At 42.8% G+C, this 48,258-nt stretch carries 43 protein-coding genes; 3 read left to right on the top strand and 40 right to left on the bottom strand.

Annotation, left to right across the window (positions count from 1 at the left end; all coding sequences use genetic code 11):
- Nucleotides 1-854 (bottom strand): acyl-CoA carboxylase subunit beta (locus tag BSG1_RS10065; RefSeq protein WP_006836913.1); only part of this gene is annotated, 854 nt, incomplete at its 3' end.
- A gap of 2 nt (nt 855-856) precedes the next feature.
- Nucleotides 857-1,270, bottom strand: a complete 414-nt coding sequence (gene mce / locus BSG1_RS10060; RefSeq protein ID WP_006836912.1) for a methylmalonyl-CoA epimerase — start codon at nt 1,268-1,270, stop codon at nt 857-859.
- A gap of 176 nt (nt 1,271-1,446) precedes the next feature.
- Between mce and prli42 the strand changes: the two genes are divergently transcribed.
- Nucleotides 1,447-1,542 (top strand): stressosome-associated protein Prli42, encoded by a 96-nt coding sequence (gene prli42, locus BSG1_RS20840; RefSeq protein ID WP_156791455.1) that lies wholly within the window; start codon nt 1,447-1,449, stop codon nt 1,540-1,542.
- A 258-nt stretch (nt 1,543-1,800) separates the two neighbouring features.
- On the opposite strand, the gene BSG1_RS10055 is transcribed toward prli42, so the two are convergent.
- The 14 genes from BSG1_RS10055 to BSG1_RS09990 form a co-directional block, all read right to left on the bottom strand.
- A complete protein-coding gene (locus tag BSG1_RS10055) occupies nt 1,801-2,304 on the bottom strand; it encodes a L,D-transpeptidase (RefSeq protein WP_006836911.1) in 504 nt (167 codons plus the stop codon).
- 33 nt (nt 2,305-2,337) lie between these two features.
- Nucleotides 2,338-3,330 carry an aromatic acid exporter family protein gene (locus BSG1_RS10050; protein WP_006836910.1) on the bottom strand — a complete coding sequence of 331 codons (993 nt, stop codon included), beginning with the start codon at nt 3,328-3,330 and terminating at the stop codon, nt 2,338-2,340.
- 147 nt (nt 3,331-3,477) lie between these two features.
- Nucleotides 3,478-3,915 (bottom strand): BrxA/BrxB family bacilliredoxin, encoded by a 438-nt coding sequence (locus BSG1_RS10045; RefSeq protein WP_006836909.1) that lies wholly within the window; start codon nt 3,913-3,915, stop codon nt 3,478-3,480.
- 317 nt (nt 3,916-4,232) lie between these two features.
- The gene (locus BSG1_RS10040) at nt 4,233-5,492 is read right to left on the bottom strand and encodes an MFS transporter (protein ID WP_006836908.1); all 1,260 of its coding nucleotides are present in this window, start codon (nt 5,490-5,492) and stop codon (nt 4,233-4,235) included.
- A 15-nt stretch (nt 5,493-5,507) separates the two neighbouring features.
- Nucleotides 5,508-6,554, bottom strand: a complete 1,047-nt coding sequence (locus BSG1_RS10035) for an ArsR/SmtB family transcription factor (RefSeq protein ID WP_006836907.1) — start codon at nt 6,552-6,554, stop codon at nt 5,508-5,510.
- Nucleotides 6,555-6,679: 125 nt separating this feature from the next.
- Nucleotides 6,680-7,942 (bottom strand): hemolysin family protein, encoded by a 1,263-nt coding sequence (locus tag BSG1_RS10030; protein ID WP_044022707.1) that lies wholly within the window; start codon nt 7,940-7,942, stop codon nt 6,680-6,682.
- A gap of 48 nt (nt 7,943-7,990) precedes the next feature.
- On the bottom strand, nt 7,991-8,401 hold the full coding sequence (locus BSG1_RS10025; RefSeq protein WP_044022710.1) for a MerR family transcriptional regulator: 411 nt from the start codon (nt 8,399-8,401) through the stop codon (nt 7,991-7,993).
- 267 nt (nt 8,402-8,668) lie between these two features.
- A complete protein-coding gene (locus BSG1_RS10020) occupies nt 8,669-9,190 on the bottom strand; it encodes a DinB family protein (RefSeq protein ID WP_006836904.1) in 522 nt (173 codons plus the stop codon).
- A 97-nt stretch (nt 9,191-9,287) separates the two neighbouring features.
- Nucleotides 9,288-9,914: an HAD family hydrolase gene (locus BSG1_RS10015; RefSeq protein ID WP_006836903.1), complete on the bottom strand. Its 627-nt coding sequence runs from the start codon at nt 9,912-9,914 to the stop codon at nt 9,288-9,290.
- Between the two features lie 182 nt (nt 9,915-10,096).
- Nucleotides 10,097-10,681, bottom strand: coding sequence for a methyl-accepting chemotaxis protein (locus tag BSG1_RS21755; protein ID WP_442852156.1), 585 nt, complete (start codon nt 10,679-10,681; stop codon nt 10,097-10,099).
- A gap of 1,760 nt (nt 10,682-12,441) precedes the next feature.
- Complete coding sequence (locus tag BSG1_RS10005; protein ID WP_006836901.1) at nt 12,442-12,738, bottom strand: hypothetical protein; 297 nt, start codon at nt 12,736-12,738, stop codon at nt 12,442-12,444.
- 146 nt (nt 12,739-12,884) lie between these two features.
- Nucleotides 12,885-13,919 (bottom strand): methylmalonyl Co-A mutase-associated GTPase MeaB, encoded by a 1,035-nt coding sequence (gene meaB, locus BSG1_RS10000; RefSeq protein ID WP_006836900.1) that lies wholly within the window; start codon nt 13,917-13,919, stop codon nt 12,885-12,887.
- On the bottom strand, nt 13,920-16,076 hold the full coding sequence (scpA, locus tag BSG1_RS09995) for a methylmalonyl-CoA mutase (protein ID WP_006836899.1): 2,157 nt from the start codon (nt 16,074-16,076) through the stop codon (nt 13,920-13,922).
- Complete coding sequence (locus BSG1_RS09990) at nt 16,066-17,826, bottom strand: methylmalonyl-CoA mutase subunit beta (protein WP_198008224.1); 1,761 nt, start codon at nt 17,824-17,826, stop codon at nt 16,066-16,068. The genes scpA and BSG1_RS09990 overlap by 11 nt, the downstream gene beginning before the upstream one ends.
- 315 nt (nt 17,827-18,141) lie before the next feature.
- Here BSG1_RS09990 and BSG1_RS09985 point away from each other — a divergent pair, with 315 nt between their 5' ends.
- Nucleotides 18,142-19,287, top strand: a complete 1,146-nt coding sequence (locus BSG1_RS09985; RefSeq protein ID WP_006835567.1) for an IS4 family transposase — start codon at nt 18,142-18,144, stop codon at nt 19,285-19,287.
- Between the two features lie 85 nt (nt 19,288-19,372).
- Here BSG1_RS09985 and BSG1_RS09980 read toward each other — a convergent pair whose 3' ends face one another.
- From BSG1_RS09980 to BSG1_RS09945, 8 genes are all read right to left on the bottom strand, one after another.
- Nucleotides 19,373-20,710 (bottom strand): dihydrolipoamide acetyltransferase family protein, encoded by a 1,338-nt coding sequence (locus tag BSG1_RS09980; protein ID WP_006836897.1) that lies wholly within the window; start codon nt 20,708-20,710, stop codon nt 19,373-19,375.
- A 42-nt stretch (nt 20,711-20,752) separates the two neighbouring features.
- The gene (locus BSG1_RS09975; RefSeq protein ID WP_006836896.1) at nt 20,753-21,736 is read right to left on the bottom strand and encodes an alpha-ketoacid dehydrogenase subunit beta; all 984 of its coding nucleotides are present in this window, start codon (nt 21,734-21,736) and stop codon (nt 20,753-20,755) included.
- A 13-nt stretch (nt 21,737-21,749) separates the two neighbouring features.
- Nucleotides 21,750-22,748: a thiamine pyrophosphate-dependent dehydrogenase E1 component subunit alpha gene (locus BSG1_RS09970; protein ID WP_006836895.1), complete on the bottom strand. Its 999-nt coding sequence runs from the start codon at nt 22,746-22,748 to the stop codon at nt 21,750-21,752.
- 108 nt (nt 22,749-22,856) lie between these two features.
- The gene (gene lpdA, locus BSG1_RS09965) at nt 22,857-24,278 is read right to left on the bottom strand and encodes a dihydrolipoyl dehydrogenase (RefSeq protein WP_006836894.1); all 1,422 of its coding nucleotides are present in this window, start codon (nt 24,276-24,278) and stop codon (nt 22,857-22,859) included.
- Nucleotides 24,279-24,297: 19 nt separating this feature from the next.
- Complete coding sequence (gene buk / locus BSG1_RS09960) at nt 24,298-25,404, bottom strand: butyrate kinase (RefSeq protein ID WP_044022705.1); 1,107 nt, start codon at nt 25,402-25,404, stop codon at nt 24,298-24,300.
- Between the two features lie 551 nt (nt 25,405-25,955).
- Entirely contained in the window at nt 25,956-27,050 is a 1,095-nt protein-coding gene (gene bcd / locus BSG1_RS09955) for a branched-chain amino acid dehydrogenase (RefSeq protein WP_006836892.1), read from the bottom strand.
- Nucleotides 27,051-27,079: 29 nt separating this feature from the next.
- On the bottom strand, nt 27,080-27,985 hold the full coding sequence (yqiS, locus tag BSG1_RS09950; RefSeq protein WP_006836891.1) for a phosphate butyryltransferase: 906 nt from the start codon (nt 27,983-27,985) through the stop codon (nt 27,080-27,082).
- A 121-nt stretch (nt 27,986-28,106) separates the two neighbouring features.
- On the bottom strand, nt 28,107-30,185 hold the full coding sequence (locus tag BSG1_RS09945; RefSeq protein WP_044022704.1) for a sigma-54 interaction domain-containing protein: 2,079 nt from the start codon (nt 30,183-30,185) through the stop codon (nt 28,107-28,109).
- 132 nt (nt 30,186-30,317) lie between these two features.
- Here BSG1_RS09945 and BSG1_RS09940 point away from each other — a divergent pair, with 132 nt between their 5' ends.
- Nucleotides 30,318-30,563: a DUF2627 domain-containing protein gene (locus BSG1_RS09940; RefSeq protein ID WP_006836889.1), complete on the top strand. Its 246-nt coding sequence runs from the start codon at nt 30,318-30,320 to the stop codon at nt 30,561-30,563.
- Between the two features lie 53 nt (nt 30,564-30,616).
- Here BSG1_RS09940 and BSG1_RS09935 read toward each other — a convergent pair whose 3' ends face one another.
- From BSG1_RS09935 to accB, 16 genes are all read right to left on the bottom strand, one after another.
- Nucleotides 30,617-31,348 carry a glycerophosphodiester phosphodiesterase gene (locus BSG1_RS09935; protein ID WP_044022703.1) on the bottom strand — a complete coding sequence of 244 codons (732 nt, stop codon included), beginning with the start codon at nt 31,346-31,348 and terminating at the stop codon, nt 30,617-30,619.
- A gap of 172 nt (nt 31,349-31,520) precedes the next feature.
- The gene (gene spo0A, locus BSG1_RS09930; RefSeq protein ID WP_006836887.1) at nt 31,521-32,303 is read right to left on the bottom strand and encodes a sporulation transcription factor Spo0A; all 783 of its coding nucleotides are present in this window, start codon (nt 32,301-32,303) and stop codon (nt 31,521-31,523) included.
- 1,211 nt (nt 32,304-33,514) lie between these two features.
- The gene (spoIVB, locus tag BSG1_RS09925) at nt 33,515-34,801 is read right to left on the bottom strand and encodes a SpoIVB peptidase (RefSeq protein ID WP_006836886.1); all 1,287 of its coding nucleotides are present in this window, start codon (nt 34,799-34,801) and stop codon (nt 33,515-33,517) included.
- Nucleotides 34,802-35,067: 266 nt separating this feature from the next.
- Nucleotides 35,068-36,771, bottom strand: a complete 1,704-nt coding sequence (gene recN, locus BSG1_RS09920; RefSeq protein ID WP_006836884.1) for a DNA repair protein RecN — start codon at nt 36,769-36,771, stop codon at nt 35,068-35,070.
- A gap of 16 nt (nt 36,772-36,787) precedes the next feature.
- Entirely contained in the window at nt 36,788-37,237 is a 450-nt protein-coding gene (gene ahrC / locus BSG1_RS09915; protein ID WP_044022708.1) for a transcriptional regulator AhrC/ArgR, read from the bottom strand.
- 220 nt (nt 37,238-37,457) lie between these two features.
- Complete coding sequence (locus BSG1_RS09910) at nt 37,458-38,285, bottom strand: TlyA family RNA methyltransferase (protein WP_006836882.1); 828 nt, start codon at nt 38,283-38,285, stop codon at nt 37,458-37,460.
- A 2-nt stretch (nt 38,286-38,287) separates the two neighbouring features.
- Complete coding sequence (gene dxs / locus BSG1_RS09905; RefSeq protein WP_006836881.1) at nt 38,288-40,180, bottom strand: 1-deoxy-D-xylulose-5-phosphate synthase; 1,893 nt, start codon at nt 40,178-40,180, stop codon at nt 38,288-38,290.
- Nucleotides 40,181-40,201: 21 nt separating this feature from the next.
- Complete coding sequence (locus BSG1_RS09900; protein WP_006836880.1) at nt 40,202-40,822, bottom strand: hypothetical protein; 621 nt, start codon at nt 40,820-40,822, stop codon at nt 40,202-40,204.
- Nucleotides 40,823-41,540: 718 nt separating this feature from the next.
- Nucleotides 41,541-42,428 (bottom strand): polyprenyl synthetase family protein, encoded by an 888-nt coding sequence (locus BSG1_RS09895; protein ID WP_006836879.1) that lies wholly within the window; start codon nt 42,426-42,428, stop codon nt 41,541-41,543.
- Nucleotides 42,425-42,661 carry an exodeoxyribonuclease VII small subunit gene (gene xseB, locus BSG1_RS09890; protein ID WP_006836878.1) on the bottom strand — a complete coding sequence of 79 codons (237 nt, stop codon included), beginning with the start codon at nt 42,659-42,661 and terminating at the stop codon, nt 42,425-42,427. Before xseB ends, BSG1_RS09895 begins: the two co-directional genes overlap by 4 nt.
- On the bottom strand, nt 42,661-44,010 hold the full coding sequence (xseA, locus tag BSG1_RS09885) for an exodeoxyribonuclease VII large subunit (RefSeq protein ID WP_006836877.1): 1,350 nt from the start codon (nt 44,008-44,010) through the stop codon (nt 42,661-42,663). The genes xseB and xseA overlap by 1 nt, the downstream gene beginning before the upstream one ends.
- A 313-nt stretch (nt 44,011-44,323) precedes the next feature.
- Nucleotides 44,324-45,181 carry a bifunctional methylenetetrahydrofolate dehydrogenase/methenyltetrahydrofolate cyclohydrolase FolD gene (folD, locus tag BSG1_RS09880; protein ID WP_006836876.1) on the bottom strand — a complete coding sequence of 286 codons (858 nt, stop codon included), beginning with the start codon at nt 45,179-45,181 and terminating at the stop codon, nt 44,324-44,326.
- Between the two features lie 11 nt (nt 45,182-45,192).
- A complete protein-coding gene (nusB, locus tag BSG1_RS09875; protein ID WP_006836875.1) occupies nt 45,193-45,594 on the bottom strand; it encodes a transcription antitermination factor NusB in 402 nt (133 codons plus the stop codon).
- Nucleotides 45,595-46,054: 460 nt separating this feature from the next.
- Nucleotides 46,055-46,474, bottom strand: a complete 420-nt coding sequence (locus BSG1_RS09870; protein ID WP_006836874.1) for an Asp23/Gls24 family envelope stress response protein — start codon at nt 46,472-46,474, stop codon at nt 46,055-46,057.
- Between the two features lie 60 nt (nt 46,475-46,534).
- Nucleotides 46,535-47,887, bottom strand: a complete 1,353-nt coding sequence (gene accC, locus BSG1_RS09865; protein ID WP_006836873.1) for an acetyl-CoA carboxylase biotin carboxylase subunit — start codon at nt 47,885-47,887, stop codon at nt 46,535-46,537.
- A gap of 12 nt (nt 47,888-47,899) precedes the next feature.
- Nucleotides 47,900-48,258, bottom strand: a 359-nt coding sequence (gene accB / locus BSG1_RS09860) for an acetyl-CoA carboxylase biotin carboxyl carrier protein (protein WP_006836872.1), incomplete at its 5' end; no start/stop codon positions are given.

Below are 48,258 nucleotides of genomic sequence, written 5' to 3'. Positions count from 1 at the left end.
CTCACGTCGTAAGGACGGATGGCATCAAACGGGATGATATCAGTTAAATCCGGGCGATAATCATCTTCTTCATCAGCTTTTAACATAGGTGGTTTTTCCTCATTGTTCTGAGGTAAGTAAGAAAGCAATTCTCTCACAGAATGAAGAACTTCTTCCTCTGTCTCCCCCCTGAAATGGGCATTTCCGCTGATCGTATTATGTACTTTTGATCCTCCAAGGTCCTCAGAGCTGATTTTTTCGCCCGTTACGGTTTCAATGACCTTAGGTCCGGTAATGAACATCTGGCTTGTTTTATCCACCATAAAAACAAAATCGGTGATGGCCGGCGAGTATACAGCTCCTCCTGCACAAGGCCCCATGATGACAGAGATTTGCGGTATGACCCCTGAATAGATCGAATTGCGGTAGAAGATATGTCCGTATCCATCAAGGGATACCACACCTTCTTGAATACGCGCTCCTCCGGAATCATTAAGACCGATAAATGGCGCTCCATTTTTCACAGCCAAATCCATCACATGGGCAATTTTCTTGGCATGCATCTCACCAAGAGCTCCACCGAAAACGGTAAAGTCCTGAGAGAACAAGTAAATCGGCCTTCCGTTCACTTTACCGTATCCAGTAACAACTCCATCTCCAGGTCCTTTCATCTCATCGAGACCGAAATCTGTACTTCTATGTTCAATAAATGGATTAAGCTCTACAAAAGACCCTTTATCAACTAGAATATCGATTCGTTCCCTGGCTGTCAGCTTCCCTTTTTCATGCTGTTTTTCGATGCGCTTATCTCCACCGCCCAGCTCGACTTCTCTGCGGCGGTCATATAATTCATTTATTTTTTCATAGATATCCATGACTACTCCCCCTTGGTGTTGGTCTTTTCACAAAGCTCATATAATACACCGTGAGCTGATTTTGGATGCATGAACGCTACTTGCGCACCACCCGCACCCGGCTTCGGCTGCTCGTTGATCATGTTGACACCCTTTTCCTTCAGCTCATCGATTCTATCCTGAATCCCATTCACCCCAAAGGCAACATGATGTATGCCTTCGCCTCTTTTGGCAAGGTATGATGCAATGGGGCTTGATTCATCAAGCGGCTCCAGCAACTCAAGCTTTATATTTCCTCCATCTATAAAAGCTACCTTGACCTTTTGAGATTCAACCTCTTCAATTTGAAGAAGAGACAGTCCCAGCGTTTCAGTATAAAAAGGCAGTGCATCCTCTACAGATTTAACAGCTATCCCAATATGATCGACTTTTTTCAAAGATATCTCCCCTTTCTAAAGAAGCTTAACATGTACTTTATTCGATAAAATAACGCATATTCCTGCAAAAAAGGTAAATTTCCGAAAGCGATTTCAGAATAACGAGGGGTTGTCATTCTTGTCATATGAAGATAAAATAAGGGAGGTACATGATTTTCTCTACAGGAGTTGAAAAAATGAGAAACAAAAGACTTCAAAAAACAGTTGTGTATGTAATGTTATTCGCTATGATTACTTCTACTATCATGATGGGACTGTCCATGTTCTTATAAAACTGCATAAAAAAGGGCGATCCATTTCTGTGGAATGGATTGCCCTTTTTTCACTTTCTATCTTCAGTCTAAAACGATGACCTTGCTTAAGTTAAAGATACATTGCACGCGAATTTCACTTATTTATGTCCTTGATAAACTCTCTCAAGACACTTTCCACTGGCATTTCAAACTTTCATGTCCTTGAAAAACTCCCTCATGACACTTTCCACTGCCACTCCACCTTTTCATGTCCTTAAGAGTCATCATCAGATCTTTTCATCTCACAGCACCGTATTCCTTAGCAAGCTCTTCAAATGATTTGCCTGTCTTCACTATTAAAATCTTCGTCCCGGACGGCACTCTGTCAAAAAGAGTTTCCACTTCAGCGTTGTGCATCCTGATACAGCCATTCGAAATATACTTTCCGATGCTGTCATCGTTATTCGTTCCATGGATGCCGTATGTCCTTCCGTCTGTTCCTTCAGCATCAAAGCCCATCCACCGGGTTCCAAGGGGATTATCCGGGCTTCCGCCTGGAATATCCGACTTCCTGTAGTACGGGTCTTTGGCTTTTACTATGATGGTGAAGAGTCCCTGCGGGGTTAAGTCATCGGTTCTTCCAGTTGCCACGCTGTATTGATGACGGATTTCTTCTCCTTGAATATACGCAATCTTGTTGGTCTGTTTGTTGACAATCAAGAATGGATCACCCGGTAATGGATTCTTTCCGAGGGGCCAAATCGGGGAAACAATAAGTATAATGGAAAGAAGCAAACGCATTTCCTTCACATCCTCTCAGGGATTTAGTAGGAATTAGTTTGCTTCTTTGGGCGTCATCTCATTCTCTTTGCGCTGCCTGATACCTTTAAATGAACTTTTGATTAGGAGGTAATCCTCCATCTCCTTAAGAAATTGATAAAGGGCTGCTCTGGCTTCGAACTCTTCCCTCGTTTGCGGAAGCTCCATCTCCTCAAACTTCACCTTCATATCATAGAGTTTTTTCAGATACAGTAATGCGGTATTGCCTGGGTGTATATGTTCACTCAGCTCTTCCATAAAATCAGCAACCATTTTCCGCTGTTCGACTTTAGATGATATGGATGTTACTAGAGGAAGAAGCCGCTGCAGAATGTCAAACTGTTTCTCTCTCATTTTGAAATACAAATAATAAAGGCTTTCATGACGAAGAAAGTGATTCTCTACATCTTTGAACGCCAGTGTTTTGGCCTCATTAATGAGCTTTTCCACCTCGGTGATCTCTTTCCCGGCCCATCCCTTGTCTTCGTTCGTTCTCAAATAGCGGACAATCTCCGTAAAGATTCGGTGAAAATTCTCCTCAATCTGTTCCTGGTATGCAATCAGCTTATTTTCGACACTAGGCATGTAGAGGTTGGCAAGCAAGGCGATTCCGATTCCAATCGAAATGATGCCCAGCTCATTCACTATCAAATCCACCGTAACATTTTGAGCTGAGTAGACATGAAGAATGATTACACTGCTTGTAACAATACCTTGAGTAATTTTCAGCATCACGGTTGTCGGGATAAAGAATAAGAGCAGCAGGCCAATAATTATCGGATGATAGAATAGTAATTCAAAAAGGATAGAAGCAAAAACGATGGCAAGTATACAGGCAAGAAATCTGCTCCAAGCCGCTTTCAGTGATTTCTTCTTTGTATCCTGTATGCAGAGGATGGTCAATATCCCGGCAGAGGCAAAATTTTCAAGACCGAACCATTGAGCAATCAAAATAGCGATTGCTGTTCCAACAGCGGTTTTGGCTGTACGATAACCTATACGAAACATAGACTGCAGCTCCTGTTATATCATTCTTAGTTATTAGTGTTACCAACTTAAGTAATATAAAATTCTTATGTAATTTATATCCCTTCCTGGTACAAACGTAAACTGACAAAAGAAAAAAGAGTGAATGGATCACTCTTTTCCTACAACTTATACTTCTTCGCAATACTCGTCAAAGTAACCTTGCAGCTTAGTAACAACAGACATAGGGTCATGTCCTTCGATTTCATGACGTTCTACCATTGTCAGAATCTCTCCATCCTTTAACAGTGCAAATGATGGGGAGGATGGCGGGTAGCCTGTGAAGTAGCTCCGCGCTTTCGCTGTGGCTTCCTTATCCTGGCCTGCGAAAACAGTTACCAGACGATCGGGGCGTTTATCATAATGAATGGCATGAGCCGCTGCAGGACGTGCAATACCGCCCGCACAACCGCATACTGAATTGATCATCACAAGAGTTGTTCCTTTTTGTGAAAGTGTTTCTTCTACTTCTTCTACAGTCGTAAGCTGCTTATATCCTGAAGTCTCCATCTCTTGACGAGCCTGGCGGACGATATCATTCATAAATAGGTCGAAATCCATTTCCATATTACTCTCTCCTTTTTCCTCAAAGTAGCACCCGAATAAGATGCTAATAACGGTACCTATATCATATCAATTTTTCCTGTGCGTTATCAATCAAATTATCTTTTTCATCCATTCTCTTGAGCATAAACGTTAAAATGGTAACTTTTCTGATCTTTTATTAAAAAATTCAAACAGCAGGTTTAATCCCCTGAATGCCGGGTACTATAAAAATACATCTAGATCCATACCCCTAAACTCCCTAGATGAAGGATAGCTCTTATATGGGCTATCCTCTTTTTTGCTGTCGTTGTCGTTTACCTCCCGTTTTCATAATAATTTTACGGATTTGTGGTCTCATACCTCTCATTACCCAATGATTTAAGAGATGGCACTAAATAGAAGAAAGAGGCAAGGGTTGCGATCACACCCCCTAAAACAATGGCCATCCCTGTCCCAAACGTTTCAGCTATGATTCCTGAGGATAAAGCTGCCACCGGCATTGTTATCCAGGTCATTAATCTGCTTGTAGCCTGTACACGGCCCAATAAATGTCCAGGAGTTAATACTTGGCGGATGGTTACGATACAGGTACCCATGATTGCTGCAGCTACAGTCCCGGCTGCATTCATCACTGCCAGGGTAAAAAAGGATTCACCCAGCCCAAACCCGATGATTGAAGCTCCCCCCAGCAATCCCGCTGTAAATAAAATACTCCTATATGAAAACCGCTGTCGCAGTATATTTGTCAATAAAGAACCTGCGATTGCTGCCGCTCCTCCTATTGATAAAATATAGCCAATATCAGCCGAGTTGAGGCCGGCAGCCGAATTCAAATGAACAATCATCATGGTGAGGAAAAGCGTAGTACCAAAAACAGAAAACAGCATGGCAAGATTGGTATACAAGATGGGTTTTTCCCTTATTATAAAAACGAATCCCTCTTTGATTTCCGCAAGTATTCCTGGATCTTGATTTGAGGTCGCTGAATCAGAGTGAATGTTTAAACTGCACACAGCCAAAAATCCTATGGCGAAAGACAAACTGTTCAAAATTAATCCTATACCAGGATTAAACAGGGAGATCAAAACCCCTCCAACACCAGGGGCAACAAAGACCGCAGTATGAAATATTCCCGTATTAATTGAATTAACAAGCTGCAGGTCTTTTTTCAAAACAAGTTGTGGGATGGAAGCAAATTGTGAAGTATTATAAATCTGTGTCATGATTCCAACTGTTAATGCACCTATGTATATGGCGCCTAGTGAAAGACCTCCGGATAAATGAAGGACGCCCAGAATCCCGATAACTATAAATCTCCCAGCATCACATACCATCAGGATTGACTTGCGGTTAAATTTGTCAGCCAGTACACCAGCAAGGGGCTGAATGAGAATTGGAAGCCTCTCAAGCGCCGCCACAATTCCCATACTAAGCGGAGATTGGGTAATCGCCAACACAATCAAGGGCAAGGCAATTAAATAAATCTGATCCCCAAAAAAAGAAACTAAATTTCCTCCCATAAACCTGAACACCTGGAAATTCCTCTTGAATTCCGGAGTCCTATCCTGTGCATGAATCTGAACGACCGGCTCTCCCATCTGCCTCCCCCTTTCTCATTCCATTTTTAAGAACAACTGCAGCTCTTCATCCAGTAAATTAAGACTTTGGACATTTGTTGAATATTTTGAAAGAGAATCAGAAACCAGTCTTGCCGATTTCAATATCTTCAAGTGATGATGAACGGTCGTTTTCCCCATCTCTAATTCATTCGTCAGTTCTTGAAGGCTCCTTGGTCTTTCTGTGATCATTTTCAGGATCTTTAACCGGGTTTCGTCTCCTAATGCCTTATATTTCTGTACCATCATTTTGTTCGGAATATATTTGCTGTCAGGAGACAGACTTTCATTCGCCACTGGGTAATAAAAGACTTTGGTGCCTTTTAAATCAGCCTCGACATTCCAAGGGCGGTAAAAAAAATGCGGAATGAGGATAACCTTGAATACACTCGGTTCCGGCAAATACTTAATTCCGTCTGTCGCGAACTCGACAAATTGTTCTGGGTTAAGCTTTTCTTTCATTCTTTGTTTGGACTCTATATCTCTTTCCAGTACAGCAAGTATTTCTTTCTCCTTTGGGACCACTACTGCCTGAACCCACTCTGACAGCACTGTGGCCAGGTGGTCTTTGAGCTCTTGGGGATCAGTCTTAAAGATAAAGCCTAAATAATCAGGGAGAAAAGAATTGCCTTTTGTTTTATCCTGCAGATTTACAAGCGCTTCATGTGAGCCAAGTACCAATTGAGCAGTGAGCTCTTCCTGTTGCTTCCCCAGGTAGGGAATGGCAGCACTTTTAAATTCTTCGTCAGATAACCCCTTCAAAAATGAAACGAATGATGGTATGTCGTTGAAGTCCTCCTTATGCAATAACTGAAGCAGTGTCTTCCATGTATTGTACTCTTTCACATATTCGAGATGCTTTTTTAATTCCGGAGAGAACGAAGCTTTCATCATCTCTCTTTCTTCTTTAGTCAGATCAAGCGTTTCGACAAGCGCATCATTCGTGATCGCGGCTATTCCCAGTGCAGCCTCCCATAACAATGAATACTTTAACTCCACACTATAGGTCTCTCTTTCCCTGCTTCCAATCGAAAAAATGTCCATGAAACAACCTCCTTGTAAATATTCTACAATTATAGAACAAGTTATTCAATACATATAGAACAAAGAAACCAAAAGAAAAAGACGGCAGCATTTACACTACCGTCTTTCTAACTATTTATTGCGAATTACTCTGCAGGCACCTCTTGGGAAACCTCTACTTTGATAGTACGGATTCTGCGGTTATCCACTTCTTCTACAGTCACTTTCACATTTTCATAGTCAAAGCTTTCGCCTTCGGAAGGTATCTCCTCAAAGCTTTCTACTACCCATCCACCTACAGTGTGGTAGGAGCTGTCAGGCTCTGGCAGATTGAGCAGATCGGTAAACTCATCAAGCTGGAACTGGGAATCAAACTTGTAAACATTGTCACTGACTTTCGTCATGGAATGGATGGTTTCATCTTGTTCATCCCAAATCTCTCCGACGATTTCTTCCAGAATGTCCTCAAGTGTGATCAGGCCGGTGGTCCCTCCAAATTCATCGACTACAATAGCCATATGAACCTTATCTTTTTGAAGCTTTGTTAACAAAGTTGATATCTTTGCTGATTCAAATACAAACATCGGCTCCCGAATCAACGCTCTAATATTCACTTCTCCGAATTTTAGCAAATGTGTGAAGAATTCCTTTTCAGATAGGATTCCGATTACGTTGTCTATATGGTCCTCATATACGGGAATACGTGAAAAGCGCTCTTCAAAAAACATTTCCTTTATTTCATCGACCGATTGGTTTACTTCAACTGCTTTTACATCAATACGAGGGGTTAAAACCTCAGAAACCATAATATCGTCAAAATCCATTGAGCGGTGAATCAATTCTCTTTCTTCCTTGTCGATAACGCCTTCTTCTTCACTGATATCGAGCATTACCTTTAATTCTTCCTCAGTAACGGATGGCATGGCATTGTCTTTTGAAAAAAGCCTGGACACCAATTCCTTTAATTTTATGAAGAAGAAATTTACAGGTGTAAGGATCTTGATCAGCAAGAATAGGATACCCGAGATGGATAAAGCGTAACTTTCAGCATTTTCTTTTGCCAATGATTTCGGCAGAATTTCACCGAAAATAAGGATAAGCAAAGTCATCACAAACGTACTGACCACTAACCCGGTGTTCCCTCCGAAAAGATCGGTTGCCATTTTGGCCGAAATACTTGCAGCCGCAATGTTTACGATGTTATTTCCAACCAGGATGGTAGACAGGGCGCGGTCGAAGTTTTCCGTTATGAAAAGTGCTTTTTTACTTCCCCTTAATCCTTCACTTTCAAAATTCCTTAACCTGATCTTATTGACACTCGAATACGCAGTTTCTGCAGATGAGAAAAAGGCAGAAAGCAGAATTAAAACTCCTAATAGAATCAATGAATACAGTGGTAAATCGTCCAAAAAAACGTCACGCTCCTAAAATATTGGTAATCTATCTTAAAAGTTACATCAACCCGAAAACATGACGAGCGACTGTAACAGTGCTGCTGCTTGAGGGGAAACCCTGCTCAGCATTTTCTTCTTCTCTTCCTCATCAAGTGCATTTGCAACTTGGAGAATGTCCTTAATCTCCCCATTTAAATGGTTCATTTCATTCTTAATATGTTCAACCTGCTTTTCAAAAGCTTGATAATTTATCATATTGGATTTTTTCAGTGTCAATCTTTGTTTGATTTCCTCAAGGGTCATATGCATTTGCTGACATTGCTCAATCACTTTCAAGTTTTCAAGTGCACTGCTGTCATAGTAACGATAGTTGCTGCTCGACCTGGTACATTCAAGCAGGCCGATTCTTGTATAATAATCAATCGTGCGCTTAGAAACTTCACTGATATCAGCCAGTTCACCTATTTTATACAATTTCCCAAAAAAATCACCTCTGGATAAGTATACTCTCTTTCCCGCAAAGTGTACAGTTGCACGTGATGGTTTTGGGAAACCTTCCATTTTTTTCTTAAGGACAGGGAATCTCCCAAAGAGAAAAAGACAATTTTAGCTTTTATTCTCTCCGGGTTATTTTGGAAGCTATACATGGATAACCCAGACCATAGTTATTCCTAACAATTCAAAAGAGAGTTTCCAAGCTCGAAAACTCTCTTGATCAAAAGGTGAATGCCACATCTTTAGTTACTTTTTCAATATCCCCAAATATTCCACCCATGGACCTACATCTTCCCGGTATCTCTCCGCCATGATCCGGACAATCTGTGAAATATGGGTCAAATCATGAACTACCCAAGTGGAAAGCAGTTCCCTTACCTTCACCTGACCAAAGGCGGGATGGACACCTGTCAGATCAAGATGAGATTCAGGGTTTATCATCTGCTTGATTTTTAAAATATTTACTTCTCTTATCCTTCGATATTCCTGAAACCTTTGCTCTAAAGAACCTTTTGAATCTTGTTTCAAATGAGCAAACCGGTCGAATGGAGGAAAGGTCTCATTTTCACCAGAGACCATCATCTCTAGTCTTGGAAGCCAATTGGTTTTTTCCCCTTCGATGAGGTGATCAATAATCTGAATAACACTCCAGGTTCCCTCTCCTTCATCCGATAGTATCCAGTTTTCAGACAACCCTGATAGAAAATGTTCAAGAGTCTGCGGGGTCCGCTCCAGTATTTCCACTGCTTCATCCAGATTAAAATTCATTCATTTGCCTCCATTTCACTACCGCTAAGATTCAAGCAGTCTTTACGCTTTTTTTATATGTATCTTAACCCAGCAAAAAGTATTATTCTCGCAATTTTTAACCGAAAAGGGCTAGTAATTCTTTTAAGTCTTCAATCTTATAGTCATGATCCTCGACTTCCCCAAATCCGTATTCAGCATATACAAATGGAATTCCTGCATGCATTGCTGCCTTCCGGTCGCCTTCTGTATCTCCGACATACACAGGACTTATAAGATTATTTCTGTCCATGACTAACTTGATGTTCTCTCCTTTTGAAAGTCCTGTTCTTCCAGGGTTTTCATAATCTAAGAAAAAGCGGTCCAATTTGTGAAATCTATAAAAGGCCTCGATATATCCAGCTTGACAATTGCTGACAATATAAAGTTTATATTTCTGCGAAAGCAGGGATAAAACCTTCTCTAGGTTGTCATAAAGCTGGCCCCCGTTAACTCCGAGATATTCACTTTCAGCTTCACAGCATTTATCCAACAATTGTTTTTGCTCCTTTTCGTCCAGATCAGGAAACAATCTTTGACCAATTTCCTGAATTTGCAGCCCCATTGTCCCACTGAAATCTTTTCTGTTGAACTCCCTGATGTTTGCATAGTTATCTTGTAAGACCTTATTCCAGACTAACAGAACCGAATCTATAGGGTCCCATAACGTTCCATCCAAATCGAATATTATACTGTCCACGTTCATCCTCCTTTACGGGCTTCTCCCTCACCTCGAGAGTCACTTTCTCTATATTAACAAGCTTATCAAATGCTGGTGCTAATTGAAAAATTGGCTGCTTTCCGTAAGAAGACAGGTAACTGCAAAGAATAAAGAAATAGCGGATAAGATTTCTCCTACCCGCCCCTCTTTAAGCTATCGTGCCATTTCTAGCCGCGTATTAAATTTTCCGTTGCTTTATCCGTATTTTGGATAAAGTTCACTAGGTCTTCACTTTGACCCTTATGATTCTCAATTGAAGCTGCAATTTCTTGCAGGGAAGCGGTGGTTTCCTCAATGATGGATGCAAAATTTGTGACAGATGATTCAATATTGCTGGAAGACTCACCTATGCTCAATGTAATGCTATCCAATTGATGAGCCGCTTCATTCAATGTCTGAACTGTGCTGTCGATTTTCTCAAAGACAGTCATTGTCTCTTTTGTCATCTCGACACTCTCTGCCATTTTTTCGGCATTATCCCTCATGAGTTCCTGGGACTCTATCGTTTCTTCGTTCACATCAGTCAAGTTGTTGGATATTTGGTTGGCTGTCTTGGATGTAATCTCCGAAAGCTTTCTGATTTCCTCAGCCACTACTGCAAAGCCTTTGCCATGCTCACCCGCCCTGGCAGCCTCAATGGATGCGTTTAACGCCAGAAGATTCGTCTGTGAAGCAATGTCTTGAATTGAGCGTGCAAATCCATTGGTTTGCTGTATTCTGTCTCCAAGGCTGTCCATGGTTTGGGAAAGCATTTCTAAAGACTTTTGAAATTCCTGGTTTTTGTTCATTAATGAGTTCAGCGACTGCCAGCCAAGCTGGGACGCTTCATAGGTAGTGTCCGTCTCATTGTTAACCGTTTTGGCTGATTGAACTAGCTGCCCCATCATTTCATTTAACTTTTCTACTGAAGCAGTTATAGACGAAGCTGAATCATTTTGAGTTGCCATACCTGATGAGATTTCAGTTATGGCCGCTGACATTTCATTCATCGAGTATAACTGTTCTTCACTTTGCATCCGGATATTTTTCACATTATCGGTGATGATAACAGCATTTTTCTCTATTAATTCAGAATGAGTTTGCTGTTCTTCCAGCATATCTCTGGAACGCAGATGTTGATCCTGTAAATCGTTTCTCAACCAGGTAACCATTCGGTTCTGGAAGAATAAATTTACTGCTACGGCCCCATACACTAAGTAATAGGTCACGATAAAATTGACAGTTTGATAATATCGGTCTGGCGTTTCCATGAAGAAAGCAATACTTAACGCAGTCCCCAGCCCTATTGCAAGGAGCAAAGCTGACCTGTTGTTATAAATTGATATCACCGTAAGTAAAAAATAAGGCAGCATCATCATGATTAAATAAGGAGAGCTCAACATAATCACATAGAGTACCAACGAGATTCCGAAGGCTGCAATATAAGGGGTGATCATTAAGAGAGATTCCTTTCGGTTGAAGAAAAAGAGCAGTAAGACGAAACCGATTCCCCCGATTCCTACTGTTAATATGATGCTTAACGGCTGCTGTATTGCTACGGAAGCCACAACCGCCAAAATGACTGAAATGATAGAAACGTTACTGACGAGTTTATTCTTTCGACGCACGTCAGCCCTGAGCAGGTCTTCAACTTGATGCAAATGTTCTGACAATGTATTTCCTCCCAACTACAATCTATTAATTTTATTGTAGCCGTTTTGGTCAGTTTAGAGAATTACTATTTTGAGTTTTTTATATAAAATATTCCGATGACCTGCTGCAACGTACTAGTTGAAAGTTGGCTCCTTTAAGGAATCACATTAACAAATTTGCGAGAATCTTCTTTGGAAAGGCTGTTTTCGCATAGCTTGCTTTCAGAAGAATCCCAATTACCGGATTATCCCCTGTTAACTACCTTTTCAGACCAACATCGTTTCCGTCATCCGTTCTCATTGGTCTATTTACTGCCTTTTCAGACCAACATCCCTTCCCTCATCCGTTCTCATTGGATTGTTTACTCCCTTTTCAGACCAACATCCCTTTCATCATCCGTTCTCATTGGTTTATTTACTACCTTTTCAGACCAACATCCCTTCCATCATCCGTTCTCATCGGATCGTTTACTCCCTTTTCAGACCAACATCCCTTTCATCATCCATTCTCATTGGTTTATTTACTACCTTTTCAGACCAACATCCCTTCCATCACTCATTCTCATTGGTCTATTTACTGCCTTTTCAGACCAACATCCCTTCCATCATCTATTATCACTGGTCCATTTACTCCCTTCTCTGCCCTACATCCCTTACAAAATCCATTCTCACTGGTCTAGCTACAAGGTTTTTTCTCTCTTGCTTACCAGACGGTTTTCTGTGAAGAAGGCTATATTATATGTAATATTAAATAGCGACAAATTTTAACAAAAGAGCCTTTTAAAAGATAAATAGAAACAAGTCTATTTGTATTATCATCTGGGTCAACCTCAACAAAAAGGGCGACCCTCAGTATGTTGGAGGGTCACCCTTTTTGCAGGTTATTTTTTATGGGCCATATACAGCTGGACAGCTTTTGTCAGCATACTTTTCCAGTCACCAAATTCAGTAAACCTTTTCACAAATCCATTAAGCTTATCTTTATCCATGTCCTTGACGCCTTCGAGTGTTTCTACATGAAAATCCGCTTCTTCATTCAGCTTCCCTTTAAATTCATCCTGAGTGGTAAAGTTAGTATATTTACTGATGAATTCACTTGTCAGCAAATCATTCAGCGGGATGTTCTTCGATATATCGCCTAAGTCGTCAATCTTATTAAGAATATTTCCGAAGTTCATGTAAACATCTCCTTTTTAGTTTCTACTTTTTATTTAACCCGATGAGCAATTTTAAAACATTCAAGCCTAAAAGAAAACACCATAAAAAAAGGCAGTCAGCCGGGATACAAGTTTTACTGTATCCTTCGGCTAACTGCTGGGGATCCTTATTTGCTGAATAAATCCATTAATATGTCAACAGCTTGCGAAGCGGTCTTATTACCGGAAATCACCTCTGATTCGATCTCAGGAAAACGGCTTTTGATGTCAGGATGATGGAAGAAACTATTCAGGACCCGGTCGGAAATCATGGAATGAAGCCATTCTTTTGTTTGAGACTTTCTTCTTTCCTCAAATACTCCGCTCTCTTTTGCTTCCCGTTCAAATCTCATAACAGTATTCCAAATCTCCTGTATTCCGTTTCCTTGCAGGGCGGAACAGGTTAATGCCTGCGTTTCCCATCCTTTTGTTGCAGGCTGTAAAAAGTGAAGAATCCCATTGTATTCTCTCATGGTTTTCCTTGCAGCAGGCAGGTTGTCACCATCCGCTTTATTGACAACAATCAGATCGGCTAGTTCCATGATTCCCTTTTTCATTCCTTGAAGTTCATCGCCTGCCCCCGTGATGACAAGCAGCATGAAAAAGTCAACCATTCCTCTGACAATCACTTCACTTTGACCGACACCGACTGTCTCGACCAATATGATGTCGTACCCGGCTGCTTCACATAGGAGCATGGTTTCCCGGGTTTTCCGGTGGACTCCGCCCAGCACTCCTCCTGATGGGGAAGGCCGGACAAAAGCATTTTGGTTACGTGACAGATTTTCCATCCTTGTTTTGTCACCGAGGATACTTCCGCCGGTTACAGTAGAACTGGGATCCACCGCCAAAACGGCTACTTTATATCCGTCCCGGCAAAGAGATTCCCCAAAAGTTTCGATAAAAGTACTTTTGCCTGCCCCCGGAACACCGGTAATGCCGACCCTTATGCTGTTGCCGGTGTAAGGTGTCAGTTCTTTCAACAGCGCCTGGCCATGTTGAAAGTGTTCCTGAGAATTGCTTTCTATCAACGTGATTGCTTTTGCAAGATCACGTCTGTTACCGGACTTTACTCCTGTAATAAGTTCTTCAATTGGTTGAAGAACTTGTGACTTCTTCCTGAACTTTCGGGCAGGCTTTTCCTGTCTGAATGAATCTCCCATTTACTCAGTCACTTCCTCGTAACCAAGTCTGCGGTAGATTTCTTCGATCACTTTCTGGGCCGCAACAGGAATCACTGTTCCCGGACCAAATATGGCAGCCGCTCCATTTTCCAAAAGGAACGGGTAATCCTTTGGAGGAATGACTCCTCCAATGACTATGATGATATCCTCTCTCCCCAGTTTTTCAAGTTCTTTTACAAGGGCTGGAAGCAGCGTTTTGTGCCCGGCAGCAAGAGAGCTGACTCCGATTGCATGGACATCATTTTCAACCGCCTGCAAAGCTGTTTCTTCAGGAGTTTGGAATAAAGGTCCGATATCAACATCAAATCCAAGATCGGCAAAAGCCGTTGCAATCACTTTTGCCCCGCGGTCATGACCATCCTGACCCATTTTGGCAATCATAATCCTTGGACGGCGGCCTTCATTCTCACTGAATTCCTCCGCCATTATTTTCACTTTTGTGATTTCCTCTTCATTGGAGAAATTTGAACTATAGACTCCGCTGACAGACCGGATTACTGCTTTGTGGCGGCCAGAGGCACTTTCAACCGCGTCAGATATTTCTCCCAATGATGCGCGTGCACGGGCTGCCGACACTGCAAGTTGAAGAAGGTTGCCTTCCCCTGTCCGTGCTGCGGTGGCCAGTGCGTCAAGAGCATCCTTCACCTTATGGTCATCACGCTTGGCTCTTAACTGCGTCAATCTTTCAATCTGCTTTCGGCGGACCTCCGTGTTATCGATATCCAGTACATCAAGATCATCTTCTTTATCCAAGCGGTATTTGTTGACACCTATTATTACTTCTTTCCCTGAATCGATTTTTGCCTGCCTTTCTGCGGCAGCTTCTTCAATCCGCATCTTAGGAAGGCCTGTTTCTATCGCTTTTGTCATGCCGCCCAGCTCTTCAATTTCTTCAATATGATTCCAAGCCCTCGCCATCAGCTGTTCCGTCAGGCTCTCTACATAGTAGGAACCGGCCCATGGATCAATGACATCCGTTATACCTGTCTCTTCCTGAAGGTACAATTGCGTGTTCCTGGCAATCCTTGCGGAAAAATCCGTCGGCAGTGCAATTGCTTCATCAAGGGCATTGGTATGAAGTGACTGGGTGTGCCCCATTGCTGCTGCATGTGCTTCAACCAATGTTCTGATGACATTGTTATAAGGATCTTGTTCCGTTAGACTCCATCCTGAAGTTTGCGAGTGAGTCCGGAGTGCCATCGATTTAGGGTTTTGAGGTTCGAACGTCTTCATCATACTTGCCCAAATCCGTCTGGCCGCCCTCATCTTGGCCACTTCCATGAAATAGTTCATCCCTATTCCCCAGAAGAACGAAAGTCTAGGCGCAAACTTATCAATCGGGATTCCAGCCTTCAATCCTGTCCTTACATACTCAAGTCCGTCAGACAGCGTATAAGCCAGCTCGATATCCGCCGGTGCTCCCGCTTCCTGCATGTGATAACCGGATATACTGATGCTATTGAATTTTGGCATGTTCTTGGAGGTATACTCAAAGATATCCGCAATGATCTTCATCGACATTTCAGGCGGGTAAATGTAAGTATTCCGGACCATGTATTCTTTTAAAATATCATTTTGAATGGTGCCAGATAATTTTTCAGGAGAGACCCCCTGTTCTTCCGCTGTCACGATGTAGAATGCGAGTATCGGCAAAACCGCCCCGTTCATCGTCATGGAGACAGACATTTGATCGAGAGGGATCCCATCGAATAACACTTTCATATCCAAAATTGAATCGATCGCCACACCTGCTTTTCCGACGTCCCCGACAACCCGTGGATGATCGGAATCGTACCCTCTGTGTGTAGCCAGGTCAAATGCGACTGAGAGCCCTTTTTGACCCATGGCAAGGTTTCGTCGGTAAAAGGCATTGCTCTCTTCTGCTGTTGAGAAACCGGCATATTGACGGACGGTCCAAGGCCTGTTCACATACATCGTCGGGTAAGGTCCCCTCGTATATGGAGCTACACCCGGAAGGTCATCACCATGCTGAATGTTCTTTATATCCTCATCGCTATAGAAAGGTTTCACGGAAATCTTTTCGTTCGTTTGGAAAAACGATTGGGATTCATGTTGATTCCCTGAAGTGTCTTGTAATTTTAAATCTATATGTTGAAAATCCGGCTTACTTCCCATTAGGACCAGCCTCCCATCTGCTTAAAAGAGTATCCAGCTTCTGGACCATATCCTGCCCAAGATAAATGTTCCCGTTTAACCCAGCACTCCTCAACTCATTCATCGAATCAGCATTAAGTCTTCCTGCTAAATCGACAATCTGCTCATCATTATTGATAGAACTTAAAATTTCTTTTGCCATAGTTTCATAATCTTCATCACGGCCGCAAATCACATAGTAATCTGCCTCCGATTCCGTTACAAATTCCACAGCGGCTGAAACTGACAGACACTCCCTGCTTGGCAGCACGCTGATTCCTCCTGCCGCCAGGAATCCTGTTACAAAATCAGCTCTGGCTTTATGGCTTTTAATTTCCCCGAGCAAAATCAAGCCTGCCTGAGGTTTTTGTTTTAAATTGCCTGCCCTCTCACGAAGACGCTCAAAGTTTGTGGATAAACGGACTGAATTTAACCCCGGGAGTTGAACTTTCCCCTTTTTCTGAGCATCAACAGATGCCGGTTCCTGGAGATTCGCATATACGTTCGTTCCGATTAAGCTTTGCTTCCTGACAGCTGTATCCTGCTGTCTACTTTCAAAAATCCGCTGTATATCACTTTGAAGGGTCCCCTCATTTAAAGCCTTTAACAATCCGCCGTTTCTGTCAATCTCCTGGAACTTCCCCCATGCTTCTTCTGCCAAACTGTTCGTCAGCGATTCAATATAGTAAGAACCTCCAGCTGGGTCACCGACTTTGTTCAAATGCGATTCCTGGCTGAGGATCAACTGAGTATTACGGGCAATCCTCTCAGAGAAATCTGATGTATCCCCGTAAACCTGATCAAATGGAGACACGTGAATGTAGTCAGATCCGCCAAGCACAGCAGCGAATGTCTCATTGCCGGATCGAAGCATGTTTACATAAGGATCAAGTTTGGATTTGGTAAATTCAGAAGTTTCCGTGCTGATCATCGCTTTGGTATCACTTAATCCATATGCTTCAGCAAGGTTTTTCCAAAGAGTCCGGAACGCACGAAGCTTGCTGATTTCGGTGAAAAAGGTGCTTCCAATGGCAAAATTAAAAACAAGTTTCCCAGCCGCTTCTTCAGCTGTCCACCCATTCTCCTTCAGTAACTCGATTGTTGAAACACCTGCGGAAACTGCATAGGCCAATTCCTGAACCGCACTGGCGCCAGCTTCATTCAATAAAGAGATATCCACCATAACGGTTCTTACTCCAGGTGCAAGTTCTTTTAAATATGTAATGTTTTCTATCCAGGATTGGAAGATCTCTGATGATTGTTCATGCAGCAATGCAGGTAACGGATCCGCAGCGTAAGTCCCGCTTATCTCTTCAAAGCCTGCTTTTAGAACAGAAAACCCTGCTGAAGCTATTGATGTGAGCTGAAACAGTGGCTTCCCTTCAGTAACTGCCACTCTGAAAATCCTGTGTAAAATGTCTTTGTTTATGGTACCGTCAGGATCAGCAAACGAGACTGTTTCCTGACCTCTTGATAAGACGGTTTGGAGCCTCTCCGGCAGTTCTTCAGCATTCTTTACAGTCAGTCTTTGTGCAACTTTCCATCCCCTTTTGACAGCATCGCGATTAACTGCCCATTCCGTCTTTACATCCGATTTGGTGTATAGAGGCTTTAAGGTAATGCCCTCATATGTTTCCTTGTATAATTTCTCAATCGGCTTCCCCTTTAATGATTCCTCAGCTTTTGTCTTCCACTCTTCAAGACTCACTGATTCAAAAGATGCATTTTTCATTTTATTAACATCCATAAGTTCGCTTTCCGCTTCCCCCTCCCGATTGTTGTAATCGGTTTCATTAAAACCTGTAGACTATTCAAAATTTTTATACTAATGCTATTTCAGTATATAAAAAAATGCCGATGACTTCAATGAATGCAAGAAAAACTTTAAAGTCTTCACTTTATTACTTTAAAGCACTAAGAGGGACAGTCCCTCACGGGTGTTGATTAACCATAATATGTAAAACAAACGGTATCATTAGACAAAAAAAGCCACTCTCTTTTAGAATGATTGTTACCGCTAACAACACTAAAAAGGAGAGTGGCTTCATTGACTAACTTTAACAAATTATCAGAGGTACTTCAAACGTTCATTACTGACGAAGAGGTGGAAAACCTTTGTGAGAAGTGGGGTTATCGTGACACCGCAAGAAAATTTTCCACCCGAGATTTGGTACGCTTCTTTGTCATTTCTTCTGCGAAAGATTGGAAAAGCTTTCGAGATGCCGAAACCAAGATGCCACAGGAAGAAAGTTTGCCTTCCGTTGACCACTCGACCCTCGCTAAAAAAGCTCAAAACGTCCCTTATCAGATTCTTCAAGAATTGTTCTCTCGTTTAGTCAATCGCTTAGGACGTGGAATGCGCCGAGCACTGTTCAAGCCCTATAAACTATTCGCGGTCGACTCCACAACCATTACGTTTCAACATCCAGATATGAGCTGGGCGGGTTATACCCGTACTCGCCACGCTATTCGTCTCCATACAAAGTTCGATGTAGAGGAAGGGCAACCGACCCAAGTCATCCCTACAACTGGGCGGCACCACGATGTCATGATGGCACCCAAGTTGTATGAAGACACGGAACCTCTTTCCATTATCACCGCAGATAGAGGATATGCACGGACGCGAGACTTTGAGAACTTACAGGAAGACAATCAATTTTTTGTGATTAGAGTCGCTAGCTCTTTCTCTTTCTCGGAAGAGATCGAACACAGTGTCCCTCTTGATGAAGAGGGCAGTGTGAAGGAAGACCTGACAGCCTTTATCGGAAAACGCACCCGCAAAACAAAATATCGATTCAGGTTGGTTACCTTTACCGACAACGAAGGAAACAAAATAAAAGTAGCGACAAACTTAATGATGATGTCCCCTGAAGACATTGCTTATATCTATAAGCTTCGCTGGCAAATCGAGTTGTTTTTCCGTTGGGTAAAAGGCAATCTCGATCTTTCCAATCTGTTTGGAAATTCACCGAATTCTGTCTATAGCCAAGTTTATGGAACGCTTATTAGTTACTTCCTTCTACGCTGGATTTACAATGAAACACAGGAAGATTGGGCCATCTTACACTCTTTCACTTTCATAGAATTCACACGTCGTTACGTGGCATACACCTTACCTGTGGAGGTAAGGTGTGCCATTAAATCACTCTTTCAACGAAGGGGAAGTCTGTGCCAATCACTTGGAAAAATATAGCTAATCAACACCCGTGGACAGTCCCTCTTAGTGCTTTAAAGTGTTAAAAAACCGGCTTGCAGTTTGCAAACCGGTTTTTCTTCTATTAATAGATAGATGTATTTTCTTTTGAGATGTTCTCGATAATTTCCTTGACGCGCTGCAAGAAGCGGCCGCATACAAGTCCATCCAATACACGATGGTCAAGTGACATACACAGATTCACCATGTCTCTTACTGCAATCATGCCGTTGTCCATTACGACCGGGCGTTTTACGATTGATTCCACCTGAAGGATGGCAGCTTGAGGGTAGTTGATGATTCCCATTGACTGAACAGAACCGAATGAACCAGTGTTATTCACCGTGAACGTTCCACCCTGCATATCTTCGGATTTCAACTTACCACTGCGCACTTTGCCGGCAAGTTCTGTGATTTCACGCGCGATTCCTTTGATTGTCTTTTCGTCCGCATTTTTGATGACCGGGACGAATAGGGCATCATCAGTCGCAACCGCAATCGAGATATTGATGTCTTTCTTTTGGATGATTTTGTCGCCGGCCCACATGGAATTGATCATTGGAAATTCTTTAAGAGCTTGTGCTACTGCTTTTACAAAGAAAGCAAAGAAAGTCAGGTTGTAGCCTTCACGCTGTTTGAATTCACCTTTGATGGTATTACGGTAGCCGACAAGGTTCGTCGCATCCACTTCCATCATCGTCCATGCATGCGGTGCTTCATGCTTACTGCGAAGCATGTTGGCAGCGATCGCTTTTCTGATGCCTGTGACAGGGATTTCCACGTCACCCGGCATTACCGGTACATTTGGTGCAGGAGCAGCAGGTTTTGAAGGTGCTGCCGCTGCTGGTGCAGGAGCTTCTTGAACAGGTGCCTGCTTAGGCTCTTCTTTAGCTGGTGCTGCAGGTTTTGCATCCCCTGCTTTCGGTATGTTGCCGGAATCAATCAGCTTCTGCAAGTCTTTACGAGTGATTCTGCCATCTCTTCCTGTGCCTTCCACTTGGTCAAGATCAATATCATGCTCTTGAGATAATCTTAGAACGGCAGGAGAGAAGCGGACTTTTCCTTGTGCTTTATCAGCCTTTTTCACTGGCTTCTTCTCTTCTTGCTTGTCTTCTTTAGCAGCAGAGTCATCGCTGGCTGGAGTTTCTTGAGCCGGAGCCTCTTCATCAGCAGAACCTGCTCCTTCGACTTCAATCGAACAGATGAATTCTCCAACTTCCAGCGTGTCGCCTTCTTCAGCGATCAATTCTTTGATTGTTCCAGTAAAAGACGATGGAACTTCCGCATTTACTTTATCTGTGTTTACTTCCGCGATAGGATCGTACTTGTTGACCTGGTCTCCGGGACTAACAAGCCATTTAGTAATCGTTCCTTCTGTAACACTTTCCCCAAGCTGAGGCATTTTCATTTTTTCAATACCCAAAGAGGAACCCTCCTTACTGCATTTTGATTTTATACGTTCGTCTTAAAATTCTGCAAGTTCACGCATTGCTTTTTCAACTTTATCAGGATTCACCATGAAATATTTTTCCATTGTCGGTGAATATGGCATTGCCGGTACATCAGGACCTGCAAGGCGCATGATAGGTGCATCAAGATCAAACAGGCAGTTTTCGGAAATGATTGCTGCCACTTCACCCATGATGCTTCCTTCTTTGTTGTCTTCTGTAAGAAGAAGGACTTTACCCGTTTTCGATGCCGCTTCGATGATCGCTTCTTTATCTAATGGATAGATAGTTCTTAAATCAAGGATTTCCGCTTCAATTCCATCCTCAGCCAGTCTTTCAGCAGCTTGCTGTGCAAAGTGTACACATAGTCCGTAAGTAATGACGGTCAAGTCTTCTCCTTCACGTTTCACATCTGCTTTTCCGATTGGAAGTACATAATCATCATCCGGAACTTCACCTTTTATCAAACGGTATGCACGCTTGTGCTCAAAGAACATAACTGGATCTTCGTCACGGATAGCCGCTTTCAATAGTCCTTTAACATCATAAGGAGTAGAAGGCATGACGATTTTCAGTCCAGGCTGGTTAGCAAACACCGCCTCAACGGATTGAGAGTGGTACAGGGCACCATGGACACCGCCGCCGTAAGGTGCACGAATAACCATTGGACAGCTCCAATCGTTATTAGAACGGTAACGGATACGGGCAGCTTCAGAAATAATCTGGTTTACTGCCGGCATGATGAAGTCAGCAAACTGCATTTCAGCAATCGGGCGCATACCATACATCGCCGCCCCGATTCCCACTCCTGCGATAGCGGATTCTGCAAGCGGTGTATCGAGTACACGATCCTCACCGAATTGATCATAAAGACCTCTGGTAGCTCCGAAAACTCCACCTTTTTTACCGACGTCTTCACCAAGAACAAAAACTTTATCGTCTCTTTCCATTTCTTCACGGATAGCCATAGTTACTGCATCAATATAAGAAATTACTGCCATGAATTATTCCCCCTTACTTCTCTTCTGCGTAGACGTATTTAAGCGCACTTTCAGGCTCTGAATATGGTGCATTTTCTGCATAATCCGTCGCTTCATTGACAATTTTCATAACACGGTCATTGATTTCTTTTTCAAGCTCATCATTCATAACGCCTGTCTCTTTCAAGTATGCGCCGAAAGTAATGATTGGATCTTTTGTTTTTGCCTGAGCTACTTCATCAGGTGAACGGTAGCTGCGGTCATCGTCATCAGAGGAGTGAGGTGTCAATCGGTAAGAAATCGTTTCCACCAATGTCGGACCTTCACCTCTGCGGCCGCGATCAGCAGCTTCTTTGACTGCTTTATAGACTTCCAGCGGGTCGTTTCCATCCACTGTCACACCTGGCATGCCGTAACCGATGGCACGGTCAGATACATTTTCACAAGCTAATTGCTTTTCAATAGGAACAGATATGGCATATTTATTGTTTTCACACATGAAGATAACCGGAAGCTTATGTACTCCAGCAAAGTTAGCGCCTTCATGGAAATCCCCCTGGTTGGATGAACCTTCTCCGAACGTTACAAAAGTGACAAGGTCCTTCTTTTCCATTTTCCCTGCAAGTGCGATACCAACAGCATGAGGTACTTGTGTAGTAACTGGAGATGAACCTGTTACAATGTTGTTTTTCTTCTGCCCGAAGTGACCTGGCATTTGACGTCCGCCTGAGTTAGGGTCTTCCGCTTTTGCGAAACCTGAAAGCATTAAATCTTTTGCTGTCATTCCGAATGTCAGGACAACACCCATATCTCGATAGTACGGTAATACATAGTCTTTCTCTGTATCAAGAGCAAAGGCAGCCCCAATTTGTGCAGCTTCCTGGCCTTGACAGGAAATAACGAATGGAATCTTACCAGAACGGTTCAACAGCCACATACGTTCGTCGATCCGTCGTGCCATCAACATTGTTTCATACATTTCTAATACCTTCTCATTGGATAATCCAAGAGCTTCATGACGATTTTCAGCCATTTATTTTACCTCCCAAACATTTATAGGGGGAGAACCCTTTAGGTCCCCCTTTTCAAATATATGTGCATCACATTCTAAATGAATGCGGGATAAACCAAGCTTCACCACTTATGAATGGATTGCTTTTCCGTCCACGGCCAACGCAGCTTCACCGATTGCTTCACTTAATGAAGGATGAGGGTGAATGGTATGGGCAACTTCCCAAGGTGTCGCATCCAGGACACGGGCAAGTCCTGCTTCAGAAATCATATCCGTTACATGCGGCCCGATCATGTGAACTCCAAGGATGTCATTTGTGTCCTTATCAGCAATAATTTTCACAAAACCATCAGATTCTCCATATACAAGAGCTTTACCGATAGCACGGAAGGAGAATTTCCCGACTTTCAAGTTGTGGCCCTTGTCTTTTGCTTCATTCTCAGTCAATCCTACACTCGCTATTTCAGGATTGCTGTAGATGCATTTTGAAATGAGGCTGTAATCAATCGGTTCAGGGTTTTCATTTGCCATGTGTTCAACAGCTGAAATCCCTTCATGGGAAGCAACGTGTGCCAATTGAAGGCCGCCAATTACATCTCCGATTGCGTAAATGTGAGACTCTTTCGTCTGCATATGTTTATTTACTTTGATAAAACCTTTTTCAATTACAATATCTGTGTTCTCAAGGCCGATACCTTCAACATTTGCCTGACGTCCCACAGAAACAAGCAGCTGATCCGCTGTGAATTCTTTTTGAGTATCTTTAATTTCTGCTTTGATTTTCACACCGCCGTCTTTTTCAATCGTTTCAGGAAGCACTTTTGCACCAGTAACGATCTTTACACCTTTTTTCTTCATCAAGCGCTGCATTTCCTTAGAAATTTCATGGTCTTCAGTCGGTACGATTCTGTTGGCATACTCGATGACAGTCACTTCTACACCGAAATCTGAAAGCATAGAAGCCCACTCGATCCCGATTACACCTCCACCGACAATGATGATAGACTCAGGAAGTTTTTCAAGCTCCAATGCTTCATCAGAAGACAGAACAAATTCTCCATCAATGTCTAATCCTGGGAGCGTTCTTGGACGAGAACCAGTAGCAACAATGACGTTTTTCGGAATCAGCATTTCATTTTCTTCTCCATTATTCATTTCAACAGAGATAGTACCAGGCATCGGGGAGAAGATTGAAGGACCGAGGATTCTTCCTGTCCCTTCATACACATCGATTTTACCTTGCTTCATTAAATGCTGAACGCCTTTATGAAGGCCCTCAACGATCTTTTCTTTTCTTTCTTGAACACGGGTAAAGTCCAATTTCACATCATTGATCATGACACCGAAACTGTCGGCTTCTTTCGCAGTCGCAAACACTTCAGCACTGCGGAGAAGCGCTTTACTCGGGATACAGCCTTTATGAAGACATGTTCCGCCAAGCTTTCCTTTTTCAACAATAGCTGTTTTTAATCCCATTTGTGAGGCACGGATAGCCGCTACATAACCGCCGGTTCCGCCCCCAAGGATGACCAGATCATATTCTTGAGACAATGGTATTCCTCCTTTTGTATTAAACTGTAGCTTTCGTTTTCAAATTCCCAGGATAATCTTTCTGCTGTTCTTCGCCTTTTAGTACACGCAGTGCACCTTCTGCAAGAGCCTGCAGTTCATTTTCGCCCGGGTGAACGATGACATCAGCAATCCAATTCACTCTTTCGCTGATTTGTTTAACAAACGCTTTCCCGTACGCTAAACCGCCAGTCAACACAATGGCATCGACCTTCCCCTCAAGTACAGCACTTGCTGAGCCGATTTCTTTAGCGATTTGGTAAGCCATTGCTTCATATACCAGCTTGGCTTTCTCATCACCATTTTCAATCATCTTTTCCACTTTTACCGCATCGTTTGTTCCAAGGTAGCCGACAAGCCCGCCTTGTCCAACAAGCTTCTTCATAATCTCATCTCGATAATAATTACCTGAGAAGCACATGTCGACTAAATCACCAGCTGGAACTGTCCCTGCACGTTCAGGACTGAACGGACCGTCTCCATGCAAACCATTGTTTACATCGACAACTTTCCCATTCTTATGGACTCCAACTGTAATACCTCCGCCCATATGGGTAATGATAAGGTTCAGATCTTCATATTGCTTGTTCAGGTCTTTGGCAATCCTTCTGGCAACCGCTTTTTGGTTAAGCGCGTGAAAAATACTCTTCCTTTCGATCAGGGAAACACCTGATATCCGGGCAATCGGTGCAAGCTCATCCACTACCACCGGGTCCACAATAAAGGATGGGATATTTAAACCTGAAGCGATTTCATAAGCCAAAATCCCTCCCAGATTGGACGCGTGCTGGCCTGAATACCCTTCACGCAGATCTTTCAGCATTTCTTCGTTTACAGAATAAGTTCCGCCTTCAATCGGCTTCAGCAATCCGCCGCGGCCGCAAACTGCGCTCAGCTTGGAAATATTTATTCCCTCTTCATCAAGCGTCTCCAGAATCGTTTCTTTTCTGAATTGATATTGGTCAATGATACTGTCAAACTGATTGATTTTTTCAGCATCATGTCTTAATGTTTTTTCAAAAATGGATATTTCGTTATCAAATACACCAATCTTTGTAGATGTAGAACCAGGATTGATGACTAGAATTCGATGTTCTTTCGCTTCCAATGTTGTTACCTCCAATTTAGAAAAGCAGTGCGCCTTTCTTTAGTGGTCCCCTTTTTTTCTAGATCTCCGCACCCCTTGTCCTCTTGGCCTTTGTTTTTTGCTGGAAAAAAGGTTGGTTAATTTCCACTCCAGGAGGCACGGCTCCCCGGGGTCTCACCTGTCATCAAAAGTGGAAGCACCCCAGTCAGACCCAACAGGCAAATGTTCCTCATCGAAAAAAAGGGGATCTTTCCTTTTATTCGATGAGGTTATTTGATCCCGAGGGGCTGGGTTACGTTCCAGTAGGTACGTAACCTTGGTGCTGAAACTAGACGTCCCGCTACTCCCGCAAGAAACCGACCTCCTTCCGTTCCAATCAACTAGCGTGTGGAATATAGGGAAGGCCCTATCACAAAAGAATCCTTTCCTTCTAATGTGTCCACTGGAACGTATGACCCTTAGAGAAGAAACACACAACATATTTTCATTTTTAAGTGTTATTTAATAGCCTTGCTTACTTTAAATCAAGAAACGCTTCGCCTCTTCGAAGCCAAGCGTTTCAGATTAGCAGCTTAGCGGTAGCTCAGGATATGCCTTCCGTTTTGTAAGAATTGGCTGCGTGACTTGCGGTTTCTTTCAATTCTTTCTTCAGCCATGCGGTCTGCAGCAAGGTAAGTCGGAATATTGTCACGTTTTGCAATCTCAATTACACGTTCTACGTTGTTGTAGATCTGCTCTACTTTTTTCATGGCACGGTCTCGATTGTAGCCGTATAATTCATCCGCAACGTTGATAACTCCACCAGCATTGATGACATAGTCCGGAGCATATACGATACCCATTTCATGGATTGTGTCACCGTGTGTTGTATCCTTAAGCTGGTTGTTTGCCGCACCGGCGATAACTTTTGCTTTAATTTGAGGAATCGTCTCATCATTAATAACAGCACCTAGTGCACAAGGAGCATAGATATCGCAGTCTACGCTGTAAATATCATTGATATCGACTGCTTTTGCACCAAACTCTTCGACTGCACGCTGTACAGCCTCTTTGTTGATGTCTGTAACAATCAATTTAGCACCTTCTTCATGCAGGTGGCGGCAAAGTGTGAATGCAACGTTACCTACACCTTGAACAGCGATTGTTTTGCCTTCAAGAGAATCAGTACCGAATGCTTCTTTTGCAGCTGCCTTCATTCCGCGGTATACCCCGTAAGCTGTTACAGGAGAAGGATTTCCAGAAGAGCCGAAAGCAGGGGAAATACCTGTTACATAGTTTGTCTCCTCGTGAATCAAGTCCATATCAGCCACAGTAGTCCCCACATCTTCCGCTGTTATGTAACGGCCGTTCAGTCCTTGGATGAAACGTCCGAATGCACGGAACATCTCTTCATTTTTATCTTTGCGTGGATCTCCGATGATAACTGTTTTTCCGCCCCCCAGATTCAAACCGGCGGCTGCATTCTTGTACGTCATTCCCTTTGCGAGGCGAAGTGCGTCTTCGATGGCAGCTTCTTCTGAATCATACGTCCACATACGAGTACCGCCAAGTGCAGGTCCAAGTGTCGTATCATGGATACCGATGATCGCTTTCAAGCCTGAATTCTCATCCTGGCAGAATAATAATTGCTCATAATCATATTTTTCCATATAAGTGAAGATTTTCATTTTAGTTTCCTCCCTGAGTACATGTTTTTTTATTTAGTAGCTGAACAAATCGCTAAGGCAAGCGAATATAATTTACTTTCAGCACTGTCAGCTCTTGATGTAAGAACGACTGGTGCTTTAGCACCTGCAATGACTGCTCCTACTTTTGCCCCTGCAAAATAAATTAGGGATTTATATAATGAATTGCCTGTTTCAATATTAGGTACCAGCAGGATGTCAGCCTTACCTGCGGCCTCGCTCTGGATTCCTTTGTGCTCTGTGGCTTCGAGCGAAACAGCATTATCCAATGCAAGGGGGCCGTCAACTACACAGCCTTTGATTTGTCCCCTTCTGTTCATCTGGGTAAGGACAGCAGCATCTATAGTTGCCTGCATTGCAGGGTTTACCACTTCTACCGCAGCAAGTGGAGCCACTTTTGGATTCTCAATCCCTATCCCATGCGCCACTCCAACAGCATTGTTAATAATTTGAACCTTTTGCTCCAAATCCGGCGCTATGTTCATTCCGGCATCCGTCAACACCGTCAACCTTTCATAGCCAGGTATCTCAAAAACCGCTACATGAGAAAGAGCATTTCCGGTCCGCAGGCCAAACTCCTTATTCAGCACCGCTTTCAGGATAACAGCTGTTGCTACATTCCCCTTCATTAATGCGGATGCCTCGTTATTCCTGACTGCCTTGACAGCAGACTCTGAAGCTTCTTTTGCGCTTTCGGCATGCAAAATGGTGATTGCTTTATGATTTAAGAGCTGCGGAGAAACAGCTTCCATAATCTCTTTTATTTTTTGACTGTCCCCAAATAGCAGGAAATTCGCTATTCCATGTTCAACTGCCATAGAAACAGCTTCCATAACCTCTTTATCTTCAGCAGCAGCCACTGCCACTGTGGAATCTTTCAAGCGGGTTGCCTGTTCTATTAAATGATCTAGTTTCATAAGTTGTTTCAACCCCTTTCCTAAAACTTTCTATCACACTTTATACACATGCAAGAATCGTGCCAACCTTACAACACTGAAAACGCTTCATTTTAGTGTAAACAGGTATGCATTTTTTTTCCTAGTGTGCAGAATCTTGCGTGCTATCCGTTTCAATTTTATGTTTTTCAAGCTTATAGTATAAATTTCTCACAGAAATTTTGAGAGCTTTCGCGGTAGCTGTTTTATTGCCTTTATTATGCTCTAAAACATCCCTAATAATATTTTTTTCAAACTCCTCAAGCATAGCAGCCAAATCACGGCCGTCAGTTCCCGCTTTCACTTTCCCGCCATTGCTTTTTTCCTGTATCTTATCCATAAAGGGAAGGTGTTTCGGTTCAATCATTGTTTCATTATAATTCATAAAAATCATGGCTCTTCCAAGGATGTTTTCAAGCTCCCTGACATTCCCCGGCCAATGATAATCCAGCAGCCTGTCCATGGCAGATGGGTTGATCCCTTCTACATTCCGGCCGTAATCCTGGTTGATCTTTTGTATTAAGACTTCGCTTAATAACGGGATATCTGACCTTCTCGTTCGCAAAGGAGGGATTTGGATCGGCATCCTATTCAGCCTGTAGTATAGATCCTCACGAAATGACCCATTGGCAATCGCTTTTTCAAGATTAACATTTGTCGCTGCGATGACCCTGACATTTATGCTGATAGACTTCGTGCCTCCAACTTTGACAATTTCACTTTCTTGAAGAACACGTAAAAGTTTGGCTTGCGTATCCGCTTTCAATTCTCCGATTTCATCAAGAAAAATACTTCCGTTGTTCGCTTCCTCGAACAGCCCTTTCTTCCCTCCGCGCTTTGCACCGGAAAAAGCTCCTTCTTCATAGCCGAACAATTCACTTTCCAGAAGATTTTCTGAGATAGCTGCACAATTTACCCTGATGAACTTATTATATTTTCGATCACTTGCATTATGGATCGCGTGAGCAAATAACTCTTTACCCGTACCGGATTCACCCCTCAACAAAACCGTTGCAGGTGTTTTCGCCCCAAGTTTCGCCTGTTCGACAGCGAGTTTCATTTCATCAGAAACGCCAACAATATCATCAAAAGTGTACTTAGCCTCCAGCGTTCTGATAATACGCCTGGCCCTGTCCAATTCATTGGTCAGCGCCTGGATTTCGGATACATCATGGATTACACCGACGCTCCCCTTGAGCTTGCCGTTAACTATGATCGGAGCTACGTTAACAATGACTTCCTTTTTGTTTGGACCTACCCTCATCTTGCTTCCCCTGATGGCTCTGCGAGTTTGGAGGACCTTCAAATGGATACTTTCACCCTCAGATATGTCAGCAGTCGCCGGCTTTCCGATAATTTCTTCTTCAGTAAGGCCGGTTATCCTTGTATAGGCGGGATTGATCAAGATCCCTTTTCCTTCTTCATCCACTACAGATATTGCATCATCACTGGATTGGATGATCGCCTGAAGCATTGTTTGAATTTCTTTAAGGTCGGTTATCTCCTCAGCAAGATTCACGACTTCAGTTATATCTTTAAAAACCGAAAAGGCACCAATGACCTCCTGGTCTCCGGTTATCATCGGAATTCTATTGGTGATGATTTTCAAACCATTCTCCAGGAGCAGCTCCTGGTTTATTTCATTTCTCTGAGACTCCAGGACCCTTGGTAGCCCGCTCTTGGGAATGACCTCATAAATATGTTTGCCCAGCGCTTCATCTGCAGGGATTCCAATCATCTTTTCAGCACTGCGGTTGAACAGGATGATTGTTTCATTTTTATCAATTCCAACCATGCCATCATCTGTTGAGTTAAGAATGAGGTCACGTTTAAAATTTTCATTTTTCATTTCATCGATCAGGTGTTCTTTTTCCTTAAGAAGCTTTGCTACTAAAAAAGCTACACTCCCCGGAATCACAACTGTATTCTTTCCTCTTGAGTCTCTCAGTTCTTCAAATACTTCCTGATCTCCCGTTACTTCGATGATGATATCTATCTCTTCATCAAGAAAATTTCTCCAATTTTCCCCGTATGGAATTCCGTTTTCCTTTGCATAAAGAATTCCCGGGCTGTCCTCGTTCAGGTCGCAAACAGCTGCAACTTCCAATACTGAGGTTTCCCTCAAAATTTGAAGAATAGCTATTCCGCCTTTTCCACCGCCTACAATTAATACATTTTGCAATTTCTTTCCACCTCTTGGCATTGAGACTGCAATATCTTTCACACTCTTCCATTTTATCGTAAGTTCCTTTGGTTGACAAATTTCATCTGTGATATAATGACTCCAGTAACTTTGGTAGGGGAGAATATAAGTATGCAAAGACTGATTGCGTTAATCATCATGCTGATTCCTGGCGCACTCGCTGCTTTAGGGATAAAACTGATGAGAGATATGCTGTTCGGAATTCTGCAGCCGCCTTTTTCGGCACTCTGGCTGCAATTCATCATGGGACTATTATTTTTCTTAGGCGGCCTTGGCTTCATTGCCGGTTTTATCCTTCATCGGGATAGAAAGCGAAATAAAGTGCAGGAACGGTTTAAAAACAATAATTCCAAATAAAAAAATCTATCCTGTATGACAGGATAGATTTTTTGTTATGGCAAGCGATCGAATCAGGCTTCATCGTTTTTTTTTAACTTAACCGCTTTTTCAGGGTAATCAGTGATAATGGCTGTACAATTTATACTGAACAGCCTTTTCATAAGGTTTTCGCTGTTAATGGTATACGGCCTCACTGCCACTCCCGCTTTCATGGAGTCAATAATGAGCGCATCCGGGGCAACTTTAATATTGGGATGGATGGATTTAGCATGGATAGACTGAGCGTAAACCCATGGCATAAAGAGCCCATTTGAATATAATGGAGCAATCTCAACGTCCGGATTGAGGCTGTAGCAGTGAACAATGGAGTAATGATTAAATGATGAAATGATCGTCCTGTTCTCATACCCAAATTCCTCAATAAGGGCTATTACTTTTGCTTCCAGCTGAGGATATGGGATGATTCCATTTTTCAATTCAATATTACAAATCATCTCATTCTTCTTCATCCATTGGAACACTTCCCGCAAGGTGGGAATCCGTACTTTTTGTAAAAGCTTTTTATACTTATAACTGGCATCGAGTTTTTTAATTTCTTTGAGTGTTAAATCTTTGATAAATCCTTTTCCGTTTGTCGTCCTGTCCACAGTTTCATCATGAATGACCACAATTTCCCCATCTTTCGAGAGCTGGACATCGAGTTCCATTCCATCAGCCCCCGCACGTTCACCCTCTATAAAAGCTTCCATGGTGTTTTCGGGATGGGTTCCGGCCGAACCCCGGTGCGCAAAGATCAAGGTCAAAACAACCAACTCCATTCATCTCTGAGTCATTGATAGAATATCAACGGCTGAACCGTCTATACTTCCCTAACCTATAATACAAAAAATAAACCCGGTAAACCAAAAGATTTACCAGGCTCTGTATTATCATATCTGTATAAACAATATAAGGGCGTTATTACTCCTCACTCTTTCAGGAAGCTTTATGCTCTAGACGAAGCTTATCCGCGACCATAGCGATGAATTCGGAGTTTGTCGGTTTTGCTTTTGTCATACTTACTGTATATCCAAACAAGCTCGAAATTGAATCAATGTTTCCTCGGCTCCACGCAACTTCAATCGCATGACGGATGGCACGTTCAACCCTGCTTGCGGTTGTATTAAACTTCTTGGCTATGTCCGGATATAAAACCTTTGTAATGGACCCCAGCAGCTCGATATCTTTATAAACCATTGAGATTGCCTCTCTTAAATATAGATACCCTTTAATGTGGGCAGGTACCCCTATTTCATGAATGATACTTGTAATGCTCGCATCAAGATTCTTCGGTTTTGATTCTGCAGCAGATCGTGAATGTAAAGAGGATTTTTTGAATATCGGATTTGATTTTCCGCTCACTTGGCGAATATGGCTGACCAGATTTTCCATATCAAACGGTTTTAGTATGAAATATGAAGCCCCTAAATCGACGGCTTTCTTTGTAACATCTTCCTGTCCAAAAGCAGTCAACATAATCACATTCGGAATGACAGAACGTTCCCTGATACGTTCAAGGACAGCAAGGCCATCCAGGTGAGGCATGATGATGTCCAAAACGATGACATCCGGCTCAACCTCATCAAGAAGTTCTAGGCACTCCTGGCCGTTATGAGCGACACCTACGACCTCCATGTCATTTTGGGATGAAATATATTCCTCCAGTAACGAAACTAACTCACGATTATCATCAACTACACACACTTTAATTGAATTCACTACAGTTTTCCTCCTCAATCCGATATAATCCATATCCACTCTATTTTTTATTCTAAAGTAAATTTTCGACAAAGCAATAAGAAATCCTCTTATTTTTTGAAAAAAACTCAAAAATTAAATGTTTTCTTTGATTTCCTTTTATTTTCTCTTAATTTCGACCTGTTTCGATATGAGTATTATTGGTTTGTCGAAAAATCTTTATAATATTATTTTATCACAAAATAGATGCAATGGAGTTGTAACTTTTGTTGCGAAGGCTGCGAAATTTTTTTATCTTTTTAAACCTGGTTTTTGTTTGTAAACGACATTCCGAACGGGGTGGTGAAATATTTTGTTTGTTGGTTTACGTCTGGCCATTTTCCCTGCAGATGCGTGCCTTCAGAGACGCACGTTTGGCTTTCACCTTTTACCTTCGTTATCAAACCCAGCGAAAGTGTAATTTGAATCTCATTTCATTTGTCTGATTACATCCTAATCGGACCAACACCCCCTTAAATATTGAGTCTCATTGGGCTGATTACAACCTAAACTGCCCAACATCCTCTAAAATAGGGAATCTCATTGGACTGATTACAACCTAAACAGACCAACATCTCCTAAAATGTTAAATCTCATTGGGCTGATTACAACCTAAACAGACCAACACCCCCTAGAATATTGAATCTCATTGGGCCGATTACAACCTAAACGACCCAACAGCCCCTTAAATATTGGATCTCAGTGGGTCGAAAACATCCTAAACAGACCAACATCTCCTTGAATATCAAGTCCTAGTGGGTCGAAAACATCCTAATCAGACCAACATCTCCTTGAATATTAAGTCTCAGTGGGTTAAAACATCCTAATCAGACCAACATCTCCTTGAATATTGAATCTCATCGGGCCGATAACTTTCTAATCAGACCAACATTCACTAGAATATTGAATCTCAGTGGTCTGATCACTACCTAAACAGACCAACATCCCCTTGAATATTGAGTCTCATTGGCCTGAAAACATCCTAATCAGACCAACATCCCCTTGAATATTGAGTCTCATTGGCCTGAAAACATCCTAATTAGACCAACATAACACCATATAAAATATTGAGTCTCATTGGGCCGAAAATATTCAAAATAGGTTGTTCTCTCAGTAAAACACTTACCACGCTGTCTTTATTTTGGCAATTCTCAAACCCTAACGAGAAAAAAACAGACGGTATCAACCGCCTGTCAGCTCGCTTTTTCTCGTTCTTCTTCGTATATGTCTATACCTGCTTCGTTCAGCATCCATTCAATATGGACCCCGTAACCGGACGTTGGGTCATTAACAAAAACGTGTGTCACTGCTCCAATAAGCTTTCCGTCCTGGATGATAGGACTTCCGCTCATCCCCTGGACAATCCCGCCCGTTTTGTCTAATAAGTCAGGATCTGTAACTTTAATGACCATCCCTTTAGTGGCAGGGAATTTTTGCGGGATCGTGCTGACGATTTCAATGTCATACAATTCCACTTCTTCTCCATCCACCACCGTCAAAATTTGTGCGGGCCCCTCTTTGACTTGGTGGGACAATGCGATCGGCAGTGCTTTGTCAAGCATGCCATTTTTAATGTCCCTGTTTAATTTCCCAAAAATACCAAACGGACTATTACGGGTTATGTCTCCTATGACATCCCTTTCACCGGTAAATCGCGCGAGTTTCTCACCAGGTTTACCGTTGCTGCCCTTTTCAATCGACGTAACCGTACTGTGCACAATTTCACCATCTTCAACTACTATCGGTTTCTTCGTATCCATATCTGAAATCACATGACCAAGAGCACCATACTTTTTTGATTTAGGTTCATAAAAAGTCATCGTACCTATTCCTGCTGCTGCATCACGGATATATAATCCAAGTTTATAGGAGTTTTCGTTACTGTCTTTCATCGGCTGCAGCTCGGTTTTAATCTTTTCGTCATCCCTTCGTAAGACAACCTTCAGAGCTTCCTTGCTCTCGCCGGCCTCTTGAACAAAAGGTGCCACGTCTGCCAGCTTTTCAATTTTCTTCCCGTTAATTTCTGTAATCATGTCTCCGACTTGTATTCCCGCCTTCTCACCAGGGGATACATCGCCGCCATCTGTTTGTACCAGGTGATGTCCTACAACCAGTACACCAAGGGTATTCAACTTCACTCCAATGGACTGCCCTCCTGGAATGACCTTGAAGTCTTTGATGACTTCCACATCAACTTTCTTTATTGGCACTCCCGCAATTTCAAGTAGTACCTCTTCTTTACCGACATTGTCACCTTGAATTGTTAAAGAATCTTTGGAATTGCTTAATGCCACTTTTGAAGAGGCTGCAGGCATAGCCGATACAGGCGCTGCCTTGGGAAGCGTAACTTCTTCACCCTGCATCATGACTATTTTATTTGGTAAATGGATATATTGTTGAACAGGTTTCAAAAAACCTATGAAGCAAAGTGAAACAAGGAGAATTCCACCAATCAATTTCCTGAATAAATCTGAATTCATTTTTTCACTCTCCTCGCTTCTAATCCACACACACTTTCTTCTTGGCTACAGTTTTAATTTTGCCTTCAAACAGGACATTTATAACCAGCGCTCAAGAAAAAAAGCTACCCATTTTGGATAGCTGTGGGAATGCTGTAAAAGGTGAATAGTTTTGCTTTTATCACATATAATAGGCTTAAATTTACACAGTTTGTCCAAAATTATACATTTAATCTTCAGGTGAAAGAATAAAAAAAGCCCCGTAACCCTAAGGGTCAGGAGCCATTTCATTTATTTTTTATGGAATCTGCAAGGCCCAGCAATTCTTTAGCATGCTCCCTTGTCAGCTCCGTAAACTCTACACCCGAGATCATTCTGCCGATTTCGCGTATTTTTTCTTCTTGCTTCAAGGCTGTTACGGATGTACTAGTCCGTCCGCCCAATGATTTTTTGGCAATATAAAGATGAGAGTCAGCCATTGCTGCAACCTGCGGGAGATGGGAAATACACATCACCTGTGAATTTATTGAAACTTGATAAATCTTCTCCGCAATTGCCTGAGCAACTCTCCCGCTGACACCGGTATCCACCTCATCAAATATGATGGAGGTGATGCCCTGGTGTTTGGAGAAGATTGTCTTTAACGCCAGCATTACCCTGGAAAGTTCCCCGCCGGAAGCGACTTTTGAAAGAGGCTTCAGTGGTTCGCCCGGGTTTGTTGAGATATAAAATTCAATCTGATCCGCTCCATCTTTTCTATATTTGAACGAATTGGTCTTTGAAGGTTCTTGTACAAAACGGACTTCAAATGTCGTTTTGTCCATATAGAGTTCCTTTAATTGTTCATGTATTCGAGCCGTCAGCTTTTTCGCCGCTTTTTTCCGGATGACTGATAGCTGTTCCGCCTCTAGGTACAAGTCTTTTTCCAAAGATTTCAGCTTCTTCTCCAGCTCGTGTATAAGGGCATCCTTATTTGTGACTGTTTCCAGTTCCTCTTCAATTTTCACACTGTACTCCAAAACCTCTTCAATGGAAGATCCATATTTCCTTTTTAGTGTATTGATTTCGTTCAGGCGGCTTTCTATGGTGTTAAGCCTGTCCGGTTCAAATTCCAACTCATCCAATTCCGATCGCACAGCACCTGCAGCCTCTTCAAGCAAATAAAAACTATTAGAGATGGTCTCCAGAAGGCTGTCATATTTGGAATCCACTCCGGCGGCTCCTTCAATGTGACTCATAGCCAGGCCGGCCCAATCAAGCCCACGACCTTCGCCCTGAATGCTGTTGTAACAATTTTGCAGCGAGTCGAACAGCTTTTCAAAGTTCATCAGCTTATTTTTCTCTTCCAAAAGTGCCTCATCTTCTCCAGGCTGGAGAGCTGCTTTTTCTATTTCAGAGAGCTGGAATTGAATGAGGTCCAGCCTATGAGCCATTTCCTGCTCATTTTCATTATATTTTTTTAGTCTGCTTTGCACTGTCTCAAATTCCTTGAAAACCTCTTTATAATTTTGCATGGAGGACTTCAACTCATTAGAAGCAAACTGATCCAGTAAAGTGAGATGCAGCGATTCATTCATCAGCTCCTGATGTTCATGCTGACCATGAATATCTATAAGAGTTGAGCCAACTTCCCTTAGTACTGCAATGGTTACAAGTTTGCCATTAATACGGCATACGCTTTTCCCCTGACTGGATATGTCCCTTCTCAGGACAATCATTCCTTCTTCTATTTCAATTCCAAATTCAGCGGCTTTTTTATAGCAGGGATGTGTTTCTTTTTCCAATGTAAATAGCCCTTCTATTTCAGCCTTCTTTTCACCATGCCTGACAAATTCGGAAGAGCCCCTCCCCCCTACAAGCAGATGGACGGCATCGATGATGATGGATTTACCGGCGCCCGTTTCACCTGTAAGGACGGTCAGCCCCTCCTCAATAGAGACGGTCAGTTCGTCGATGATTGCGAAATTTTTTATTGAAAGTTCCTGTAACAATACTATTTCACCTCAATCAAAGCATATCAAGAAATTGCTGAGATATTTTCTCTGTATCCTCTTCGGTCTTGCAAATGATCAAGCAAGTGTCATCACCGCAAATGGTGCCGAGTATCTCTTCCCAATCAAGATTATCAATTAGGGCACCGATGGCATTGGCATTACCTGGCAGCGTTTTCATCACCAGCATATGTCCTGCCGAGTCAATTTTTACGAACGCATCAGTCAGTGTCCTTTTCAATTTCTGCAGCGGATTGAACCTCTGGTCTGCCGGCAGACTGTATTTATAACGGCCGTCCATCAATGGGACCTTTACCAGGTGAAGTTCTTTAATATCACGTGATACGGTGGCTTGCGTTACATTGAAGTTTGCGTTCTTCAGTCGATCTACAAGCTCATCCTGTGTTTCAATATCATGATTTGAAATCAGTTCCCTGATTTTTATTAACCTTTGCCCTTTATTCATCATAACTCCCACACCTCTTACTCGTTAACTGCTGTATATTTATACTTCTACATTCATGTTAGCTTATTTATATTATTATCACAATAAAAAACCATGTTGTGTATCTCTGTCTTCCTTTTACGAGGGTTGGGTAAACATTTTTTCACCCCGCATACGAGGAGAAAGACTACCTATTTATCATTTAACAAAAGAAAAAGAATAAACGAGGAGTTTATTCTTTCTACTTCGACTTAAATTCATTTTGAGCTTCGTCCACTACCGATTGGATGGTGTATCTGAGGTGGTTTTCTCCAGCCTCTTTCTCTCCATGCCACGATAAATGAATAAGGAATTCGATATTTCCTTCTCCGCCTGTTATCGGGGAGAAGGAAATATCCCTGATATCGTAACCTTCCTTTAGAGCAAGGTTCGCGATCTTTTCAATGACGGCATGGTGAATGGCAGGGTCCCTGACAATCCCTTTTTTACCTACCTGATCTTTTCCTGCCTCAAATTGCGGTTTGATCAGCGCTATGACATCACTGTCACGAACGAGCAGCGTTTTCAGGACCGGTAAAATGAGGGAGAGGGAAATGAAAGAAACGTCCATTGTCGCAAAATTGGGCATATCAGACACCAGATCTTCAGGTTTTACATACCGAAAGTTGGTCCTTTCCATAACGACAACTCTTTCATCCTGTCTCAGTTTCCAGGCAAGCTGGTTGTAACCGACATCGAGTGCGTATGAAAGTTTCGCACCGTTTTGCAGTGCACAATCGGTAAATCCTCCTGTTGAGGAACCGATATCAATCATTACTTTTCCATCTACACTTAAATCAAACTTTTCCAGTGCTTTTTCAAGCTTTAATCCGCCCCTGCTGACATAAGGAAGAACATTTCCTTTGATAGTAAGGGGGATGTCTTCATTCACTTTCTCCCCTGGTTTATCGAGCCTGGATTCCTTACTGTAAACCAGTCCCGCCATTACAGCCCGCTTTGCTTTTTCTCTTGTTTCAGCTAATCCTCGTTCTACAAGGAGTACGTCTAATCGTTGTTTTTTTACTTTCATCTTCAAGCCCTTTTTTGTTTTTTTGGTATCATCGTTTGAATCCGGTCAACAACATTTTCCGTTGTCATCCCAATCTCTTTCAACAGCTCTTTGACACTACCGTGTTCAATAAATTTATCGGGAATTCCAATACGTTCTATAGTTACTTCATTAAAGCCATGCTCGTGGGCAAATTCAAGTACTGCACTTCCAAATCCGCCTTGAAGAACGGCCTCTTCTATTGTTAGGATAGGCATATTATCCCGCATTATGCCGGAAAGCATTTTTTCATCGAGAGGCTTGATGAAACGAGCATTTACGACCTTGACAGAAACCCCTTGCTTCTCAAGTTGTTCTGCAGCTTCCAGGGCCATTGGAATGGTAGTGCCAAAGGTTAAGATCGCAGTGTCCCTTCCTTCTTTCAATACTTCCCATTCACCAATTGGTATCGTCTTCAGTTCCTTATCCATCTTGACACCTAAACCGTTGCCTCGAGGGAACCTGAGGGCAATTGGTCCATCGTCATATTTGATGGCGGTGTTGACTAGATGCTGCCCTTCGTTTTCATCTTTCGGCATCATGAGAACGACGTTTGGCAGATGGCGCATGAAGGCAATATCGAAGACTCCCTGATGGGTTTCTCCATCAGCACCTACAAGCCCCGCTCTGTCAATTCCGATGAAGACGTTCAGATTCTGTCGGCAGATGTCATGCAGCACTTGATCATACGCCCTTTGAAGGAAGGTGGAATAGATGGCAAGGAAAGGTTTCATGCCCTGTGTGGCAAGCCCTGCCGAAACAGTAGCAGCATGCTGTTCTGCAATCCCCACGTCAAACATCCGGTCAGGGAACTCGCTTGCGAACCCTTCCAACTTTGATCCTACCGGCATGGCAGGAGTAATTGCCACAATCCTTTCATCTTCCCTGGCAAGCTTCCGCACTGTCTCACTGACCAAACCACTCCAGGAAGGGGGGGCGTTGACAGGCTTGATTAAATCCCCTGAATCCATTTTATATGGGCCCGTTCCATGCCAGGTCCCCTTTTTGTCAGATTCAGCAGGATGAAAGCCTTTCCCTTTTTTCGTGATAACGTGCAAAATGACAGGGCCTTCAGTCTTTTTGGCATACTGGATATTTTCAAGCAGATCATTATAGTCATGGCCGTCAATCGGACCAAGATAAGTGAAGCCCATTTCCTCAAAGAACATGCCGGATACAAACAAATACTTAAGACTGTCTTTTACTCTCTCTGCAGTCACAGCCAGCTTGCCGCCGACAGCCGGTATTTTTTTTAGAATATATTCCAATTCATCTTTGACCCAATGATATTTCCCGGCAGTCCTCAAACGGCCCAGCACATTATGCAGGGCTCCCACATTCGGGGCTATAGACATTTCATTGTCATTCAGGACGACAATCATATCTTTCTGTTCATGGCCAATATGGTTCAACGCTTCAAGGGCCATTCCTCCAGTCAAAGCGCCGTCTCCGATAACCGGAACAATAAAGGAGTCTTCTTTTTTCACATCTCTAGCAATAGCCATACCCATTGCCGCAGATAAGGAGGTCGAGCTGTGCCCCGTTTCCCAAACGTCATGCTCGCTTTCCACCATTTTCGGGAAGCCGCATAAGCCTTTGTACTGTCGAAGTGTACCAAACTGGCCTGCGCGTCCTGTCAGGATCTTGTGAACATATGATTGATGGCCGACATCCCAGATGATTTTGTCTTTAGGACTGTCAAAACATTTATGAAGGGCGATTGTAAGCTCCACAACTCCCAGGTTGGGGCCGATATGTCCACCTGTTTTTGATAAGGTTTCTATTAAAAATTTTCTAATATCTTCGCTCAAAGATTCAAGTTCTTGCTGTGATAACGACTTTAGAAAGGAAGGGTCTTTAATTGATAACAGATCCATCCAGGTCACCAACTTTCATAACTAAATGTTTTGTTTCAGTTTTACACGTTTTTTTCGCTTTTTATCTTTTTTATCTTTAATGATGGTAATGTGAAATTTATCCTCCACAAATTGTAACACTTTTCCCACCTGAAAGATAATATCCTTCGAATGCTGGATTGCCAATGTCTTTCCGAGCGCTTTACCTCCAACCGTCAATGCCGCAATGAGACTCGTTAAGAGTACATTTACTGCATACTCAACAGGAGAGCCGTTATTGATCTGAAGGTCAAGTGTCAGCCCGATAAGTACAATGGCTGTGGCAGTACCACTTATAATACCGGATATATCTCCGATTACGTCATTACAAAAGCTGGCAAAACGGTCCGCATTCCGAACGATCCGGATGGATTGCCTTGCACCATAGACCTTCTTGGCTGCCATCGCATGGAAAGGGGTTTCATCCGCTGCCGTGGCTGCTATTCCAAGCATATCAAAAAAAATACCTATCAAAACAATGATAAGCACTACTATCAGGCCGATCACCCAGGTAACTTCGTTCAATATCAAATTAGAAAAGATTGAAAAAAGAGCCGCTAACACAAACGTGATAACGGCAATGCTAATACTCCATTTTATTGAGTTTTTCATTACGTCCTTCATTAGGCAGTTACACACACCGTTTCTCTATTAAGAATCTATGTAGTAAGTTATTTATTCATTCAAATATGTAAAGGGATGGTCATACATTGAGTAAAAATTGCAGCTTAGGTCCAGTAGGTTTTCCCAATCAGGTACCGGATGTCGCCATACCGGCGGTTTCCCTTTAAACCCGACTTAACTGTGTCACCAGCAGTTAGACTGGATTACCACTTAGTCCGCACTATAATCCTCAATATATGTCACAAATGGGAACAGTCTAGGAGTTTTCCTCAGCAACCTTTAACCATGTTCTTAGCCTCTTTTGCAAAGTGGATTTCATATGGGCGAAAAAGCACATATCAATGGCCAACTGATGTGTACCTTGTAACCATAATCCCCTCACACTTCACTCAAGGCAGGCTACGCTGCTAGCGGTTGTCACCGCATCGCAGGTCTATACTCCGTTCTGTTGCTCATGCAACTTGCCGGCCCAGAACGGAACCTCCGCGGTGCAAGGGTCAACGCCCACATGCCATTGTGGATCGCCCTTGTACCTTACTCCCAGCTTCGACCCAAGGCTGGGCGCCTCAAGCCGAAACAAGGAACTTCATCGATGTGCCCTTTAGTGGATTTTTAGGCCCACCTTCAGAACTGGTAGATTGACTAGAATACTGCACCATCCCTATTAAGTTGTAGAAACATTATATCACGAATTCACCATTTTCTCAAACAGGGCAAATCAATGATCTCTGGAAGCGATCATATCGGCAATTTCTACAAGCAGCCCGTTATCGAGGTCAGATGCAGCAAGCGCTGACTTGCCTTTTTGTAAATGGTTTCGCAGTTTTTCCTTCGCCCCCTCAAGAGTCAAAAGTGCAGGGTAAGTACTTTTAAATTTGTTTTCATCGCTGCCCACAGGTTTACCGATTTTTTCCTCACTGCCTTCTACATCAAGGATATCGTCTTGAATTTGAAATGCCAAACCGATATGGAACGCGTACTCCTCCAATAGACTTATTTGCTCTTCCGTGGAATCTGCCAGGATGGCAGCGGCCATCACACTGAAAGCAAGAAGCCGGCCGGTTTTGTTCTTATGGATGTACTCCAGCTCTTCTACAGACAGGGATTGGCTTTCACCTTCCATATCCGCAGCCTGTCCGCCCACCATCCCTTCAGGACCCGCCGATTTTGCCAGCAGGGAAACAAGTCTTATGAGTTTCTCTGCAGAAACATCCGGCGTGCCTGCAAGAACTTCAAAACTGTATGTCAGCAGCCCATCACCAGCAAGGATAGCCGTTGCTTCTCCAAAAACCTTATGATTTGTTGGTTTTCCCCTTCTTAAATCATCGTTGTCCATACTCGGAAGGTCATCATGGATGAGGGAATATGTATGTATCATTTCAAGAGCTGCCGCTGACTCAAGTCCTATCTTGGGATCTTTCCCCAAAGTATGCAGAGTGGCAAAAAGGAGAAGGGGACGAATTCTTTTCCCGCCCGCTTTCAAAGAATAAGCCATAGCTTCTTTCACTTTTTCCGGAGCATCCAAGTCTAGCAGCAGCTCATTCAGCTTTTCTTCTAAAAGATCTTTGTATTGAGCTGTAAAGTTTTCTAATGTAACAGGAATCACGAATTCTCCCCCTCTGATAAAGAGAATTCTTTTTCACCTTCATCCGTCATCAATTTTGTCATTTGTTTTTCTGCATGTTTCAGCGTGTCATGGCAGTATTTGGACAATTCCACTCCCTTTTGGTATTGCTGAAGCGCTTCTTCAAGAGGAACTTCTCCTTCTTCAAGTCGCTGGACAATCATCTCAAGTCTTTCCATTGCTTCTTCAAACGACATTTTTTTCTCTTCCGCCATTAACTTTCACTCTCCTCTATAGAATCTATGCGGCAATGCAGCTTACCATCTTGAAGGTGTACCGTTACCTTTTCTCCTTCTTTCACAACTTCCTTTGTTTTGACAAGTTTTTCATCTTGGGAATATACCAGGCTGTACCCCCTGTCCATTACCTTCAAAGGGCTCAATGCTTCCAATGTAGAAATCGTCTTGCTGAAATCACTCTGTTTCTGTTTAAGTATATTTAAAAACTGCACTTGTAGATGTTTTTCCATACGAAGATACTCTTCATTTTTCTGTTCCCATAACCTGCCCGGATGGACTCTCCTCAAACTTGAATTCAAGTGCGCCAACTTATCTCTTTGGGTTTGCATTCTCAAATGCTGCGTTCTATTCAGCTTTTCTGTCAGACGATCGACCGCTTCAATCTTCTGCTCATATAATCGGCGGGGATTCCTGAACACGATAGAGCTGCTCACGCTTTTCAATCTTGACTTCTCGGTATTCAATCTCGCTTTCATTCCCCTTATGAGCATGACTTTCCGGCTTAGTACCCTTTCCAAAAGATCATCTATGTGAGGCACCGCAAGCTCGGCTGCTGCCGTTGGGGTGGGAGCTCTCATATCCGCTGCGAAATCAGCAATTGTAAAGTCAGTTTCATGCCCGACAGCAGATATTACCGGAATCGAAGACTCAGATATCGCAAGAGCCACTCGTTCTTCATTAAAGGCCCACAATTCCTCTATTGAACCTCCGCCCCTTCCGACAATCAGAACATCGATTCCCTTATTATCATTCGCTTTCTTTATGCAATCAGCAACAGACTTAGAGGCCCTTTCTCCCTGGACCAAAGCTGGATAAACTAATATTTCTGCAATTGGATACCTGCGCTCAATGGTCGTAATGATATCCCTTACAGCCGCACCAGTTGGAGAGGTAATCACCCCAATTTTCCGCGGGAATTTTGGCAGTGGTCTCTTCCTTCCATCATTAAAAAGACCCTGCTTTTCCAGCTTTTCCTTTAGCTGCTGATAAGCCAGGAACAAATCCCCTATCCCATCCGGCTGCATTTCTTTTACATAAATCTGATATTGTCCACCGGCTTCATAGACAGAAATATCCCCTCTGACTAGAACCTTCATGCCATTTTCAGGATTAAATTTCATTGAGGCATTGGCAGAGGAAAACATGACAGCCAGTATCCTTGCTTTCTCGTCCTTAAGGGTAAAATACATATGTCCGCTTGAATGCCGTTTGAAGTTCGATATCTCACCTTTCAGATATATTCCTGATAGGTGGGGGTCTTTGTCAAACTTCCTTTTTATATATTTGGTCAATGCCTGAATTGTCAGGTATTGAGGCGTTTCCATCACAGGTTTCCCCCTCTCACCAGATACAGTTTACACTTAGCGCCTGTCAAAAAAAGTTTTCACCTTTAATCATTGCCGTACCTTAAAAGGCGTTACAGTTGTATCGCCTTTTCTTTACGTCGATTTCAAATCCCAGTCAGGGACTCAAAAAGCACAAAGTATTCTTATGTAATCAGGTCATTTCTGTAAAATTATCGAATATGTATGATCTCTGTTAACAAAAAGCTGCTTCCTTTGTCTGGAATGCAGCCTTTTGGGATCACTATTATTTTAACAAAAAAACGATCAGGATGTATCAGAAATACCTCACGGCTTAAAGATTGTTGAATGTTCTTCGGGCAGCCTTGACGGTGTTATACATAAGCATGGTTATCGTCATCGGTCCCACACCTCCAGGCACCGGGGTAATATAACCCGCTGTATTCCTGGCGCTTTCAAAATCAATATCCCCGCAAAGTTTTCCTTCTTCATCTCTGTTCATCCCCACATCAATGACAACAGCTCCAGGCTTAATATCATTTCCATTAATGAATTTTGCCCGTCCGGCAGCAGAGATCAAAATATCAGCATTCCGGGTGTAATCGGAAAGGTTTTCGGTTTTTGAATGGCAGTACGTCACGGTGGCATTTTCCCTAAGCAATAGCTGTCCTGCCGGTTTCCCGACAATATTGCTTCTTCCCACTACGACCGCATGCTTCCCTGCTGGATTAATATCTTCGTATTGAAGCATTTTCATGATACCGTATGGTGTACAAGGGAGGAATGAATCTTCCCCTATCATCATTCTGCCGATATTCACCGGATGGAAACCGTCCACATCTTTATCCGGTGATATTCGTTCAATCACTTTTGCTGTCTCTATTCCTTCTGGAAGAGGCAGCTGGACCAGGATGCCATGAATTGATGAATCATTGTTTAGTTGCTCTATTTTTTCCAACAACTCATTTTCACTAACTTTGTTGTTGTATTCGACTAACACTGAATGGATGCCCATTTCTTCACAGGTTTTCCGCTTCATTTTCACATATGTTTTAGACGCAGGGTTTTCCCCTACAAGAACGACAGCCAATCCGGGAACCTGGCCCTCTTTTTTTAATTGTTTCACTTCTTCTGTGATGGAATCTCTAAAATACTTTGCAATCTGCTTTCCATCGATTAATTTTGCGGGCATATTACTCCCCCTTACTCACCCTGTGCTTCAATACCGGCGTTCACTTTTGAAAGCACACCATTGATGAATTTGCCTGACTGGTCATCTCCATATGTCTTGGCAATTTCAATTGCTTCATTGATGACGACTTTGCTGGGAACATCATCAGCTTCCAACAATTCATAAACCGCCACACGCAATATATTTCTATCAACTTTCGCCAGCCTGTCAAAAGACCATTTTTCCAGGTTCTCCTTAATCAGACCGTCAATCTTTTCTTTATTCTCTGTCGCACCATTTACAAGGTTTTCAAGATACTCATCTGAAGGTGTATCTTCATATACATTTGTTAATGCCTCATCGGCAGTCATTCCGGACATATCCATCTGAAATAATGCTTGTAAAGCTTTTTCACGCGCTGTACGTCTTTTCATTTTGCTTTGTACTCCTTTTAATCTAATCAGATTTCATCATATCAATGATAATAGCATAACTAAGCCGGTGAAAGCACGCAAACATCAATTAATCCTATATTCTGAATATTAAAAAGCCGCAATCCCCCGCTTAAAGCATACAGATTGAAGGGCTCTCTCATGATATAAAGGAACAGCGAAGAGCAGTATTGATTTGATGATGACTTTTCCAACGGAGACAGCGGGATGTTCTCCCCATGACTCAGCTTGACCGCCGTAACCAACCGGCACTAAGAAGATCGGCTTTCAATAAATATTTCACATGCTATAAAATAAACTACCCACCACCTGCACAAAACGCTATGTTTAAAAGTATCACAAGTGATACTTTCTTAAACATGTTTGCAAAGAAACATTCTGTAATTGCAATACAAAAAAACCAAAGGCTTTAACCTTTGGTTTTTTCAAGAAGAACATGAACTTATTCTTCTTCCAGTTCCTGCTCGGTTTTTTGGTTCTCGAACTGCACTCCAACAACATGGATGTTCACTTCGTCCGCTTCCAAAGCTGTCATATTAAGCAGCGCCTGCCTGATGTTATCTTGAATTTTTTGAGCAGTACTTGGAATGGATACACCGAATTGCATGATACAATAGACATCAACTTGAATGCCTTCCTCTGCAAGTTCGACTTTGACTCCCTTACCGTGATTCTTCTTGCCCAGCCTCTCAACTACACCACTGGCAAAATTACCGCGCATTTGAGCAACGCCCTCGACTTCTGACGCAGCAATCCCTGCAATCACTTCAATTACTTCGGGTGCTATTTCAATTTTACCTAAACCGTCTTTACCATGTGACATTTGCAATAGGCCTTGGTTTTGGTTTTGATTTTCAGCCATGAATGTACACCTCCACTGTTTTCGCCTGAATACTTATAATTTATTATAGCATAGCTTTGATTAAGACTTCATTACCTCATGTATTTCCAAGAACTTCGTATTAAATTCACCGCTGACAAATGTTTCGTGCTCGAGCACTTTCAAATGGAACGGAATGGTTGTATGAACGCCTTCAATTACGAATTCGCTTAGTGCACGTTTCATCCTGGCGATCGCTTCTTCCCTTGTCGCTCCATAGGTGATCAGTTTGGCAATCATGGAATCATAATATGGAGGAATCGTATATCCCGGATACGCAGCAGAGTCGACCCTTACTCCAAGTCCGCCCGGAGGAAGATACAGATCAATCTTCCCTGCGGAAGGCATGAAATTCTTCTCCGGGTTCTCCGCGTTGATACGGCATTCGATTGACCATCCGTTGAATTCGATCTCTTCTTGTTTCAATGACAGCTGCTCTCCGGATGCGACCTTAATCTGTTCCTTGATAAGATCGACACCAGTCACCTGTTCCGTAACAGGATGTTCAACCTGGATACGGGTGTTCATTTCCATGAAATAAAATTTATTATTCACATGGTCAAAAATGAACTCGACTGTACCTGCGCCGGAATAGTCAACTGCCTGGGCAGCCTTTACTGCAGCCTGCCCCATCTGCTCTCTTGTTTCGCCATCAAGAGCAGGTGAAGGAGTTTCTTCAATCAACTTCTGCAGACGTCTTTGGATTGTACAATCCCTTTCACCTAAGTGAATAACATTTCCGAAGTTATCTCCAAGCACCTGGATTTCAACGTGTCTGAAATCCTCGATGAATTTTTCGATATAAACACCCGGGTTGCCGAAAGCCGTCGCGGCTTCCTGCTGGGTGATATTAACGCCTTTAATAAGCTCTTGTTCTGTCTTGGCAACACGAATCCCTTTTCCACCGCCGCCAGCTGTAGCTTTAATGATTACAGGGTATCCGATTTTCTCAGCCAATGAAACCGCTTCCTCTGCATCCTTCACGATTCCCTGTGAACCAGGAACGATCGGTACTCCCGCTTTCCTCATTGTCTCTCTCGCTACATCCTTTGTACCCATCTTAGAGATAGCTTCTGGAGACGGGCCGACAAATGTGATGTTGCATTCACGGCATAGCTCTGCAAAATCTGCATTCTCAGCCAGGAATCCATAACCGGGATGGATGGCGTCACAGTCAGTCAACTTAGCCACACTGATAATATTAGTGAAATTCAAATAACTGTCTTTACTTGCTGTAGGACCGATGCAATAAGCCTCATCAGCCAGTTGTACATGAAGTGCTTCCCTGTCTGCTTCGGAATAAACAGCAACACTTTCTATTCCCATTTCACGACAAGCACGGATCACACGTACAGCTATTTCTCCTCTATTTGCGATTAACAGCTTCTTTATCATAATGATCGCTCCTTATTCAGGCTTAACCAGGAATAGCGGCTGACCGTATTCAACCAATTGTCCGTCTTTCACTAAAATTTCTACAATTTCACCTTTAACTTCTGCTTCAATTTCGTTGAAAAGCTTCATAGCTTCTACGATACATACGACAGAATCCTCACTTACTTTGCTTCCTGTTTTCACATACGCATCCTTATCCGGCGATGGGGACTGATAGAATGTACCAACCATCGGGGATACAATCTTATGAAGGTTTTCATCCGCTGCTGGAGCAGGTGCTTCAGCTTGAGCAGGAGCCTCTGGTGCTTTAGATGTTTGAGCAGGAGCCTGGGCGGCTGGTTTTGAAACTGCTTCTTCTGTTTTATGTACTT

This window comes from Bacillus sp. SG-1, from assembly GCF_000181495.1.
Lineage (GTDB): Bacteria > Bacillota > Bacilli > Bacillales > Bacillaceae_B > Rossellomorea.
This window is presented reverse-complemented; position numbering and strand designations above follow the sequence as displayed.

What these genes read in the sequence shown, in the direction of transcription:
- prli42 (WP_156791455.1), top strand. Translation starts at nt 1,447, where the DNA reads ATGAGAAACAAAAGACTTCAAAAAACAGTTGTGTATGTAATGTTATTC.
- BSG1_RS10055 (WP_006836911.1), bottom strand. Translation starts at nt 2,304, where the DNA reads ATGCGTTTGCTTCTTTCCATTATACTTATTGTTTCCCCGATTTGGCCC.
- BSG1_RS10050 (WP_006836910.1), bottom strand. Translation starts at nt 3,330, where the DNA reads ATGTTTCGTATAGGTTATCGTACAGCCAAAACCGCTGTTGGAACAGCA.
- BSG1_RS10045 (WP_006836909.1), bottom strand. Translation starts at nt 3,915, where the DNA reads ATGGAAATGGATTTCGACCTATTTATGAATGATATCGTCCGCCAGGCT.
- BSG1_RS10040 (WP_006836908.1), bottom strand. Translation starts at nt 5,492, where the DNA reads ATGGGAGAGCCGGTCGTTCAGATTCATGCACAGGATAGGACTCCGGAA.
- BSG1_RS10035 (WP_006836907.1), bottom strand. Translation starts at nt 6,554, where the DNA reads ATGGACATTTTTTCGATTGGAAGCAGGGAAAGAGAGACCTATAGTGTG.
- BSG1_RS10020 (WP_006836904.1), bottom strand. Translation starts at nt 9,190, where the DNA reads ATGAATTTTAATCTGGATGAAGCAGTGGAAATACTGGAGCGGACCCCG.
- BSG1_RS10015 (WP_006836903.1), bottom strand. Translation starts at nt 9,914, where the DNA reads ATGAACGTGGACAGTATAATATTCGATTTGGATGGAACGTTATGGGAC.
- BSG1_RS21755 (WP_442852156.1), bottom strand. Translation starts at nt 10,681, where the DNA reads ATGCTTTCCCAAACCATGGACAGCCTTGGAGACAGAATACAGCAAACC.
- BSG1_RS10005 (WP_006836901.1), bottom strand. Translation starts at nt 12,738, where the DNA reads ATGAACTTCGGAAATATTCTTAATAAGATTGACGACTTAGGCGATATA.
- meaB (WP_006836900.1), bottom strand. Translation starts at nt 13,919, where the DNA reads ATGGGAGATTCATTCAGACAGGAAAAGCCTGCCCGAAAGTTCAGGAAG.
- scpA (WP_006836899.1), bottom strand. Translation starts at nt 16,076, where the DNA reads ATGGGAAGTAAGCCGGATTTTCAACATATAGATTTAAAATTACAAGAC.
- BSG1_RS09990 (WP_198008224.1), bottom strand. Translation starts at nt 17,826, where the DNA reads ATGAAAAATGCATCTTTTGAATCAGTGAGTCTTGAAGAGTGGAAGACA.
- BSG1_RS09975 (WP_006836896.1), bottom strand. Translation starts at nt 21,736, where the DNA reads ATGGCAGTAATTTCTTATATTGATGCAGTAACTATGGCTATCCGTGAA.
- BSG1_RS09970 (WP_006836895.1), bottom strand. Translation starts at nt 22,748, where the DNA reads ATGGCTGAAAATCGTCATGAAGCTCTTGGATTATCCAATGAGAAGGTA.
- bcd (WP_006836892.1), bottom strand. Translation starts at nt 27,050, where the DNA reads ATGAAAATCTTCACTTATATGGAAAAATATGATTATGAGCAATTATTA.
- yqiS (WP_006836891.1), bottom strand. Translation starts at nt 27,985, where the DNA reads ATGAAACTAGATCATTTAATAGAACAGGCAACCCGCTTGAAAGATTCC.
- BSG1_RS09940 (WP_006836889.1), top strand. Translation starts at nt 30,318, where the DNA reads ATGCAAAGACTGATTGCGTTAATCATCATGCTGATTCCTGGCGCACTC.
- spoIVB (WP_006836886.1), bottom strand. Translation starts at nt 34,801, where the DNA reads ATGAATTCAGATTTATTCAGGAAATTGATTGGTGGAATTCTCCTTGTT.
- ahrC (WP_044022708.1), bottom strand. Translation starts at nt 37,237, where the DNA reads ATGAATAAAGGGCAAAGGTTAATAAAAATCAGGGAACTGATTTCAAAT.
- BSG1_RS09910 (WP_006836882.1), bottom strand. Translation starts at nt 38,285, where the DNA reads ATGAAAGTAAAAAAACAACGATTAGACGTACTCCTTGTAGAACGAGGA.
- dxs (WP_006836881.1), bottom strand. Translation starts at nt 40,180, where the DNA reads ATGGATCTGTTATCAATTAAAGACCCTTCCTTTCTAAAGTCGTTATCA.
- BSG1_RS09900 (WP_006836880.1), bottom strand. Translation starts at nt 40,822, where the DNA reads ATGAAGGACGTAATGAAAAACTCAATAAAATGGAGTATTAGCATTGCC.
- xseB (WP_006836878.1), bottom strand. Translation starts at nt 42,661, where the DNA reads ATGGCGGAAGAGAAAAAAATGTCGTTTGAAGAAGCAATGGAAAGACTT.
- xseA (WP_006836877.1), bottom strand. Translation starts at nt 44,010, where the DNA reads ATGGAAACGCCTCAATACCTGACAATTCAGGCATTGACCAAATATATA.
- folD (WP_006836876.1), bottom strand. Translation starts at nt 45,181, where the DNA reads ATGCCCGCAAAATTAATCGATGGAAAGCAGATTGCAAAGTATTTTAGA.
- nusB (WP_006836875.1), bottom strand. Translation starts at nt 45,594, where the DNA reads ATGAAAAGACGTACAGCGCGTGAAAAAGCTTTACAAGCATTATTTCAG.
- BSG1_RS09870 (WP_006836874.1), bottom strand. Translation starts at nt 46,474, where the DNA reads ATGGCTGAAAATCAAAACCAAAACCAAGGCCTATTGCAAATGTCACAT.
- accC (WP_006836873.1), bottom strand. Translation starts at nt 47,887, where the DNA reads ATGATAAAGAAGCTGTTAATCGCAAATAGAGGAGAAATAGCTGTACGT.